We start from the raw sequence: 57,147 nt of genomic DNA, 5'->3' as shown, positions 1-57,147 counted from the left end.
CCAGGCGCAGATCTTGAAGCTTCTGGACCAGATTCAGCGGGAGACCGGCGTATCCATGATCTTCATCACGCACGATCTGCGCGTGGCCAGCCAGATCTGCGATGAAATCGCGGTCATGCATCGAGGGCAGATCGTCGAGCACGGACCGCCATCGCAGATCTTCCTGAATCCGAAATCCGCCTACACGCGAGAACTCGTCGCTGCCATCCCCGGCGAGCAGCAAAGCAGCGCCCGCGCCGTTGGAAGCCAATCGACACTGGCCGGACATAGCCACAAATGAGGAGGGGTCATGACTGAAGCAAAGACTGCATCGATCTATTCGCGGCGTAGCGCACTCCAGCTGATGATCGCCGGCGCGGCCGGCCTTGCCGGATCAAATCTGCTGGACAAACCTACCCACGCGCGCACTTCTCCGACAAAGCCAACCGGCCGCGTGATCGTCGGACTTGGACAAGAGCCGACCGTCTTCAATCCGCTGATGGCCCACATTGAAGTCGATGATGGCGTGCATTTCTCGGTCTTCGACGCGCTCTTCCGTATCGATCCTCAAGGCGTCATCCAGCCCAACCTCGCCGTGGAAGTTCCGAACCAGAAGAACGGCGGTATTTCGGAGGACGGTCTCAAATGGCGCGTTCGTTTGCGTGACGATGTCCGCTGGCACGACGGCAAGCCGTTCAGCGCCGAGGACGTGAAGTTCACTCTCGAACTGATTACGAACCCCAATTTCCGGAGTTGGCGCACGGCCGGCCATGCCCTCGTGCGCGACATCACGGTGATCTCGCCCACGGAGCTCTCGTGGCGAATGGAAGAGGCCTTTGCGCCGTATTTGTCGTTCCTGACCGAAACCTTCATCGTCCCCAAGCACATCCTCGAAAAGGAAGCCAATCCCAACAACGCCGCCTTCAACCAGGCTCCGGTCGGTACCGGCGCCTTCAAGTGGGGCAAGAGGGTTGCTGGTGATCATCTCGAACTCGTTGCGAACACCGAATACTTTGGTGATGGCCCTCACATCGAGAGGCTGGTCTTCAAATACATTCCCGATCTCACGGTCCTCTACACCCAGTTCAAGAGCGGCGACATTGATCTCGTAGGTCAGCCTTACATCACGCCCGATCATTACGGGGAAGCCAAGACGCTGCCGAATCGGGTGGTGACGCTCCTCCCAAGAGCCTCGTTCGAATCCTTCTATCTGAATCTCGAGCGCCCGCAGTTCAAGGAGCTTGCCGTTCGCGAGGCGCTCTACGCGGCGATCGACAAGGACGCGATCATTCAGGGGCTCTATTACGGCGTGCCGACCCCGACGGAGACGTTCATGCCGAGGCAGTCCTTCTTCTTCAACGCCAATCTGCCCTTGCACCAATTCGACGTGAATCGTGCGGGCAAGATCCTCGATCAAGCCGGCTGGGCAAAGGGCGCGGACGGCATTCGTGCCAAGAACGGCGTTCGCCTGTCCTTTTCCAATTCGACCACGTCGGGCGATCCGCTTCGCGAGCAGCTGCAGCAGTTCCTGCAACAGACCTTTGCGCAGCTCGGCGTCGAGATGAAGATATCGAACCTGCCGGCCGCCGTGATGTGGGGCGAGTTCTGGATGCAATCGCAGTTCGATTCCGTGATCGTCGGCAGCTCGTATCTGATTGGCGCCGATCCGGATGTCACCAATCGCTTGCACTCGCGCTCGATCGGAGCGAAGGGCGGCCGCGGCTCGAACAATGCGCAGTATGCAAATCCGGAGGTCGATGCCCTCCTTGACAAAGGCGCACGCACCTTCGATCCCGAAGCGCGTCGTGCGATCTACTCTCGTGTACAGGAACTCGTGCGCCGCGACCTGCCGTTCCTGCCGCTGTATCAGAGCAACTCGGTCGAAGGTCTCAAGAAGGGGATCAACGGATTCGTGCCGAATGGCAATACTCGCACGGAGTCCTGGAACGCGCTTGCCTGGTATTGGGCGAGCTGATGTCTTGCTGGACGGACCGCGGCGGACGGCATTGTCACGCTAATGGAGGACTCGAATGTCCGCCTTCCTGCTGAATCGTCTCTTCCAGAGCATCGTGCTGCTGGTGATCGTCTCGATCATCGGTTTCACGGTTCTCAACCTCATGCCGGGCGGACCCCTCGCGCAATTCGGGCTCGATCCCGGCATGACCCAGAAGGACGTCGAGCGGCTCGCTTCACAGCTGGGCCTCAATCGCCCACTGTGGATCCAGTATCTCGATTGGGCCTGGCGACTGATGCAGGGCGACTGGGGACACTCTTTCCGGGACGGCTCTTCCGTGCTTGCGGTGATCGGTCGCCATCTGCTGGCGACGCTGCTGCTGATGGGCACATCCACCGCATTGGCGATCGCAGCCGGCACGTGGATCGGAATCCGCGGTGCCACCCACCGCTATTCCCTCTTCGACTACTGCGCGACTGTCGGCGCCATGGTGGCGCTGTCCGTTCCGACGTTCTGGTTCGGCCTGATCGGCATCTACATCTTTACCCTGAAGCTGGGTTGGGTGCCCGCAGGCAACATGTACACGATCGGCGACGGCTCGGTACTGGACTATCTGCATCACCTGATCTTGCCGAGCCTGGTGCTGTCGCTCGTTCATGTCGCTATCTGGAGCCGTTACATGCGGACGGCAACGCTCGATGCGTTGAGTCAGGATTTCGTCAAGACGGCCCGGGCCAAGGGCGTGAGCGAACGCCGCATCTTGCTGAAACATGTCATCGGCAATGCGCTGTTGCCGATGATCACGCTGGCAGGAATGCAATTGCCGAGCATTCTCACCGGCGCGCTGGTCACGGAGACCGTGTTCACCTGGCCGGGCATGGGGCGGCTGTTTCTCGACAGTCTTGGCTACAGCGACTATCCGGTCGTGATGGGGCTGTTGATCTTCTCGGCCATCTTGGTCGTGTTGGGCAATCTGATCGCAGACATCGTGATCGCAACCGTCGATCCGCGCATTCGCCTGGCCTGAGCCTGCGGACCCACGCCAGATAAGAGGAGCCAGTAGATATGACCGCCATTGTCGCGCACGCAGCTCCGACCCGCTGGTGGAACAGCCGCGCTGTTAACCGCTTCATGCGTCACCATCTGGCACTCCTGGGAATCGCGATGATCACCCTGCTCGTGCTGGCGTGCGCGGTCGGTCCCTATGCCTTACCCTACGACTCGCTCCACATCGATCTGCGCGCCCGCTTTGCTCCGCCCCTGACAGGCCACCATTACTTCGGCACGGATCCCTTGGGGCGCGACCTCGCCGTGCGGCTGTTGATGGCCGGGCGCGTCTCGCTGGCGGTGGGATTCTCCGCGATGTTGCTTTCGACGTTGATCGGTACGCTCGTCGGCGTGATGGCCGGCTACCGCGGCGGCTGGGTCGGGGCGGCGCTGATGCGCACGGTGGATGGCTTCCTGTCCTATCCCTCGATCTTTCTCGTGCTGGCGCTGGCCGCAACGCTGCGGCCCAGCCCGGTGATGATCACCGTGATCATTGCCGTCACGAGCTGGATGGAGACTGCGCGTATCGTCGAGGCCGAGGTCCGTTCGCTGCGCGAGCGCGAGTTCGTCCAGGCTGCGCGCATGGTCGGGCTTAGCAGGGCGCACATCATGTTCCGCGAGATCCTGCCCAATGCCATGGGGCCAATCATCGTCGCCGCAAGTCTGGCCGTCGCGCGCGCGATCCTTCTGGAGGCCTATATCAGCTTTCTCGGCTACGGCATCCAGCCGCCTCTGCCCAGCTGGGGCAACATGCTCAATGGCGCCCAGCAATATCTGGCGAGCGCTCCCTGGCTGGCCATCATTCCCGGTGCCGCCATTACGATGGCAGTGACGAGCTTCAACTTCATCGGCGATGGCTTGCGGGATGCCCTCGACGTTCGAAACGACCACATCTGAACGATTTCAACCGAGTCGCGGCTGAACCTATCAACCATACGAGAAGAAAAGCCATGCACGCGCCGAGAGTTGCCGAGAAGGCCACGCCCTATTGGTGGGAAGCCGCGCCGCTTAAGCCGCCGCCTCAGCAGCCAATAGCCAAGAAGCTCGACGTGTTGATCGTGGGCGCGGGCTATGCAGGGCTCTCGGCCGGTCTGGTGCTGGCGCGCGAGGGCCGCTCGGTTGCGGCCTATGATGCCATGGACCCTGGCGAAGGAGCCTCGACGCGCAACGGCGGTATCACCAGCGGATCCATTCGGCCCGATTACGCGACGCTCACGCGCCGGTTCGGAGACGAGAAGGCGCTGGCGATCGAGGCGGAAGGCAAGGCCGCGCGCGAGTTCCTGTACGATTTCATCAGGACGGAAGGCCTCGCCTGCGACTTCCAGCCGGTGGGGCAGTTCAAGGGGGCCTTCGGCTATGAGCAATACGAGGCCATGGCGCGCACCGCGGAGAGGCTCGCAAAGAAACTTGGGATCGAAGCTTACGCAGTTCCCTATGCCGAGCAGCGCAAGTACATCGGCACCGATGTCTATCGCGGCGGTACGGTTCGGATGGACATCGGTGGACTGCACCCGGCGAAATTCCACGCCGAACTGCTGCGCGTCGCGCTCGCTTCCGGATTGACAGTCCACGCCCGGACGCCCGTGATCTCGATCGACAGAGATGGCTCCGGTTTCCGCGTGGTCACCGCGGCCGGTCCGGTGCAGGCGCGTCAGGTGCTGGTGTGTACCAACGGTTACACCGATGGTGCCGTGCCCTTCCTGCGCCGTCGGCTGGTCCCGGTTCGCAGCCGGATCATTGCGACCGAGGAGCTCGCTCCCGAAGTCATGGCGCGGCTGATGCCGAAACGCATGATGATCACCGAGAACCGGGAAGTCGGCTTCTATTATCGGCCTTCGCCCGATGGCAAACGCATCTTGCTCGGCGGCCGCGACAGCTCCCGCGTCGGCGATCCCGTGGCTCCGAAGCTGTTTCTCCGCAAAGGCCTGACAAATCTGTTTCCGGAGCTGGAGGCCGTTCGCCTCTCGCACAGCTGGTTCGGCAATGTGGCCATGAACCGCGACATGATTCCCCGCATCTTCGAGAAGGACGGTGTCGTCTACGCCAGTGGCTTCTGCGGTTCGGGTGTGGTCTGGGCGCCGTGGGTCGGTATGCGTGCGGCTCACAAGCTTATGGGCCATGAGGAGCGGGCACGCACGGCCTTTGACTTTCGGCCGCCGGCCTTCATCCCGTTCTATCGAGGCAATCCGTGGTTCATGCCCGCCCTCATTCAGGGATATCGCATGCGTGATCGTATCGCGCTGTGGCGTGCCAGCCGCTGACAGCAGATTGGCCGTTCTATCGCATCATCAATGAAATACTGTGCCGAACTTTGCTCAAGGCTGATTGCGTAATGCTGTCGTGCCAAAGGTACGCTGCAGATTATGCGATCATCAGATGGCCCTCGCCCTACCATCCGGCACCCCGAGCATGAGACGCCGATCAACATGACAACCGCAGCTTACGAGGCCCGAGATCGCGACAATGAGGATGTCGCTCTGCTTCCCTTTGCCAAAGCACATGTGGAAGGCGCCCTGAAGCTCTCGCAAGAGATGTCTTGGCCCTATCGGTTCGAGGATTGGGATTTCGCGCTGCAGTTGGGGCGTGGCTTTGTTTTGCAGCGCGCTGGCGTGGTTATCGGGACCGCGGCCTGGTGGCCGTATGGGGAGACTCATGCATCCGCCGGGATGATCATCATCGCGAAGGCCGCTCAGGGCCGCGGCTATGGCGCCCGGCTCATGGATGCGTTGCTTGCGTCGGCGCATCCACGGACCGTCGCGCTGAATTCGACGCCTGAAGGCATCATGCTCTACCGGCGCCGCGGTTTCATCCCGATTGGGATCATCCACCAGCATCAGGGAATTCCCAAGGAGCACTACGAGGCGCCGCAGTGGGGCCTCGTCAGGGCAATGGCTATGTCGGATTTCGAGGCGATCACACGGCTCGATCGTGAGGCGACGGGCTTGGAGAGGCAACGGCTGCTGGATCGGCTCGTCCAGAGTGGTGAAGGCTATGTTCTGCAGCGTGACGGCACGCCTCGCGGCTACGCCATCTCCCGCCTTTTCGGCCGCGGGCATGTCATCGGCCCTGTCGTGGCCGAAAGCCCGGCTGATGCCCGCGCGCTGATCGAGGCTGCTCTCGCGCACGTCGGGCGTGTCTTCGTCCGGATCGACACCTCTGCCTCATCTCAACTCGGGGAGTGGCTCGACGGCATCGGCCTGCAGCAGGTCGGCGATGCCACCACCATGATCTTGGGGGCGCAGCCGCGGTCGACTGGACCGGCGCGCGCCTTCGCGATCCCCAACCAGTCGTTCGGCTAGGAGAGATCGAAGTGCTACGGCAGGAGACGCGCGGAACGGATATCCAGAACGGCGAGACGGCCACAACGGTCAGTGCGTTGGCAACGCCGGCGCTCCTGCTCGATAGGGACCGGCTCGATCGCAATCTCGCCCGTCTGTCCTCTCGCATGGCCGCACGGGGCATCGTGCTGCGTCCCCATATGAAAACTGCGAAATCCATTGAGGTCGCCCGACACGCCCACCGGTCCGGGCAGGGGCCAATCACCGTCTCCACTTTGGCGGAGGCGGAGTACTTTGCGCGGCACGGTTTTCGGGACATGACCTATGCCGTGGGTCTGGCACCGCATACCGCCGCGAGGGCAATGCGTCTGCGGAAAGCAGGCATCGACCTCAAGGTGCTGCTCGATTCGCCTGAACAGGCGGCGATGCTCGGCGCGGCCGGTCGCGCGGCCGGTGTGACACCGTCCGCCTTCATCGAAATCGACTGCGACGGTCACCGCGGCGGGCTGACCACGATCGATCCCAAGCTCATCGCCGTTGCGGCGGCGCTGGCCGAGGCCGGTGTCAAGCTTGCCGGCATTCTCACCCATGCGGGCGAATCCTACGGACTCTGTACGCCCGAGGCCCTCATCGCGGCTGCGGAGACCGAACGCGCGGTGGCCGTCGCTGCGGCGAATGAGTTGCGGGCGGCGGGGCATGAATGTCCTGTCGTGAGCGTCGGCTCGACGCCAACAGCCCATTTCGCCGAAGACCTGACCGGCGTTACGGAGGTTCGGGCTGGCGTCTACATGTTTTTCGATCTGGTGATGCACGGTGTCGGTGTCTGCGCGACCGACGACATTGCGATCTCGGTACTCGCCACCGTGATCGGCACGAAGCCGGAAAAGGGCTGGATTCTGGTCGATGCGGGCTGGATGGCCCTGTCGCGGGATCGCGGCACTGCGGCGCAGCTGGTCGACCAGGGTTACGGTCTCGTCTGCGATCTGTCCGGCAAGGTCTATCCCGACCTGATCGTCACACAGGCGAGCCAAGAGCACGGCATCCTCGCCATCAGACCCGGATCGGCACGGGCTTTGCCGGATCTTTCGATCGGCGCGAAGGTCAGAATTCTGCCCAACCACGCCTGCGCGACGGCCTCGCAACATGAGCTGTACAATGTTGTCTCCGCCGGGAGCGAGGCAATCGAAACGCAATGGCCGCGGGTGCGCGGCTGGTAGATATTCGAACAGCCGTGTGTTGCCCGCTCAGTCAGCGAGATTTCGGAGCCGAGGTATGAAGCTTACGTCCTATTGGCTGGACACATCCGAGCCATTCACAAGTGCTGCTACGGGACCGGTGCAGGGCACCTGCGATGTCGCGGTGATCGGCGGCGGCCTGACCGGCTCTTCCGCCGCTCTGGCGCTCGCCAAGAAGGGCGCGCGCGTCGTGCTGCTCGAAGCCGAGGCGATCGGGCACGCGGCATCTGGCCGGAACGGCGGGATGTGCAACAACGGCTTCGCTCAGGACTACGGCACGCTATCGGCCAAGCTCGGCAAGGACGTCGCCGACCGGCTGTACCGGGCCTTCGACGCCGGAGTCGATACGGTCGAGCGGCTGGTGCTGGAAGAGAAGATCGACTGCAGCTTCGCGCGCACTGGCAAGATCAAGCTTGCGGCGAGGCCCGAGCACTACGATAAACTCGCGCGCAGCCAAGAACTGCTTGCCGCCAATATCGATCCCGACACGACGATGCTGAGCCGTGCCGATCTCGCCTGCGAGGTGGGATCGCAGCGCTACTACGGCGGGCTGATATATCGGAAGAGCGCCGGCATGCATGTCGGACGCTTCGTTCGCGGCCTTGCGGAAGCGGCGGCGCGGCGCGGCGTCGCGATCCACGAGCATACGCCGATGACCGGCCTACGGCCGGCCGCCGGCGGTGGCCATGAAATCGAGACATCCAAAGGCCGGCTTCGCGCGACGCAGGTCCTGTTGGCGAGCGGCATCTCGCATGCGGGACCGCTGGGGTGGATTCGACGTCGGATCGTGCCCGTCGGCGCCTTCCTGATCGTCACCGAGCCCTTACCGATCGCCACCCTCGATCGACTTCTGCCACGTCGCAGAATGGCGGTGGATACGAAGAACCTGGTCAACTACTTCCGAACAACGCCCGACAACCGGCTGCTGTTCGGCGGACGCGCGCGCTTCGCCATCTCCAACCCGACGTCAGACGAAAAAAGCGGCGCGATCCTGCAGGCTGCATTGCACGACGTCTTTCCCGAGCTTCGCAGCGTGCGCATCGATTACTGCTGGGGCGGAATGGTCGACATGACGCGCGACCGGCTGCCACGCGCCGGCGAACGCAACGGTATCTACTATTCCATGGGCTACAGCGGCCACGGCACCCAGATGTCGACTCTGATGGGAACGATCATGGCTGATGTCATGGACGGGCGCGCCGAGCTCAATCCCTGGAAGGACTTCGCCTGGCCGGCCATTCCGGGCCATCTCGGTCCGCCCTGGTTCCTGCCGCTGGTCGGCGCCTATTACCGGATCAAGGACCGCTTCCAATGACCTCGCCCGTTCGACACCTGACGGAAACAGGCTTCCTCGGCAAATTTTACATCGACGGAGAATGGCGGAAGGCGGCCGGATCGGCCACGGCGCCCGTTGTCAACCCGGCGACCGAGCAGCCGATCGCCGAATTCGCGCTCGGCAATGACGAGGATGTGGACTGCGCTGTCGCCGCCGCTAGACAAGCCTTCGCCGGCTGGTCCATTACGCCACCAGCTGAGAGGGCGGCGCTGCTCGATCGAGTCCATGATTTGCTGCTCGAGCGACTGGAGCTGTTCGCACAGGCCCTCACCTGTGAAATGGGAGCCGCCATCACTTACGCGCGCCGCGCCCAGGTGCCGCTGGCCGCCGAACATATCCGTGTCGCACGCGACAATCTCGCGACCTATCCGTTCATCACTCCGCGCGGCAGCACTGCGATCATGCGCGAGGCGATCGGCACCTGCGGCCTCATCACCCCCTGGAACTGGCCTCTCTATCAGATTACAGCCAAGGTCGGTCCGGCGCTCGCAGCGGGCTGCACGGTGATGTTGAAGCCGAGCGAGTTGTCGCCGCTGAGTGCCTTGCTGTTCGCTGAGGTAATGCACGACGCCGGCTGCCCGCCCGGCGTATTCAATCTCGTCAATGGTACAGGTCCGATCGTAGGCGCTCGTCTGGCGTCGCATCCGCAGGTGGACATGATCTCGATCACCGGCTCGACTCGGGCAGGGGTACTCGTCGCGCAGGCAGCGGCGCCCACGGTGAAGCGCGTCGCCCAGGAGCTCGGCGGCAAGTCGCCGAACATCATTTTGCCGGATGCCGATCTGAGCCGGGCCGTTCCACTCGGCGTCGGCGCCGCCTTTCGCAATCTCGGCCAATCCTGCAGCGCACCGACGCGCATGCTTGTGTCCCGCTCGCAGATGGAGGAGGTCGAGACCCTGGCGGCAGCGGCCGCTTCTGAACTGCTGGTCGGCGATCCGCTGTCGGAAAGCACGACGCATGGTCCGATCGCCAACCGGCCGCAGTTCGAGCGCGTGCAGACCATTATCGGTGTCGGCCTGGAGGAAGGCGCCAAGCTCGTCATCGGCGGGCCCGGGCGGCCCGACAATCTTCCAATCGGCCTCTATGCGCGGCCGACGATTTTCTCCAATGTCCGTGGCGACATGAGGATTGCGCAGGAGGAAATCTTCGGCCCGGTACTGTCGATCATTCCCTACGACAGCGTGGAGGAGGCGATCGAGATCGCCAACGACACCGTCTACGGCCTAGGTGCCCATGTGCAAGGCACCGATATGGAGGCGGTGCGCGCGATCGCACGCCAGATCCAGTCGGGTCAAGTCCATCTCAATTATCCCGACTGGGACCCCAACGCACCTTTTGGCGGATACAAGCGTTCCGGCAACGGCCGGGAATACGGCCTCGAGGGCATGGAGGAGTATCTCGAGACCAAGGCTGTTCTCGGATTCTACCGATAAAATGTCGCGCGGGCGGCCCCAATGAAGCAAATTGCACAGAGCTATCGGCGCCGTGTCCATCAGTCGAAACAGGTGGCCGCCGATCCGATTTCAGCAGTCGCCACACTTCCTCCCCAACTTGAGCCACTCCTTTGGAGTGGCTCTTTTTTCACCGGCAAGTCGATGAGTTATCGAGGTGCCTCAGCCGGAGAGGTATCCGGTGGGCCTGGAGAAAAGTATCCTCAACCTGGCCGCCGGTTCAGGTAGTAAACTCCTTCCCCAACGGGCGAACAATCGCGCCGGCGTTCATGATATCCGCCGGATCAAAAGCGGCCTTGATACGACGCATCGCAGCGATGCGGCCGACATCGCCGTACCGCTCCAGAAGGTGCTTCTTGAAACGACCGACGCCGTGCTCCGCGCTGAACGTGCCGCCGAGCACCGCGGCCGTGTCGTAGAGTTGCAGCGAAAGGCTGCCTTCGATCCGCGTGGTGAACTCCATCCGGTCGACGTCGGGAGGAACGAGTACGTTGTAGTGCAGATTGCCGTCGCCGACATGGCCATAGACGGACAGCTCAAGGTTGGCGTCATACGACCGCACCTGCGAGCCGGCTAAGTCCAGAAAGCGCTGAATGGAGGAAAGCGGTACGGAAACGTCGTGTTTGACCGATCCGTTCTGGCGCTTCTCGCCCTCGGGGATCGCCTCGCGGACCTGCCACATCGCAGTCCGCTGTGATCTGCTCTGCGCCAGGAATGCGTCCTCGATCCATCCGTACTCGATCGCCTCGGACAGAACGGCTTCCATTAATTCGTCGAGATCGAGATGGCTGAGGAAGAGGCGAACTCGACGAGGACGGCGCCTGCTGGGCCCGCTCGGAGGGAGGGCGGGTCGGTCATTGCTTCGGTCGCGAGCGCGATGGATCGGGCCGCCATGAACTCAAACGTGGTCAGCAGGTCCGCGGATTCGCGACGGACCAGGGCTAGAAGCTCGGCGAGCGGCGCGCCCCTCGCGAGCTTCAGCCAGGCAGTTGCGCGGCGGGTCGGCAAAGGCGCGAGACGCAACACTGCGCCCGTGACGATGCCGAGAGTGCCCTCGCTTCCGACGAAGCACTGCTTGACGTCGTAGCCGGTATTGTTCTTCCGCAGCTTGCACATGTCGGAGACCACCGTGCCGTCAGCCAGCACCGCCTCGATCCCGAGCAGCAGATCGCGAGTCATCCCGTACCTGACGACCGACAGTCCGCCGGCGTTCGTGCCGATGTTGCCGCCGATCCTGCAACTGCCTTCCGCGCCGAGGCTGAGCGGCAACAGAAGTCCAGCGGCCGCTAGTTGGTTCACCGTGAATTGGTCACGGCACACTTTTGGCACACCGACACTAGGCGGGCCTTGAATCAATCCTCTCGCGCCACGACAACCATGTCCTGCCCATCGCGTTGTCACGCGCGTCCTGCCGTCGCGGGATCGGTAGCGAATGGGGTTGGTCTACGATAATCTCTCCGCATGGGAACGCTGACACTCCAAGATCGTACCGTGGAATATCAATGGGCAACGGATGTTGCCTTCGATGGCATTCGCATGGAGGTGCTTTCCGACGAAGGGGATTTGCTCTTTGACGTCAGTGTACCGGATGAAGGTCCGATCGCTATCAACACCTTTGGCAAAGAAGTCGCCGCAAACTTGGTCGAAGCAGCAATCGAGATTGCTCGCCGTCCGCGATAGTGTCCGCCGCCAATTTGTCCACGCCGCCTAGCGTTGAACAAAACCTGCTGCGCCGCGCGATGTCGCAAGCTCGCAACAGGTTATCGCGGCCACATTTTTTCGCCTACAATTCAATTGATGCCTTTTGCATCAAGGCGGTCGCGTAGATCTCGCAATCACATCTGACAAATGATGAAGCGAGAAGAACTGTTTGCCCTGGCGGAATGGGTTGGATTCACCTGCATAGAATCGTGCTGCCGCGTACCAAACAAGACGTGCCGTAATGACAAGTGGCAAGGTGATCTGGCTGCATTCGCATCTGCTGTTGAGCGAGACATTTCGAATGAGCGAGGAGGTGTAGTGAAAATTATTGACCTGCACGAAAGGTTTTCGGTCCGCTTGGTCTGTGCACGACAAGGGAGATCGAACAAAACTTGACCCTGATTGATGTCGTAACGAGTCTATCTGGCGGTGCGATCAACACTCTGCGCGCGGCGTTTAAGGCTGGCCCGCTCGATGATGGTGACGTGCCATCTAAGGCTGGGCGCGACGAACTTGTCTCGCTTGGGCTGATGGTGAAAGTTATCATCAAAGGTGATTGGGGATACAATGCCTGCACGTACAAGGGTGCATATGGAGTCAGGGGTCTCGACGAAAAGGTCGCCGGTGAATCCGTTGCGCGGCACCATCAACCATTGGATAAAGCGCTGCCTGGATGATGGCGCCAAGATTACGCAGTCATGAAACCACGGTCACTCGACCGTGGTTTTTTTCGTCTGACACTCGTGGCACACCAAATGGAGCGGATCGATTGGAAGTGGTAAGACCCGTGGCACACTTTTGGCACACCGAGACGGTCCGGAAATCAAACCAGTAGAATATGGCTTTGAATTTGCTCAGGAAAAATTCAATCGGGTTTCGTTGCAATGAACCGACAAGACAGCTAAGTCTCTGATATGAAATACAAATTTTCCGTGGCCCCCATGATGGATTGGAGCGAGACTTCAAGTTTTTCAATGAGTTAAGAGGCGGCGTGTGCACGACGCGTGCACCGGGCGATCAAGGAAAAAGCTCATGACAGCCAACGTGAGCAGGCCTTCGGGAGAGACATCCAACGGCAGGATTTACGTTCGCAACACGGCCTCGATCTCTTGCGCTGCTTCAAGCAGCGTGCGGTCTTGTCCGCGCGCGGCGATGATCTGAAGGCCGAATGGAAGCCCGCACCGATCCGTCCCGCACGGAATCGAAATCGCCGGCAATCTGACCAACCTTATCGTCACCCGTTCAGACGTGATCGCGAGCCAGCGCGCCGGCGTCCAGGGCGTCGTCAGCGCCGTGGTCGAGCTCGACAACAAGCTGATCGCCGACAAGGCGCCGTGGATCGATGTCATCAATAAGCTGACCGGCCTCGACAAGAATGTGGCGACCGAGGCGCTGAAGAATGCCTCGCCAGATCCCGCCATCCATCGCCCGCAGACGCTGGCGATCGCCGCGATGATGCGCGACCTCAAATACATCTCCAAGGACGTCTCCGCGGAGGCGGAGAAGAACATGGACTATTCGTTCCTGGAGCAGGCCACGGGAAAGGCCAAGAATGACCTCGGTTACTGACGTCTCGCCTGCAAGGCCGGCGTTTCGGCTGACGCGGTCGTTCCACGGGCTCGAACGCCTCGCCGTGCCTGCGCTGCTGATCGCGGGGTGGGAGGCTTTTGCCCGCAGCGGCATGCTTCCGCCCGCGCTGCTGCCGGCGCCGAGCGCGGTGCTGCATGCGCTCGGCGACTGGGTGTTCGGCTTCGACGAGACCACGCAGACCTATTCCGGGCACTGGCTGCGCGATGCGCTCGCCAGTGCGCTTCGCGTGTTCGGCGGCTTCGCGCTGGCCAGTCTCCTCGGCATCCTCGCGGGGGTCGCAATCGGCTGGTCGCGCCTGTTCGAGAAGACGCTGGAGCCCACGCTGCAGATGCTGCGTCCGATCCCGCCGGTGTCCTGGATTCCGCTCGCGATCATCTGGTTCGGCATCGCCGACAAACCGGCGATCTTCCTCGTTTTCCTCGGCGCCTTCTTTCCGGTGCTGATGAACAGCATCCACGGCGTCAAGACCGTGGACCACAATCTGGTGCGCGCCGGCGCTATGATGGGCGCGAACGGCCGGCAGATGCTGACCGACATCGTGCTGCCGGCGGCGCTGCCGTCGATCTTTGCGGGCTTGCGCATCGCGGTCGGAGGTCATGGCCGACGACTTTGCCTCGGCGACGCGCGCGGCGGCGGCCGGCGGCAACACCATGGTGCTGCCTTTCGCGCTTCAGGAGAAGGGCACGTCGCTGCGCACCTGCGTCGAGAACTACCGCAAGCTCGCCGAGGGCGAGTGCTATATCGACGCCGCCTTTCACCTGATCATTTCCGATCCGACCGCCGTCGTGCTCGGGCAGGAACTGCCGGCGCTGGTCAAGGACGGCTACACCTCGTTCAAGGTGTTCATGACCTATGACGACCTCGTGCTCAGCGACAAGCAACTGCTCGAAGTGTTCGAGGTCGCGCGGCGCGAGGACGCGCTGGTCATGGTCCATTGCGAGGGCTACGACGCCATCCGCTTCCTCACCAGCAAGCTCGAGCGCGAGGGCCACATCGCGCCTTACTATCACGGCACCTCGCGGCCCCAGGCCGTCGAGCGCGAGGCGACGCATCGTGCCATCAGCCATGCCGAGGTGATCGGCGTTCCCATCATGATCGTGCATGTCTCCGGACGCGAGGCGATGGAGCAGGTGCGCTGGGCCCAGCAGCGCGGCTTGCCGGTGCATGCGGAGACCTGTCCGCAATACATCACGCTGACGGCCGACGACATGAAGGGCCTCAACATGGACATCACGGGTGCGAAATACGTCTGCTCGCCGCCGCCGCGCGACGTCGAGAGCCAGCAGGCGATCTGGGAGGGCATCACCACCAACCTTCTCGTCCGACCACTGCCCGTTCCGCTACGACGATCCCAGGGGCAAGCTGACGCCGAACGCCCGCACCTCGTTCCGCTGGGTGCCGAACGGCATCCCCGGCGTCGAGACGCGGCTGCCGATACTGTTCTCCGAGGGCGTCTCGAAGGGACGCATCACGCTGCAGAAGTTCGTCGAACTGACCGCGACCAACCACGCAAGGATCTATGGTCTTTATCCGCGCAAGGGCTCGATCGGTGTTGGCTTTGATGCCGACATCGCTCTCTGGGATCCCAAATTGAAGAAGCCCATCCGGCAGGCCGATCTGCATCACGGCTCAGACTACACGCCATGGGAAGGGTTCGACGTCACGGGATGGCCGGTGACCACAATCGCCCGCGGCCGGGTGGTCTGTGACCAGGGACGGATCGTCGGAGCCAAGGGCGCAGGCGAAGTGCTGAGCCGGGGCAGATCGAGCCTGATCTGATTCGACACGCCGCCAAGTGGCGTGTCGTAACGGCGCCTGCCGTCAATTTGTCGGACCATCGCCGCGGATCGCGAACGTGCTGGTCTTCAGCTTGGTCATGCCGAACTTGTCGAACAGCTTGTCATAGGTGCCATCAGCGCGGATTGCCGTTAGGGCATCGGCGGCCGCCTGGGCAAGCAGCTTGTCGCGGAAGGCGAAGGTGATGTCGGTGCCAGCAATGTCGCGGACCCAGATCTTGGCGATGCCCTTCTGCTCGAGCGAGTTGGCGGTCTCGTTGATGTTGAGCGCCGCCTCGAGCTGGCCGGCGCGCAGCGCCGCCGACGTCGCGGTGACGGTCGCAAATGTGCGCAGCTCGACTGGCTTGAGGCCCTTGGCGACCATCTCAGTGCTGAATTCACGCGCTTTGCGCTCGGTGTAGGTCGCCGATTCCACGCCCACCACGCGGCCGGCGAGATCCTCAAACCTCTCCAGCTTCAGGCTGGAGGAGGGATCGGTGTAGATGCTGATCGCCTGCTGCGCATAAGGCACGAGGTAGAGCATCTTGGAGCGCTCCTCGGTCCAGAACAGGCCGGTGTTGATGGCATCGAAACGCCCCGAGCGCAGCGCCGGGATCATCGGCGGGAAATCCATGCGCAGGAACACTGCCTCGACGCAGATGCGTTTCGCGATCTCGCGGGCGAGCTCGACATTGAGGCCCTGCAACTCGCCCTTATCGTCGACGAATTGCTGCGGCGGCAGCGTCGGGTTGATCGACATCTGCCATTTCGGCGCCTCGATCAGGCTCGACGCCGGTACTTTCGGCGTGCAGGTCTGGGCACCGGCGGCCTGCGTCAGGCCGACCAGAAGGACGAGGGCGGAGAAGGTCTTGGGAAATCGCATCTGAATACTCCGATCAAATCGTGGGTGGCAGAGGAGCCGTTCTCCGGTCCGACGTCTTCTTCATTGTCTCGTCACATGGCCGCCGATCCATCGGCTTGCCGGGTCAGGATCAGCGAGATGTGGCGGGCAGCGGTCACCACCTCGTCGCGCTGGTTGATGAGGTCGAGCGTCTCGATGACGATGCCGCGCTCGGGATTTTTGGTCGGGCGCTTCTCGACGAAGCGGAAGCGCACACGCAAGGTATCGCCGGCGACGATGGGAGCCTTGAACTTCACCTCGTCCCAGCCGAGCGAGGCGACAGAGGTCTCCTCGTATAGCTTCAGCTCAGACTTCAGCCCTTCCATCAGCGACAGGCCGTACAGGCCGTGGCCGATCACCGCGGGAAAACCGCGGGAGCGCGCATAGGCGCCATCGACATGAAGCGGATGGTGGTCGCGCGTGACGTCGGCGAAGGCCGCGATATCGGACTCCGTCACGCTGTGCACGGCGGTCTCGAACTCCGTACCGAGCGCGATGTCCTCGTAACGGAGATTGATCGGGCCGTTGGCGTTCATGCTGATCCCTCAGGCAACCTTCCGTGGCCGCGCCGGCAGCGCCTTGAAGCTCTGCGCAATCCCCATCGGCCCGGACCGGAAGATGCGCGGATCCATGTCTTTCAGTTGCGGGCTGATACGCGGCTTGAAGCCCATATGGGCGAGGATGTCCTCCTCAAGGCGAACGCCGGGCGCGATCTCGGTCAACGTCACGTGTCCGTTCTCCAGCTCGAACACGGCGCGCTCGGTGATATAGCTGACGTGCTGGCCGCGTTGCGCCGCGAGCGACGCGCTGAAGCTGATCTGGCCTACTTGCGGCACGAATTTGCGGAAGGCACCGTCGCGCCGGATCGCGAGGCGGCCGTTCTCGACGCCGATGTCGAACTTGCCGCCGGTCATGGTGCCGCTGAAGATCAGCCTCTTGGCGTTCTGGGTGATGTCGATGAAGCCGCCGGAGCCGTCGCGGCGCTCGCCGAAGCGGGTGACGTTGACGTTGCCTGTTTCATCGACCTCCGCGAAGGACAGGAAAGCGCAGGACAGGCCACCGCCGTCGTAGAAGTCGAATTGATAGGCCTGGTCGAGAATGACGCGCGGATTGATGGCGGTGCCGAATTCGCGCGCATGACCCGGCACGCCGCCGACGACGCCGGATTCCACCGTCAGCGTGATCAGATCGGAGATGCCTTCCTCGGCCGCGACATTGGGGATCATCGCGGAGATGCCGACGCCGAGATTGACGACGTCGCGCGGGCGCAATTCGAAGGCGGCGCGGCGAGCGATCACGCGACGCTCGGTCAGTGGATCGGGCGTGATCATCGCCACCGGCACGCGCGTCTCGCCGCAGCGCGCCGGATCGTAGACGGTGCCGTAGGTTTGCATCTGCTCGGGCTCGAGCACGACGTGGTCGATCAGGAAGCCGGGGATCTTCACCATCTGCGGATGGATCGAGCCGCGCTTCACGATGCGCTTGACCTGGCAGATCACGGTGCCGCCCGCATTGTGCACGGCCTGCGCGATCGAGAGATCCTCGCGCGTCGTGCCCTCGTGCTCCATGCTGATATAGCCGTCCTCATCAGTCGACGTGCCGCGAATGATGGCGACATCGGGCGGGGCGGGGACACGGTAGAGCAGCCAGGACTGGCCGTGCAGCTCGAGCAAATCGACCAGCGGCGCGGTGGTGCGCTTGTTCATGCGCCCCCCGTCCTGGCGCGGGTCCATGTAGGTGTTGAGGCCGACATGGGTGAGCACGCCCGGATGCTTTGCCGCCATGGCGCGGCAGAGCTGGCTCATCACGCCTTGCGGGAAATTGTAGGCGTCGATCAACTCGTCGCGGACGAGGCGCATGAACGGCACCTGCAGGCCGAAATTGCCGCCGATCACGCGCGCGATCAGGCCTTCATGGGCGAGATGGCAGAGGCCCTTCTCGGAGACGGCGCCGACGCCGGTGATGTTGATCAGCGTCAGATCGTGTGGGCCCTGGCCGCCGAGAAAGCGCTGCTCCAGCGCGTCGAGAATAGCTTCGGCCGCGCCCGTGCCGCCATTGCCGCCGACGATCAGCGTGTCGGCGTCGCGGATCAGGCCGGCGGCCTCGTTCGCCGTGATGATGCTCAGCATGCCCTCACGCGGCCTCCTTCTCGACCTGGCGGGCGATGATCAGCCGCTGGATCTGGTTGGTGCCCTCGTAGATCTGGGCGAGGCGCACGTCGCGGAAGATCCGCTCGATGCGGTATTCGCGCGAATAACCGTTGCCGCCGTGGATCTGCAGCGCGTTGGAGACATGCTTCATCGCCATGTCGGTGGTGAACAGCTTTGCCTGCGCCGCCTCCTTGGCGATCGGCTCGCCGGCATCGTGCAGGCGCGCGGCGTGGTGGATCAGGAGGCGCGCAGCGGCGATGTCGGTCGACATATCCGCGAGCATGAACTGCACCGCCTGGAAGCCGATGATGGACTGGCCGAACTGCTTGCGGTCGCGGGCGTACTTGGTGGCATCCTCGAACGCCGCCTGCGCCATGCCGAGTGCCATCGAGGCCATCATCAGCCGGCTGAAGTTGAAATTGCTCATGGCCATCTTGAAGGCCTGGTTCTCCGGCCCCATCACGCTGTCCGAGGGCAGGCGCACGTCGGAGAAGGTGATCTGGCAGTCGCCGAGGCCGTGCATACCGAGCAACTCCTCGTTCTTGCCGCGCGCGATGCCGGGCAGGTCACCGTCGACCAGCAGGCAGGAGATGGAACGATGGCCCGCCTCGATGCCGGTGCGCGCGAACACCATGATGCGGTCGGCGACGCCGCCGAGCGTCACCCATGCCTTGGTGCCGTTGAGCCGCCAGCCATCGCCTTCGCGCACCGCATTGGTGCGGATACCCGCGACGTCGGAGCCGTGATCGGGTTCGGAGACGGCGGTGGCGGGAATGATGTCGCCGCTCAGGATCTGCGGGATCAGCGCCTTGTGCGCGTCGGTGCCGTGATGGTCGAAGAACAGTACGGCCTCGACCGGAATGGCGAAGGCGTTGGCGACCGCGCCGGAGCAGCGCGCCAGTTCCTCCATCGCAATGCAGGCTGCCACGGCATCAAGCCCAGCACCGCCAGCGCCTTCGCGCAGGCAAATGCCGAACAGGCCGAGGTCGGCCATGCCCTTGTAGAGGGTGCGGTCGAAGCGGTCCTCGCGGTCGATCGCGGCCGCGCGGGGAAGGATCTCCGCTTCGGCGAAGCGGCGGGCGGTCTCGCGCAGTGCTTTCTGGTCTTGGGAGTAGAAGCGATCCATGGCGTGTGGCTCCCGTCAGTCGCTGGCGAGCTTGGAATCGTGGGCGACCTCGCTGCGGTCGCGATCGAGGAAATAGACGGCGACGTCGTCGCCAGGCACGCTATAGGCGCTGCACACTCCGCGAGTCAGCGCGATGGCGGCAGCCCGGCGCTCGGCCTCGGTTCGCCGGAAGGCGTGCACCTTGAGCAGGATGCGCTGGCCGGCGCCCTGCGGTTCGAATTCGCCCGCATGGGCGTAGTCGTCGGGTGAGATCGGGAGAAAATAGAGAGTGACCGTATCTGCGGTCACGCCGAATGCCGTCATCAGGCCGTCGGTCACGGACTTCGCCAGCGCGGCCTTGCGCTGGTTTGGGACTTGCGGGGCGAGCACTTCGACATAGGGCATCGATCAGACCTTCGCGGGCTTGGTCGCAGACGATTTGGATTTGGAAGCCGACGGCCTGGACTTGCCGGTGCCCGTGGATTCGATCCGGCGGCAGGAGTCGCGCTGCACCAGTCGCGCGCCGACGCGATATTCGCGCACGCCGTCATTGCCGTTGCCTTTGGCATCCATGCGCTGCAGCAGCCGGTCAACAGCGAGATTGGCAAGATCGCGCGCGCCGTTGTCGACGATGCTGATGGCCGGGCGATGCCATTCGAACCAGGGCATGTCCTCGTAGCAGAGCAGCGAGAGGTCGTCGGGGATCGCGATGTTCCGCTCCGCCGTCACGCGAAGCACGCCGAGCGTGGCCTCATGGTTGGCGACGAAGATCGCGCTGGGCGGCCGGGGGAGGTCGAGCAGCTTGCGGGCGCAGGTCGCGCCGGTCTCGGGCACGAAATGGCCGGCATGAATCAATGTGTCGTCCCTGGCGATTCCGGCCTCGCGCAGGGCGCGGACATAGCCGGACAACCGTTCGCGGCCCGACGTCGTGTCCTGGCGGCCGACGATCAGCCCGATGCGTTTGTGCCCGAGCTCGATCAGATGGCGTGTGCCCAGATAAGCGCCTTGCGGATCGTCGGCGAGCACGGTCTCGAGATCGGTCGCGTCATCGCGCCGCACCAGGCAGACGATGGGGACGTCCTTGGAGAGTGCCTTGAGCTGCGCGCCGTTCTTGCCTGTCGGCACCACGATCAGTCCGTCGATGCGGTGGTCGACCAGCGTGGTGAGGGTGTCGCTCTCCTGCTGCGGATCATCGCCCCCGATGCACAGAAGCATCTGATAACCCAGCGCCTTCAGGCGCGCCTGCACCACTTCGGCCATCACCTGGAACGAGGCGTTGGTGAGATTGTGGACGAGGAGTGCCACGAGCCGCGACTGCCCGGTCTTGAGGCCGCGCGCGATCGGGTTCGGCCGATAGCCGAGCTCGCGCGCGATGCGCACCAGGCGCTGCTGCGTGCGCTCGCTGGTCAGGCCGGTTCCCGTCAGCGCTCGGGAAGCAGTGCTGACTGAAACCCGGGCCGCCTGTGCCACATCTTTGAGCGTGACGCTCATCCAACCTGCCGATAGACTGCAAACGATTGCAGAAACGCTATGAGCTTACTCTACGCAGATCAAGCTCAAAAAATGGATGGTGTTGCCCAATGCAGAGCCATTTATGCAAACGATTGCATAAAGCGTGCGGATATTCCGCAGGCAGCACTTATCGCTTGAATCCACCCGAGCACCCGGCAGTTTCCCGATGAAGACGTTCCGCGGCACCTACACCGTCATGATCACCCCGTTCACGGCAGCGGGGGCGGTCGATGTCGCGGCCTTGCGCGCCTTCGTCGACTGGCAGATCGCGCAGGGTATTCATGGATTGATCCCGCTTGGCTCGACCGGTGAGTTCCTGTCCATGGACGATGACGAGAAGGCGCTGGTTGCGGAGGTCGTCATTCGCCAGGCCGCGGGCCGCGTGCCGGTGCTGATCGGCACCGGCGCAGAGGATACGCGTGAGGTGGTGCGCCTCAGCCGCCGTGCCGAAAAACTGGGCGCCGACGGCGTGATGATCATCCCGCCGTTCTATTCGACGCCGACCGAGGACGAACTCGTCCATCATTACAAGACGGTTGCCGACGCGATCGCGCTGCCGATCATGGTCTACAACAATCCGGCAACCGCCAACGTCGACCTCAAGCCGCAGCTCGTGGAGCGCATCGCCGAGATCGACAACTGTCTCTATATCAAGGAGTCGACGTTGGAGGTGACGCGGGTGCGCGATATCATCCGCCTCTGCGGCGACAGGATGACGGTGTTCGGCGGCATCCTCGGCTTCGAATCCTTCGTCGAAGGAGCGCAGGGCTGGGTGGCCGTGGCCTCCAACGTGGTCCCGGCGGAAATGGCCCGCATCTTCAGCCTCGTCGCCGACCACGGCGCGATCAAGGAAGCGCGCGAGCTCTATCTCAAATACCTGCCGGTGATCGAATTCGTCGGCGGCCAGGCCTATGTCGCCGGCAGCAAGGCGCTGCTCGGTCATATGGGCTTTGCAGCCGGCCATCCGCGCCCGCCGCGCCTACCGCTGCCGGCTGCACAGGATGCGGCCGCACGTGCCCTGGTCAAGACGTTCGATCTCGTGTGGCGCAGCGCGCCAATTGCAGTTGCTTGAATTGAGGTGTGAACGGATGAACCTGCTCGACGGCGTCAAGATCCTCAGCTTCAATCACTATCTCGCTGGTCCCCTGGCCGCGCAGACGCTCGCCGATCTCGGCGCGGACGTCATCGCGGTCGAGCCGATTGAGGGAGCGTTTCAGCGCAACTGGGCGGTCGCCAATCATTTCGTCGCAGGCGACAGCGTCAATCATCTGGCCACCGGACGTAACAAGCGCAGTCTCGCCGTCGATCTCAAGCATCCCGACGGCATCGCCGCGGTGAAGAAGCTGGTCGCGGCCGCCGACGTCGTGATGGAGAATTTCCGCCCCGGCACCATGGCCAAGCTCGGTCTTGGTTACGACACGCTCAAGGCAATCAATCCCGGCCTGATCTATGCGGTAGCGAGCGGATTCGGGTCGGAAGGGCCCTACAAGGATCGCCCCGGCCAGGACCTTCTGCTCCAGGCGATGTCGGGCCTCGCGATGCGGACCGGGCGGGCGGACGGCGAACCGACGGCGATCGGCGCTGTCATCGTCGATCAGCATGCCGCCTCGCTCTATGCCATGAGCATCCTCGCGGCGCTGTTTGCCCGAACGAAAACCGGCAAGGGGCAGCTCGTCGAGGTCAACCTTTATCAGGCCGCGCTCGATCTCCAGGTCGAGCCGCTGACCGCCTGGCTCAACGGTGCGCCGTCGCCGACGTCGCGCGGTCCGGCGGGCATCGCGGCGTGGTTCAGCCCCGGTCCCTACGGCATTCACGCCACGGCGGACGGCCATCTCGCGATTTCCATGGCGTCGCCCAAGGCGCTCGCGGTCGCGCTCGATAACGAGAAGCTGAAGCAGTTCGGTGACACCGACAGTTTTTCGAAGCGCGAGGAGATCACGCGTATCGTTGCAGCCAGGCTGAAACAGAAGTCGACGACCGATTGGCTGCCCGCGCTGGAAGCCGCGCGGGTCTGGCACGCGCCGGTGCAGGATTATCGCGACCTCGAGACCGATCCCCAGCTCGAACACCTCGGCGTGTTCAAGAGCGCCGAGAGCGCAGGCGGTGCGCCGATCCGGATGGTCGCGCATCCCGCGCGCTATGATGGCCGGACGCCGGAGGTGCGGCTGGTGCCGCAGCGGCTGGGTGCACAGACGCGGGAGGTGCTCGGCGAGATCGGCTACGGCGCCGCGGAGATTGACGCGATGGTCGCCGACAAGGCCGTCGGGGTGGCGCGATGATCGATTTTTCAATCCCCGAGGAAACGCGCCTGCTCGTTGATACCATCCGCCGCTTCGTCGAGACGGAGGTGCAGCCGCTCGAAAACGTCGTCGAGCAGACGGCAAAGGTGCCGGCCGACGTGCTTGCGGTCACCAAGGCCAAGGCACAGAAGCTCGGCCTTTACGCCATGAACATGCCGGCGGATGTCGGCGGCGGCGGGTTGTCTTGCGTCGAGCATTGTCTGGTCGAGGAAGAGTTCGGCAAGACTTCCGACGCGCTGATCCGCCGCGTGTTCGGCCAGGTCTATCCGATGCTGATGGCCTGCAAGGGCGATCAGGTCGAGCGCTATCTGCTGCCCACGGTCAAGGGCGACAAGATCTGCGCCATGGCGATCACTGAGCCGGGCGCCGGGTCCGATGCGGCGTCGATCAGCACCACGGCGCATCTCGACGGCGACGAATGGGTCCTCAACGGCACCAAGCATTTCATCAGCGACGGCGACATTGCCGACTACGTGATCCTTATGGCGCTGACCGACAAGGAGAAGCGGGCCCGCGGGGGCATCACCCTGTTCCTGGTCGACCGCGGCACGCCCGGCTTCAAGGTCGCGCGCACGCAGCCGATGATGGGCCATCGCGGCTACGGCCATGCCGAGCTGAGCTTTGAGGACTGCCGCATTCCGAAAGCGGCCGTGCTCGGCGAGGTTGGCGGCGGCTTCAAGCTGATCATGCAGAGCGTGCTGCAGATCCGGCTCGCCCATATCGGCGCGCGCGCCGTCGGCATGGCGCAGCGCGCGCTCGAGATGATGCGCAGACATGCCGGCGAGCGGCGCCAGTTCGGCCAGCTGATCGGTGACTTCCAGATGGTGCAGAAGCTGATCGCCGATTCCGCCACCGAGATTTTTGGCGTGAAGATGATGGTGATGAACGCTGCCTGGGACATCGATCAGGGCAAGGATGCGCGCGACAAGGTCTCGATGATCAAGGTCGCGGCCTCCGAGATGCAGGGCCGCGTGGTCGACCGCGCCATCCAGGTGTTCGGCGGCATGGGTTTCAGCAAGGACCTGCCGCTGGAGCGCATGTATCGCGACGCCCGCGTCACCCGCATCTATGACGGCACCTCCGAAATCCACCGCATGCTGGTTGCGCGCAGCACCATCAAGAACGGCCTGCAGCTCTAGGGAAGCGATCGATGTCTCACGCACCTCTCAAGCCCGGCACAGCCTTCGCCTTCCGCAAGACCATGACGGTCGCCGAGCAGGCGATGTTCACCGGCATCAGCGGCAATCTCGGCGGCCTCTATGTCGATGCCGTCCGCGCCAAGAAGGCGGGCGCCTCCAACATGGTGGCCTTTGAGCTCGCCGTCGGCGGTCTTGCCACCACCTGCCTCAGCCAGCTCGGTGGACCGACGCGGCGGATCGGCAGCATCGCGCTCAACTTTGCTGCGCCCGTGATCGTCGGCGAGTCCGTCGAAGCGAGGGCCGAGATCGTTTCGGTCGCCGGTGACGAGGCAACCTGCCGCGTGACTTGCACCCTGTCGCCATCCGGCACGACCGTTGTCGACGGCACCGCGACGCTGGTTCCCTTCGCGAAGGGCTGAACCATGTACGAGCCGAAATCCTTCGACGATCTCAAGGTGAATGACAGGGTCAGCCTGAGCAAGACCATCACCGAGGCGGATGGCGCGCTCTATATCGCCGCGACCGGCGATTTCGGCCCCGTTCATGTCGACGAGGTCTATGCCGGCGCGACGCGATTCGGCCGCCGGCTGGCGCCGGGGATCATGGTTGCTGGCCTCTGCACCAGCATCCTCACCAGCGAGCTGGTCGGCACCATCGGCGTGTCGGTGGAGGATCGCTTCTGGTTCACCGGGCCCGTCTTCTACGGCGACACGCTCACCTTCGACGTCTGGATCGCCGAGCAGCACGACGAGACCCGCACCATCATCTGGGAAGCGAGCGCGCGCAACGAGGGCGGCCTCGAAGTGCTGAAGGCACGCGCGAGCCTGAAATTTCCACGGCGCAAACCGTCATGAGCAAGGCGATGAAGAAACCAGACTTGCGCGGCGTCACGGTCGCGACCGTGCTGCCCTTTAAGGATGACAGCTCGATCGATTGGGACGGCTACGCCCGCGTGCTGGACTATTGCGCCTGCCCGGACGGCATCGCGGCGGTGTTCGTGAACGGGCATGCCGGCGAGGGCGGATCGCTCTCGGACGACGAGCGCCAGGCGGTGATCGAGCGGACGCGCCGGCAGATCGGCGGCAAGCCGCTACTGGCCGGCATCATCGCGCATTCCACCGCGGAAGCGATCCATCAGGCCCAGCTCGCGGAAGCGGCCGGCGCCGATTGCGCCGTGTTGTTCCCGCCCGCACCGCTCGGCGGCGGAGCCTCGGTGACCTCGCGCGCGCCGGTGGCTTTTGTGCAGGCGGTCAACTCCGCGATCGAGATCCCGGTATCGATCTTCCAGTATCCGCTGGCATCTGGCTTTGGCTACTCGCCGGAGACGCTGGCGAAGATCGCGGCGATCGATAGCGTTATCGCCATCAAGGAAGGCAGCGACACCATCTTCGCCTATGACGAGAACCGGCGGGCGGTGAAGCAGGCCGATCCTTCCGTCGCGATCCTGCCGTCGAACTTCAACTGGTTCCTGCCGCAGCTCGCCGTCGGAGGCGACGGCATTCTCTCCGGCCTCGTCAGCCTCGCGCCGCATCTGCTCGTCGCGCTGTGGCAGGCCTCGCTCGCCGACGACCTCAAGGCCATGCGCGCCGTCAACGAGCGGCTCTATCCGATCGTCCGCGCAATCTACGGACCTGCGCCGATCATGGACATGCACACGCGCATGAAAGTCGGGCTGAAGGCACTCGGCCTGATCGGCAACGCCGAGCCGCGGCCACCGCTGCTGCCGGTTCTGCCTGCGCTGTACGATGCCATTGCGACGACGGTCGGCGCGGCGCGCGCGGCCGGCGACATCCGCCTGGCATGAGGGTCGCGCCGATGCCGGACGAAGCCTTCATCCACATCGTGCGGGTCGACATCGATCCCGAGCACGAGGATGCGTTCCACACCTGGTACGAGCAGAGGCATTTTCCTGATCTGCTCGCCTGTCCCGGCTGGCTCTCGGCTAAGCGCTTCGTCTCGATCGGCGACGGTCCCAAATACGCCGCCATGTACGAAGTCGCGGGGCGATGGGCGTTCGAGACGCCGGAGTTCCTTAAGGTGAAGGGTTTTGGTCCGTTCGAATCCCTGGTGAAGAATTTCATGCGCATCCAGCTGAGGCCGATGTCGGAACCGGCCTGAGCAGATCGAAGATGATGCTGCCTGCCGTGTCGCGAGATCCGGCAGGCCGCATCCAAGAAACGGCGAGGGGGAATCCCGGGCGAGGAACTGCATCGGTCATTGGCGTCTTGCTGGAGGAATTCATGGTCTCGACACTGCTTCGCTTGAGTGCGGCCGCCGCGCTCGTTCTCGCATCCACGGCAGTGCATGCCGCCTGTACGCCCGCAATCACCGACGACAATCTGATTGCGCCCGGCAAATTGCAGCTCTCCATCAACCCGACCAATCCGCCGCAGCAATTCGTCGACAAGGACGGCCAGCTGCAGGGCCTCAACGTCGAGCTCGCCGCCGAACTCGGCAAGCGGTTGTGTCTTCCGGTCGAACTCGTCCGGATGGATTTTCCGGCGATGATCCCTGCGCTCAACGCGGCCCGCATCGACGGCATCGACACCGGCATGTTCTGGACCGAGGAACGTTCCAAGCTGATGTACATGGTGCCTTACGCGATTCAGGCCATTTCGGTCGTGGTTGCTCCCGACAGCGGCACAAAAATTGCTACCGAAAACGATCTGATCGGAAAATCATCCGCCGTTGAGGTCAGCAGTTACCAGATGAACTGGCTCAAGAAGCTCAGCGATGCCAGCGCCGCGAAAGGCGGAGCCGCCGTCGAGATGCGGACGTTCCCCACTGCCACCAACGTCGTCAGCGCGCTGCTGGCGGGACAGGTCGACAACGCCTTGCTCGTCGATAGCGTGGCGCGCGACCTCACCAGCCGCGGCCGCGTCAAGGAAGTGCTGAGCGGCCTCGGCACCGCGCGCACGACGCTGGGCTTCCGCAACAAGGCGGTGGTCGATGCCGTCGTCAAGGCGCTGAACGCGATGCGCGCCGACGGCAGCTACCAGGCGCTGTTCGACAAGTTCGGCCTGACCAGCATGCCGGCCGACCAGCCGCTTGCGATCGCCGGCCCCGGTCCGGCCTGATTCTTACGGAGACGAGCCGATGAGCCATTTCAGTCCGACGGCCGCCGTCAGCTATTTCTTCAATTACTTCCTGATGAAAGGAGTGCTCGTCACCATCGGCTTGACGGTGGCGGCGGTCGTCGGCGGATTGATCCTCGGCATGGGCATCGCGTTGCTGCGCATGTCGTCCAATCCGGTGCTCGCGGGTGCAGCGCGCTTCTACATCTGGTTCTTCCGCGGGACGCCGCTCCTGATCCAGCTGGTGGTGATCTACAGCGGCTTGCCGCAGCTGGGCATCAAGTTCAGCGTGATCACCTGCGCGCTCGTCGGCCTGATCCTCAATGAGGCGGCCTATCTCGCCGAGATCGTGCGCAGCGGCTTCATGGCGGTGTCGGCGGGACAGCGCGAGGCCGCCTGGGCGCTCAGCCTGTCGCCCTGGGTCACGTTCCGTCGCGTGACCTTGCCGCAGGCGTTCCGGTTGATGATCCCGCCGCTAGGCAACTCCATCAACTCGCTACTGAAGGCGACCTCGCTCGCCTCCGTGATCTCGGTCGAGGAGCTCATGCGCCGCAGCGACATGCTGATGCAGGAGCATTTCCAGATCTTGGAAGTCTATGCGGCGGCAACGGCGTATTACCTGATCCTCACATCGGTCTGGGACGCGGTTCAACGCCGGCTTGAGAAGCATTTCAGTCGCTCGAGCGCGGCGAAAACCAGGCGCGTCGCAGCGAGCGCGCCGGTCGCACAGGCGAGTGTGGAGGCCCGCGCATGAGCGAGATATCGATGACCTCGGCCGAAGGTGCAACAGTGCAGACGCAACTCGGTGAGGTTCCCGCGGTCCGTATGGAGGCAGTCTACAAGCACTATGGCGATTTCACCGCGCTCGACCAGATCGATCTCAAGGTCGCCAAGGGCGAGAAGATCGTGATCTGCGGTCCCTCCGGCTCGGGCAAGTCAACGCTCATCCGCTGCATCAATCACATCGAGAAGCACGACGACGGGCTGATCTACGTCAATGGCACCGAACTCGATCGCCAGCGCAAGAACATCGACACGGTCAGGCGCGACACCGGCATGGTGTTCCAGAGCTTCAATCTGTTTCCGCACAGTGCTGGAAAATTGCATCCTGGCGCCGATGACCGTGAACGGTATGTCGGAGGCCGAGGCCAGGGACCTCGCCATGCATTTCCTGACCAAGGTCCGGATTCCCGATCAGGCCGAAAAATTCCCCGGGCAGCTCTCCGGCGGCCAGCAGCAGCGCGTCGCGATCGCACGCGCGCTGTGCATGCGGCCGAAGATCATGCTGTTCGACGAGCCGACTTCCGCGCTCGACCCGGAAATGGTCAAGGAGGTGTTGGAGACCATGAAGAAGCTGGCGGAAGAGGGCATGACCATGCTGTGTGTGACCCACGAAATGGGCTTTGCCCGCGAGGTCGCCGACCGTATCGTGTTCATGAACGAGGGCAAGGTGGTCGAGCAGGCCGCGCCCGAGGAATTCTTCAAGCATCCGAAGTCCGAACGGGCGCGGACGTTCCTCGACCAGATCATTCACTAGGTGGCGATGTCGGCCGGGATGCGGAGATTCAGCGATCGCCTGCGCGGCATTCACGCCGCCACCATCGTGCCGATGACTCCCGATTTCGAGGTCGACGAGGCGCAGCTCGCAGCCCATCTCGCATCGGTTGCGTCCACGCCTGGCATCAACGGGCTCCTGGTCAACGGCCACGCCGGTGAGAACTTCGTGCTGTCGCTGGCCGAGAAGCGGCGCGTGGTGGAGCTGGCGCGCCGGCACGCGCCGAAGGACTGCCTGATCGTCTCCGGGGTCAATCATGAATCGAGCCTGGAGGCCGTGCGCGAGGCGACTGCGCTGGAACAGGCCGGCGCCGACGGGCTGCTGGTGTTACCACCCAACAGCTGGGCGCTCGGCCACGCCGACGATTGCGTGATCGAGCATCACCGCCGCATCCGCGATGCGACGACAGTGCCGCTGATGCTCTACGCTGCGCCGGTCGGCGCGGGCGCAATGGCCTACGCGCCGCCGCTGCTTACGCGGCTTGTCGCCGATCCCCGTTTCGTTGCGGTGAAGGAAGGCAGCTGGGAGGTTGCGGCCTACGAACAGAATCTGCGGCTGATTGGGAAGCTGCGACCGGACTTCGTCGTGCTCGGCTCGGGCGACGAACATCTGCTGACGAGCTATCTCATCGGCTCGGCCGGCAGCCAGGTCAGCCTCGCCTGTGTGGTACCGGAGCTTGTGGTCGACCTCTGGGTTGCGGCCGAAGCCGGCGATTGGGAGCGTTCACGCGCCGCGCATGAGAAGCTGTATCCACTGGCGGTCGCGATCTACCGCGACCCTCCGGGAGGACGCGCGACCGTGCGGCTCAAGGCCTGCCTGAAGCTGCTCGGGCGTCTGCCATGCGACTCGGCGCGGCCGCCGCAACCGGCGGCGACACGGGGTGAGTTGCAGGCGCTAGAGCAGGCACTGCGCGTCGCCGGCGTGCTTTAGGCAACGAAGAACCATGCCGGCACGCTGCCGCCGGCGGAGAACAGCGCTCCCGGCACGACGACGGGAAAATAGAGCGTGCTGCCAGTACCGAGCTCCTCGTGTCCATGTTGCCGCCGAACGCTCGCGGCTCCTTCGAGGACAGCCGGCCCATGACGGCGGCGGTGCGACCCGGCCCGCGGAAGGCACTTGACCTCCGCATGTCCGGGAACGATGTCGTAGCCGAGCGACGGATCGGGCAGATCGTCGGGCTCGCCCGAGAGCGTCTCGATGGTCACCCGGTCTCCGGATGCGATCAGGAGCACTGGTTTCAGTCGTCCATCCCACAGTCCCCACCGCACGTTGCCGGGCGTAGATCGCAGAACGTGGTCCATCGATTTGCTCGCCGCTAGCTGCCTGCGCTGCTCGCGACGATCGAGGAGGGCGACGTCACGAAACTTGCCGAGCGCAAGATAGACGAGGCCCGCAACCCCGATGCCAAACAGCCAACTCAGATCGGCGCCGCCGAGCAGATTGATCGAAATCGGGCCCTGAAGCGCGCCGACCAGGCCGTCCTCCACCAGCCATCCGGCGACCAAGCCCGCGCAGAACGCGACCATGCCGGCCCAGTTGATGTCGCCATAGGCGCTGGTCTCCGGCGAGCGATAGAGCTCGGCGATGTCGATCTTGCCCTTTCGCTTGATGAAGAAGTCGGAGAGCACCACGCCGGCCCATGGGCTCATCCACAGCAGCAGACTGATCATCCAGTTGTCGAACGCTTTCGCAAAGGACGGCGCGAAGATGAAATACAGCGTGACCAGATAGCCCGCGACGCCCACGATGACGGTGAGCCAGAAGCGCGAGAACTTCAGCCCCGCGCTCAGCGCGGCCAGCGTCGCCGAGTAGACGTTGAGGATGTTGGTCGCGATCGGACCGTGCAGCACCATCAAGAGCACGAGGATGCTGACCGGTCCGCCGAACACCGCGCTGACCATTTTCGCAGGATCGGTGTCCAGCGTCGTCGAGGCGATGGTCGCACCTAAGATGCCGAGCCAGACCGTCGGCACGAACATGCCGACATAGCTGTACCAGAACACTGATTTCGACGGCACGCTTTTCGGCACGAAGCGCGAATAGTCGGAGGCCCAGGTCACCCAGGAGATGCCCCAGCCGACGCCGATCGCGGTCATCAGCAACGTCAGCATCGCCAGATGCGCGCCCGGCGGCAGCGAGGTCGTCAGGCTCCAGTTTACGACGCCGGGTCGCGTCCACGCGAGCACGCTCATCAGCACCATGATGGCGATGGTCGGCGGCACCGTGTATTTCTCGAAGGTGCGGATCGCGTAGAAGCCGTAGATGCCGATCAGCACCTGCACGGCCATCACCAGCGTGATGACGACGATCTCGACGAACCAGGTATCGGGCACGCCGAACTGGCCGAGGATGCCCATCGACACCTTCACCGGGAAGTAGGTGTTCACGCCGATCCAGCCCAGCGTCATCAGGAACATCAGAATGCTGGGCAGGTAGGCGCCGCGGACGCCGAAGGCGGAGCGGCTCAGCACCATCTGGTTGACGCCGGTCTTGTGTCCCATCACCGTGAAGGTCGCGAAGATCGCGCATCCCACGATGTTGCCGAGCACGATGACCGAGATCGTCTCCATCAGGCCGAGTTTCAAGATGATGCCGAGCGCACCGAGCGCCCAGTTCACCGGCGCGATATTGGCGCCGGCCCAGATCCACATCTGCTGCGGCCCGGTCGAGTCCCGGTCCGCATCGGGAATTGGCTCGATGCTGTGAATATCAGCGCGAAGTTCGGAATCCGTCATGACATCCCCCAATACGAAGCACGCTTCGCATCGTCGCAGCATAAATCGTGCCATTGGTTGCAGAGCGCTTGGGGCCGGGTGCGCGCCGATGCCGACCGCGGCGTGCGGATCACGGGCGGGCAAATCTGGATCGGGGTGCAGGAGCGGCAGCCGGGGCGATGATGGCATCATGCCCCTGTTTTGCCCGACGAGTCAAAGCCGTCGACGACGTCGATTAGCCGTCAAGATTCGTCTTTGAAAACAACGGCGTTCTACTGTGCATGGGGTTGTTTTCGCAGTTTTTTAATCCAGCAGTCGCCGGGCGGCGTCCACCACAACGCCGTCCGGCCGCCGCAGCGCCTCGAGGATGGTGAAATGGTCGGCGCCGTCGACCGCAATGAGCTTGCCCGGCGCCTTCGCCGCCGCGCGCTTCTCGTGGAAGTCGATTGAATCGCACACGAGCGCCGGCAGCTCGCCGCTGCCATAGGCGATGTCGAGACGCTTCGGTGTGACGGGCAGGCGCAGCGGCGAAAGCGCGGCGATCTCCTCGTCCGTCAGCTTCAGCGCATTGTTGAGGCCGGTATCGCGGATCGGCGCCAGATCGTAGACGCCTGAGATCGCCAGTCCCGCATGGACACTCGGATGGTCCAGCGCCATCGCGACGAGATGGGCGCCGGCGGACCAGCCCGACAAGACGACCGGCCCGGCAACGCCATAGGACGCGCCATTTGCGGCGAGTCGGTCGAGCGCGCGCGGGACCTCGGCGACGATGTCGGTGAGGGACACCTCCGGCGCCAGCGAATAGCCGGGAATGGCAACCGACCAGCCATGGGCGGCGATACCTTCGGCGAGCGGACCTCCGAGCTCCCCGTGCGGACCGGATTTTCTTGGTTTGGTTTGCAGGTGACGGAAAGCGCGGCCCGCGCGGGCTTGTCAGCGCTCCTCGTCCGCGAGACACTCTGTCGCAGAACCATTTGTTTTGCCGGAGGACTAACCTCTAGGCGGAAATCTACCGTTCGCAATGTCGAACGGCGTGCAGCAGGGTGATTCTGCGCCGCGTCGGTTGCAAGAGCCGTGGGCGTGGCCGCCCCTTCTGCTGATCCGTCCAAGAGCATAAGAGCTGACTGCCGAAATTCTGACCGCTAGTCACGGAGGAGATGCCATGGCAGAGATCCGGCTGGCCTCGCTGCAGGGCGGGGCGATTACGCTTGAAAGCGATGCAATTGCTGCCTTTCGCCAAACCTTGCGAGGCAACGTCTGTCTGGCCGAAGAGCCGGGCTACGATGAAGCACGCACGATCTGGAATGCGATGATCGATCGCCGCCCAAGCGCGGTCGTGCGCTGCAGAGGGGCCGCAGACATCATTCGTGCCGTGCGGCTTGCGCGTGAGCACGGCCTCTTGGTCGCCGTGCGCGGCGGCGGCCATAACATCGCGGGCAATGCTGTTTGTGACGGGGGGCTCCTGATCGATCTTTCGCTGATGCGCTCCGTCCGGGTTGATCCATTTCACCGCACCGCGCGCGTGGACCCGGGGGCAACGCTTGGCGACTTCGACAAGGAGGCGCAAGCTTTTGGCCTTGCGACCCCGCTCGGGATCAACTCGACGACTGGCGTTGCGGGATTGACGCTGGGCGGCGGCTTCGGATGGCTTAGCCGCAAGTACGGGCTTGCCGCCGACAACCTGATCTCGGCCGACGTGGTGACGGCCGAAGGCGAGCTCGTCCGGGCAAACATCGCCGAGAAGACCGACCTGTTCTGGGCGCTGCGCGGAGGCGGAGCCAATTTCGGGGTGGTGAGTTCGTTCGAGTTCCGCCTGCATCCTGTTGGTCCGATGGTTCTGGCCGGACTCATCGTCCATCCCTTTTCGCGGGCGAAGGAGCTGCTGACGGGCTATCGCGACGTCGCCGCCAAGGCGCCCGACGAACTGACGGTGTGGGTGGTGCTCAGGCAGGCACCGCCGCTGCCGTTCTTGCCAGCTGAGGTTCACGGCAAGGAGATTGTCGCGTTCGCCGTCTGCTACACGGGAGATGAGAACGAGGGCAAGCGTGCACTGGAGCCGTTGCGCGCGCTCGGAGAGCCGATCGCCGACGTGATCGGCATGCAGCCGTTCGCGGCTTGGCAGACCGCATTTGACCCACTGCTCACGCCCGGCGCCCATAATTACTGGAAGTCGCACAATTTTGTTGAGCTGAACGATGGCCTCCTCGACACGCTGGCAAGCCATACGACAAACCTGCCGACCGCGGAATGCGAGATTTTCATTGGTCAGCTTGGTGGCGCCACCAGTCGCATGGCCGTCGACGCCACGGCGTTCCCCCACCGCGATGCGAAGTATGTCATGAACGTTCACACACGATGGCGCGATCCGGCGGATGAGCAACGTTCGATCGCCTGGGCGCGCAGGCTCTTCACTGAGACCGCGCCTCACGCAACCGGCGGCGTCTACGTCAACTTCATGCCGGGGGACGAGATCGATCGCGTAGCCGGCGCCTACGGCCCGAACTACGATCGTCTTGCCTCGCTGAAGGCCAAGTACGATCCCGGCAACCTGTTCCGGCTCAACCAGAACGTCAGGCCGGCCGCTGCACAGCGACCGGCCGCCTGATAAGAGGAGGAGGGGATCCGTAACCGAGGGGGCTACGGAGACGAAGTTGGATATCGGAGAATGGCTGCGCAGGCTGGGCCTGCAATCCTATGAGCAGACGTTTCGCGACAACGGAGTTGACCTTGAGATCCTGCCCCACCTGACGGTTGAAGATCTCAAGGAGATTGGAGTCCAGGCTGTCGGCCACCGGCGGAAGCTTCTCGATGCAATCGGCCTGTTACCAGCGGAGCTGGCGGCGGCGCGGCCCTCCGCGTCGGTGGAGCGCCGTCAGCTCACGCTCATGTTCGTCGACCTCGTCGGCTCGACCGACCTCAGCCGCCGTCTCGATCCCGAGGAGCTGCGCGAGGTCATGCGGGCCTACTCGAACACGGTGGCGGGAGAGATTGCGCGACTGGAGGGCCACGTCGCGAAGTTTCTGGGAGACGGCGTGCAGGCCTATTTCGGCTGGCCGCGCGCAAGCGAAGATGCGGCAGAACAAGCTGTCCGGGCGGGACTTGCGGTCGCAACAGCGGTCAGCGGCATGTCGTCAGGCGCAGGAGGCCTGCTGGCAGCACGCGTCGGCATCGCCACCGGGCTTGTCGTGGTGGGTGATCTGCTCGGGGAAGGTGCTGCGAAGGAGGAAGCAATCACTGGGGAAACGCCTAATCTCGCGGCCCGTCTGCAACAGGTTGCGGAGCCCGGTACGGTCGTTATCGCCGACAGCACGCGCCGCCTGGTCGGCGATCTCTTCGACCTTATTGAGCTCGGTTCCCTTCGGCTCAAGGGCTTTCCCGATCCGGTGCAAGCTTGGCGGGTCATCGGCGAAGGCCGGGCAGAGAGTAGGTTCGAGGCTTTGCATGGAGCCCACGTCACGCCACTCGTCGGGCGCAGCGAGGAGCTCGATTTGACGCTGTCACGGTGGCAGCTTGCCAAAGGAGGGGCTGGACAGGTCGTCTTGATTTTTGGCGAGCCAGGAATCGGAAAATCACGATTGGTGCTCGCGCTGCGAGAACGGCTACAGGCCGAACAAATCACGCTCGTTAGCTACGCCTGTTCGCCGCATCACCTAAACAGCCCGCTCTTTCCCTTCATCTCGCAGCTTGAGCGGGAGGCGCGGTTCGCACCTGAGGACGCCGCGGAAACACGGCTCAAGCGGCTCGAATTACTTCTTGGCGAAAATGGTGAAGGGCTGTCTAGCGATGCAATCCAGCTTCTTGCCGATCTGCTCGGTATTCCAACTGAGAGGCCGAGTACCCAGCCAGAGATGTCGCCACAGCAAAGGAAGGCGCTCCTGTTCCGCACCTTTCTGGCCCGACTCGATCGACTTGCCGCTCGCGGCCCGGTGCTGATGGCGCTTGAAGATGCGCACTGGCTCGATCCCACTTCGCGCGAGCTGTTCGACCAGATCGTGGATCGTCTTCAGGACCTGCAAGTGCTGGTCGTGGCCACGTTCCGCCCGGAACTCCCGCCACCATGGATCGGGTTTCCGCACGTCACGTTGCTCATGCTAAACCGCCTGCCACAGGCGCAGGTGGTTGTACTCGTTGACCGGATCACCGAAGGCAAAGCGCTTCCCGCCGAGGTCCTCGACCAGATTCTGGCGCGGACCGAGGGTGTGCCGCTCTTTACCGAGGAGCTCACGAAGGCCGTTCTTGAAGCCGGGATCCTCCGCTACACCGGCGCTCGCTACGTGCTCGCTGGAGCATTCCCGTCCTTGGCGATCCCGGCGACGCTGCACGATTCGTTGATGGCGCGGCTTGACCGTCTTGCTCCGGTCAAGGAGGTCGCCCAGATCGGAGCCTGTATCGGCCGTGAGTTCGATCACGAATTGCTTGCTGCGATCGTGTCGATGCCAGGTGGGGAGCTTGCCGCGGCGCTTGACCGCCTGGTAGCGGCAGAGCTCGTTTTCCGGCGCGGCCTCGCGCCTGCCGCGACCTATGTCTTCAAGCACGCCCTGGTGCGCGATGCCGCCTACGAAAGCCTGCTCAAGCGGCGCCGCCAGGAGCTGCACGCGCGGATTGCCACATCGATCGAAGCGCTCTTTCCGCAACTTGTCGAAGCACAGCCGGAGCTGGTCGCTCGTCACTTTGGCGAGGCGGGATTGGCCGAGAAGGCCATTCCATACTGGCTGAGGGCCGGCCGCCTCGCAGCCGCCCGATCGGCGAATATGGAGGCAATTGCCCATCTGAGATCGGGGCTCGAGTGCGCCCAAGCACTTCCTGCTGGAGCATCACGCTCGCGCTTCGAGATGCCCTGCAGCTTGGGCTTGGCGGCCCGCTGATTGCAACAAAAGGATCTGCTTCGCGCGAGGCAGAAGCGGCGTTCCAGCGCGCACACGAGCTCAGCCGCGAGCTGCAGAGCGAGGCTGATCTCTCCGCCGCGTTGAAGGGGCTTGGCCACGTCTACCACGTGCGCGCCAACCTGCGCGAGGTCACAAGCCTCGTCGAGGAGACGGAGGCGCTAGCGAAACGAAGCGGTGATCCCGTGCGTCAAGCCGAAGCCGATCATCTTGCGGGAGTGCTCTCATTCCACCTCGGCCAGTTTCAATTCTCGCGCGACCGGTTCGAGAGAAGCGCACAAGCCGGCGAATACCGCGGTCGCTATTATTCCGAGGTCTACGGAATTGATATGAGCGTATTCTGCCGCGCCTACATGAGCCATTGCGATTGGCATCTCGGCTATCCCGTTCGTAGCCTTGGGATTGCTGAGAAAGGGCTCGCCGTCGCGCGTGAGATTTCACATCCATTCAGCATCGCGCTCGCGCTCAACTATCTGGCGATGCTATATCAATTCCGGCAAGAGCCCGATGCCGCACTGAAAGCAGCTGCAGTGTCACGCGACATCTGCACCGAGTACCGCTTCGACTACTATGGCGCATGGGCCAGCCTCGTTCGCGCCTGGGCGATCGCTGAATCCGGCAGGCTTGAGGAAGGTCTTGCCGACTTTGATGCTGGGCTTGAGGATTTCCGACGTACAAGTGCGGGGCTACGTATTCCGCACCATCTTGGCTTGCTCGCGGCGCTTCATCGCAAGGCTGGAAACGCCATGGCCGGGCTTCGGGTCATCGACGAAGCGGTAGCAATTGCGGACGCCAGTCTCGAGAGCTGGTGCGCCGTCGAACTTCACCGGGAGCGCGGTGAACTGCTGTTGCTGGCAGCCGGGGAGGAGGCCGAAAATCAAGCGGACGCGGAGTTCGAGGCCGCGAGTGAAATTGCCGCTGCCCAGGGTGCAAGGCTGCCCGAGCTTCGCGCAAGCGTTGCGCGCGCCAGACTCCAGGCGGCACGCGGCATGCGGCGAGAGGCGCGCGACGCTCTTGTGCCGATCTACAGCTGGTTCAGCGAGGGCTTGGAAACACGCGATCTCGTGGAAGCTCGCAAGTTGCTGGCAGACCTGTGACGAAGTTGCCGCAATAACGCCCCATCTCCCGTCCGCTAGCGCGCCGCGCCATCGTTCTGCGATGCGGTGATCAGTTCGGTAAGGGTTGTGCGCTGACCTGGGTTGAGCAGCAATCGGAGAAGATTTCATCCCCGGCTGTCGCTCGGCGAGATGACAAAACGGGCTTTCCGCACGGCCTGGAGCCGGACCGGCCCGCCCCGGCAGTGCCGGGCAACCTTCCGCGCTTAATGAACGCTTAACGCTTTTGCGCAACAGATAGATCACCAGCGCGGAATTAGTCCTAGTTACGATTGCGAGCCGAGTTCCCGAGGAGGGGAATCGGATGGGACTGCTTTTTGTTGGAGTGCTGGCAGGAATTCTGGTCGGCTTTGGCTGGTTCGCGCCGTCCCGAGGATATTTCCTTGGGTGTGCGGCGCGACCCTGTTTCGACAGGGTTGCAGTCGCCCGACCCGCAGAGCCAACGCCGGCGGCGTTGGCGCCAACTCCTGCGATTGTCAAATCGAATTCTGCAACCTCGGCAAAGTCCGGCAAGAGGCCATCCCCGAAGAGACGCGGATCGGCCGATCTCGCCAAGGCGGCCGCCCCGCGCACGAGGATCAGCGACCCGGCGCCCGAACGCCCGGCGGCAAGGTCAGATACTGTCCTGGACAGGGCAAAGGTCACGATCGCATCGAAGATGGACGATCCAGGATCGGCCGAGTTCAGCGATATGAAGCGCGCAATGCGATTGAACATGTTTGGGCGCGCTGTGGATACGATTTGCGGTCGTGTGAAAGGAAGAAACGCGTCAGGCGGCGAGACTGGAGAGAAACCGTTTCTTTATCTCGTGAAGGAGGACGAAGCATACGTCGTCGACGGCAAGTCGGGGTCGGCGGCGTCAACCGCGTATCGAAATATCTGCAATTGAGGGGATGCGTCGACCGCGCCACGGTGCGGCACGCGTCCATGTGATTTGAGCGGAAAGAACTTCCACCCGGGCGTCAGACTATTCCGCAGTGGATACGATCCTAATGTTGGCACTGCGCGTGACGATGCATTCAGGATGAATGCCGCAACGGGAATACACAGCACGGATCGTGGGACTGTGGCAGAGATTCTTTTCATTCCGAGGAAATCATGGATGACCTAACCAACTTCTCAAAACGGCTCAATGGATCGCTTCACTTGCCGGTTCTGGTGATCATCGAGCCCCTTCTATTGCCTCGCACATGCATTCTGAACGTCTTCAGGCGGGAATTGGCCGAATTCGAGATCCTTGACATGGCAACGGTCCAAAGCCTGGACAGCGCGTCAGCTCGCGATGTTCGTCTGGTGTTGCTGAGTATCGCGGACAAGCCTATCGGCGATCCCTCGGTTGAGGACGATCTCGCCTTCGTCGCGGAGTGCTGTCCCAACGCGGCCGTTGCAATCCTGTCAAACCATGACGACGAGCCGACCGCGCAGGCCGCGATGCAGCGGGGTGTGCGCGGTTTTCTCCCCACCTCGCTGCCAATAGAGGTCGTCATCGCCGGCCTGCGCCTTGTTCTTGTCGGAGGCTGCTACAGGCCGTTGCCGGTCGCTGGAATAAACAGGATACCGGGTTTCGAGCCACCGGATGCGCGTCGGCTTGCGTCCGCATATCTGACGAACGAAGCAGCCAGGGCGGCTATCGACAGGAGCTTGACCGATTTCACGCCTCGAGAGCAGCAGGTTCTGGCGGAACTGGAGCTCGGCCTGCCCAACAAGCTGATCGCCGCCAAAATGAACCTCTCGGAAAGCACCGTTAAAATGCACATTCAGCATATCATGAGGAAATGTGCCGCTCACAATCGCACGGAAGCGGTCCTCCGCTGGCGTGGCCGGTTGCCCGCGCAGAGTCGTGATCACGATGCGGGCGCAGCCTCAACGCCGGAGACCTAATCAGGCGGAGCTGGATCAATCCTCTCTGAATGCACCGCGGAAGCTGTCGAGCAGGGGGCTCAGCGCGTAAAGGGCAACGGTGCCGCGCCCCGTGGTGATGAACACTTGAACGGGCATGCCGGGAACGATCCGGATGCCGTTTGCAGCCATCTGGGCGTCGTCGATCCGAATCCTGGTCGCGTAGTATGGCTGGTCGGTACGCTTGTCGAGGAGCCGGTCTGCGGATACGTGCACGACGGTTCCCTTTAGGCGCGGCACGCGACGCTGATTGTACGGTACGAGATGCACCTCGGCATTGAGGCCGGGATGAACCACGTCGATGTCCTCCGGCCGCAGGCGGGCGGTCACGATGAGGCGGTCTTGCCGGGGCACCAGGTCCATGAGCGGAGCGCCAGCCCCGATGACGCCGCCGGTCGTATGAATCCGCAGATCAGTTATCACGCCGTCCTCGGGCGCCTTGACCTCCGTTCGGGTTAGTTGGTCCCTGGCCGCAAGCAACCGTTCGCGGAGTTGAAATATCTGGTTCTGTGCTTCGCGAAGCGATTGTGCGATCTCGTTCTGCCTTTCGCTCTCGAGCTTGAACAAATTTGCCCGCGACTCGTTGATGACCTGCCCGGCGCGAGAAATCTGCGCCGCGATCTCACCACGGCGCCCCTCAACGTCGGCCAGTTCACGCTGCAGATTCAGAAGCCGTGGCCGCCGTTCGAGTCCTTTGTTGACGAGGGTCGTGACCATATCGAGTTCTTCCCGGACGATGTCGCTTCGCTGCCCGGTGGCGCTCTCCTGAGCCTTGAGACCTTCGATCTCCTTCTCGACCTGATGCCTCCGCTCGCGAATGACCGCAAGCTGCGACTCGTGAACCTGCCGGCGTGCCTGGAAAATGAACTGCTGCGCCGACAGCGCAGCGGCCGCCGCCCCATTCTGTTGGCTGTCCTGGTCCAGCGTGCTCGGGACTGCGATCCTCTCAAATCTCTCCTGCTCGGCCTGAAGTCGCGCGGCACGAGCAATTGCATCCCACAACTGGCCCTGAAGACTTTGCACCTCCGAATCGGCGCGAGTGTCGTCCAGCGTGATCAGTGTTTGCCCGCTTCGCACGACATCGCCGTCGGAAACCAAGATGCTCCTGACGATACCGCCTTCCAGATGCTGGATCGTCTTGCGGTTCGATTCCGATTCCACGACGCCAGACGCGATTGCGGCGCTCTCAAGTGGCGCGAAGCTCGCCCATGTGCCAAGCCCAAGCATGAAGCCGAGCACCAGCAGATTGCCCGCGAGGGTGATCCCGCGAAGCCTGGCGCGCGGAGAGACCGGTGTGGGGGTCGAGCACCATGGAAATTCGAGAGGCTCGAAATCGTCGATTGCGGTAACAACGCCCCCAAGTCGCCCGGCGAGCGGGGGGCGTACGGGTGTTCGCGTGATCTGGTCCCAGATCATGGGAAGTTGCGAGACCGCGGGAAGCTTCCAGCTTGTGGGAAAATGCCAGATCATGGCGCAACTTGCGACCTAACCTGGGGCCGAGCCAAGTGCCGTTCAAAGATTTCCTCGCTGTCGCCGAACGCGACGACCGCACCGCCTTCCATGATGGCGATCTTGTCCGTGGCTGCGAGGAGACCCATCCGGTGAGTGACGACGACCAGGACGACATTTTCGCGCTTCATGCGCTCGATGGCATCCAGCAGCATTCGCTCGCCCCCGTAGTCGAGGCTGGCGTTCGGCTCGTCTAGAACAACGAGGCGCGGACTGCCGAAAAAGGCTCGGGCCAGACCGAGGCGCTGCCGATATCCGCGCGAGAATGAGTTTTCACTGTGAACCACTGTGTCGTACCCGAGCGGTAGGCGCATGATCGCCTCATGGATTCCGACGAGCTTGGCCGCATCGACGACCTTCCGCCGATCGACGGCATCAAGCCGCGCGATGATGTCGTTTATGGTGTCGCCGAGCAGATTGATGTCCTGGGGCAGATATCCCAGATGTTGGCCGCTTCGTTGCTCGCGAAGCAGCGAGACGTCGGTACTGTCGAGGCGGACACCGCCATGCGTTGGCATCGACAGCCCGGCGATCACTTGGCCAAGCAGGGACTTGCCAGAACCGGACGGACCGATAATGCCAAGGCACTCTCCGGGCGCGAGGCTGAACGAGACATCTTTCAGCAGAAAGTGGTCGGGCCCCGGTAGCTTTACGCCAACATTGTCAACGACGAGACCGTTCCGCGCTTGTCGCGGCGAGATCTCCGTATCCTGCTGCTCGGTGGCGGGGAATGCGGCGAGAAGAGCGCCGAGCCGCTGACAGGCACTCACGGCCGTAACGAGCGATTTCCAGCCTGCGATTGCACTCTCGACTGGCGCGAGCGCCCGGCTGAACATCAGCGTAGAGGCAAAGATGATCGCCGGACTTTTCCCGTGATCAAGGACGAGCCACGCGGCTGCTCCCATGATCAGGACTTGCGACAGCGCGCGGACCGGTTTGGTGGCCAACATCACGATCTCGCCTCGGCGGAGTGCCTCGTCGTGCTCTCTGCGGGCGTCCTCCGCGTCGTGGTAGATCGCTCGCGCTGCACTCTCGAACATTCCCATGGCGCGGATCATGTGGACGTTGCCGGCGGCAGCCTGAAGGCGGCCGTAGCTTCTGGACAGCGCAGCGCTGGATTTGAGCAGAACGTTCTCGGTCACCAGATCTCCGACAACCGTGAGAGCGAATAGGAAGGCCACGCAGCAGGCGCCCACCACGCCAAGCAGGGGATGGATCAGAAAGAGGACCAGGAGGAACAGGGGCGCCCAGAGCGCGTCGAACAGCATCGGACATGCGCCGGATTCCACGGACTGGCGCAGGATCGTGAGATCCCGATATGCGTCCGAGGCCCGCGTCCAATCGCTGCGAAGCGCGGATTCGAGGCTGGCCGAAAGCACGCAAGCACGAAGCCGATCGTCGAGCCAGGAGCCAAGCCGGCCCAGGACAGCACGCCGCAATGCATCGAACACGCCGCCGACCACGACCGTGATCGCGACAATGAGCGTGAGCAGAAGCAGTGTGTCGCCGCTCCGGCTCGACAAAACCCTGTCGTAGATCTGAAGAAGGTAGATGGAGGGCGCAAACAGAAGCAAATTGTAGCTGCAACTATATGCGAATACGAGACCAAGCGGTCCCGCACAGGACCAGAGGGCCGCGTGCAGCGGCGTACGGATTGGCGGCAGGATGGGCAATCGAGTGGGCGGCACCAGCATGATCGTCACCGCCTGAAATCGAGGTCCGGCGCACTTGCCCGACGGCCAATGCAATCTGGCAACGGCATCACGGGGACATTGACGTGAAATCCAGGACCGGCGGCAGTGGCCGCCGGTCCCGCCAGTCGGACGAGCCGCTGGTCAGAGCGTATCGAGATGGAAGGTCACTCCTCCACCCCACGCGAAGTTGCCGTCTCCGCCATCGCCGCCGATGCCAGCCACGACTTCCTGGTGCTGGTCCACAATGAGCTTGTTGATCTGGGTGGCATCCGTATTGGCGTATACCTTGGAGGTATCGTGGCCGCTGTAGGATTTCTGGCTTCCATTCGACTCGGCGTCTCCGCCATGGGCCTTGGAAAACCATGAGGCCTTGGTGTTTGCGCCCCCGGCGTCCCAATCCGCCGTCTGTTTGACGTGATCGCCGGTGTTCACATGCACATCGGCACCGTCGGCTTTGTTGGTTGGATCGAAGTTGAGAGTCGGCTTGCTGATGATGGCTCCCTTGAAATTACCGTCGCCGCCATTTCCGGCACTTTGACCACCGGTGTTGATCGATTTGAAGTCGATCGTATCCGTGATGTTGATTGCCTTTGGCATCATTTGAGGCCTCCGTCATTCTGTTGGCTGTCGTGCAACATCCATCCCGATCAGGCGGACGCGCGCGGCAAGTCTGATCCGCCCGTGCGCGAGTGCGATAGATGTCAAATCGGATACAATCCGGCTTTGTCGGCCTACGTACGAAAGTACGCCATCCGTCAGGCGAGGGTGCCTCTACGCGGGGCTTTGCAGGCGAGGAGTGGCAACTGCACGTGCCGCGATGCGATCGATCATGCAAGCAGTACGAAGCGTCGCGCTATGCCAGCAGGTGAAGATCTGACAAGAGATGCGCGGCATCGTCAGCAAGCGCAAGATTGCCGTAGCCGCCGTCCCCGCCAACTCCGGCGATCTGAACCGCACTCTGGTCGATGTGCACGTTGTTGACCTGATCGGCCACGGCCGTCGAATGTGGACCTGCGATGGCTATGTTAATGGGCGCATAGATCGCGACGCTGACATCGATCAGACTGCCGGCAAAATAGCCGTTGCCGCCATTGCCTGCGCTGTTCGAGCCGGTCGCGATCGTGTCGGAGCCGCCCCACAGATTATGGGAGAGAAGGTTTGCGTGGCCGCCCGCTGCGGCGTTGTCGTTGCCGCCGTGTCCGCCAACGCCGGCGATCTGAACCGCGGATTGATCCACGGAAACATCATTTGTCTGGACCGCGTAAGCGCTGGAGCCATAGCCAGCGATCGCGATGTTGATCGGATTGTACAGCACGAACGAGGTATGGACGAGCTCCCCGTAAAACGCGCCGTCCCCGCCATTGCCGGCCTGGCTCCCGCCGGCTTGAACGTCCCAGGCGCTCACTTCGTTGCTTGATCCCCAGCTAGGGTCGAGCGTGAGGATGCTACCGCCGGCGGCCACATTGCCATTTCCGCCATTTCCGCCGACGCCCGCGATCTGCGTGACCGATTGATCGATGTCGACCGTGTTCGATTGACTTGCATGAGCAGAGCCGCCCGAGCTCGCCAACGCAATGTTTATCGGATGATAGATCACCACAGGAGCGTCCACCAACGCACCGGAGAAATAGCCGCTGCCGCCGTTACCGGCACTGTTGTCGCCGCTGGCGATCACATTCGTCCAAGAGGAAGTACTGACGCTCCCCCCCGATGCAATATTTTCACTGCCGCCATGTCCGCCGACGCCGGCGATCTGAAAGGCGGATTGATCGACGTTCAAATTGTTGGACTGGTTGGCCAGAGCGACCGAGCCGTATCCTGAACTCACCGAGATGTTGATCGGCTCATAGATCAGCAAAGACGCGTGAACGATGCCGCCGTAGAAGTAGCCGTGTCCGCTGTTCCCAGCCGTGTTCGTTCCACTCTCGACTGTGGCGGCGCCCATCCCGAAATGGTATGCGCCGGAAGCCGACTCGGTGGCCCAAGGATTCTGGCCCGCCGCAGTGTGGTGGCCGAACTGACCCACCGATGTGGTGAGATGCTCGAATTGAATTGGGCCAGAGTCATGGGGCAGGGCATGAGCGCTCGCGGGATGCGCTCCATGGCCCGCAAACGGGTTTGGACCATGGACTTTGACGCCACTGTCAATCAGGTGCGGGGCACGCGGTGCCGGACCGGAGTCGTCGTCACCATCGTAGCCATGGTGGCGATGGGAGGCGTGATGCAGCCGGATTCCGTCCGACACTCGTGAAAAATCCATTGTAGCCTCCCTCATCACGATCGCTCCGCGCAATCGGAGGGGTTCTGCACTCGGGACAGAATGTCATCCTGGGAAGATCGAAAGCCCAGTCGTCAGTTCGGATATAGCGCTTCGGCTGGTAGCCGTAACATCGGCTACATCCGTTCGAACGAGGCTACAGCCTTTGTAACTTTTGGGGCGGCCGATGCTAAAAGTGCGACCTGGGGGAGGGCCGCTCTTGGCGCCAAAGCGGACGTCCGGTCAGACCCGCGCGCCGGAGTGTCGACGTGCAAGTAGAATTGCGTAGGCGGCGGTCCAGGCGCTGATGCTGGTGGTTGAGCGCGGCGGCTTGAGAGCGCATTGCGGCGCGGTTGGCGCAAAAGCTCTGCTTCGATCGGTTTGCCTATCTGCACTTGACCGGAGACACTCCCGTGCTGATCTCGTCCCACCTGAAATCCTGGGCCAGCCAGCAGAAGAAGAAAGGGCGAGCGAGGAGTTCACTTATACTCAGTTGGCGAGATGAGTATAAGCGGGCTGGGGATGTCGCCCTATCGCCGCCATTGTGTGGAGCTTTCGAGCCCGCAGATTTTGTCGAGCAGCCCATTTTGAAGTTTCGTCCAATGTGAGCTGGCTGCTCACCTTCTGTTGATGTGTTGGACCATTGCTGCTGAAGCTGGCCCAAGCTTGTTCCCGTTGCTGCAATCGTGACCGATATTTCTCTCTTTCGCCGACTGCCGTGTACAAATCGATTGCGCGGAAATGCGTCTTGAGAATGATGCCGTGAACCGTTAGGAGGTGCGACTAGCACGCTCAAGCTTCAGGTCATCTCGCTATCTCTTTTCCGTGGCTCCCATGATGGATCGGAGCGTGAGTTCAAGTCCTTCAATAGCTTAGAGGCCGCGTGTGCACGACGTGTGCACCGGGAGATCAAGAAAAATCGCAAGAGAGGCAACGCCAACGGCACTTGGGCGTGGTCTCCGCCTTCATTGCCACCGCCTTTGCTCAGGACGACGCCGAAGCGGCACGCGCAATGGCGGCGCATTGCCGACCAACTGCGTCCCAAACTGCCGAAGCTCGCGGCCTTCCTTGACGAGGCCGAGACCGACGTGCTGGCCTACATGAGCTTCCCCGCCGCGCACCGCGCCAAGCTGCACTCGACCAATCCACTCGAACGGGTCAATGGTGAGATCAAACGGCGGACCGAAGTGGTCGGCATCTTCCCAAATGAGGACGCCATCACCCGCCTGATCGGCGCCATCCTGCTCGAACAGAACGACGAGTGGGCGGTTCAACGGGGTCGCTACACGACACTGGAAACGATCGCCCTGTTGGGCGAGATCCCGCCGTCAGCTTTCCGGCAATTGCCAGCTGACCGATCCGGCCATGCCGGCGAGCGCGGTCACCCGCACTCAGCTACACCACGCCGCGGGGCACGATCTGCCGGGTGTGAACCAATCATCGATCAGCCGGTTATCCCGGCATGTATCGCCTTTGGTATTTGGTCGCCTTCCTTGCCGTCACCGCGACCGTTTTTGGTGCCTTGGTAGGGTTCGATAAGTTTCTCGGCAGCTAGAAGGCCGCCCGTTCTTCAGCCTGATAATTCAGCTTCTGGCCGATTCCGTTGAAAAAGGCCGGTAGTATTTCGTTGTAATAGCTCCGTCGCGACGTGGCCGGAACTGCTCTTGCTGACCCTATGCGAGCGTCGGGGTGGGCATCGGGATCAGCTTGGCCATCTTTCGAAGGTTTTGGGCGGTGGCTGCGAGGATGAACTCGTCGCGCGCGCCGTTTGGACCTCGTAAACGCAAACGGTCGAGCTTGAGAATGCGCTTGAGGTGCGCGAACAACATCTCGATTTTCTTGCGAAACCGGCGCGAGGTGCCTCCCTCCCACGATCTCGCGATCTGGCGCGCCATGTCGCGAGCGCCCTCGTAGATCGAGCGGGGCACTCTCCGTGAAGCCTGCTTGGGGCAGCATCGGGGCTTCAATGCGCATCGATCACAATCGCGCTTGCTGGCGAGGTAAAGCATGGTGGCACCATCATTCACCAACGTTCCGGTCGTGGTAAGAATTTTGCCACCAGGGCAACGATAGATGTCCCCAGCATGGTCATAGGTGAAGTCGTCGCGCGAGAAGATCCCGTCTGTGCGGGCCGACTTGTCGAAGACTGTAACGTGCGGTTCGATCCCGTGCTCATAGACCAGCCAGGCGAGCATCTCGGCCGAGCCATAGCCGCTGTCACCGAGCAGCCGGCTCGGATAGAGATCAAACCGCTCCAGCGAGCGCTCAATCATGCGCTTGGCGGCCAATACCTCCGCCTGCCGGATTGCCGTCGTTGCCTCAACATCGATGATGATCGCGTTCTCGATGTCGACCAGATAGTTCGTCGAATAGGCAAAAAACGCTTGGCCGCCGTGCGCCCCCGTCCAGCGCGCCGCCGGATCGGAAGGCGATACGAACTTCGGGGTAACCTCGGTCGCGGCTCCGAAAGCGGCATCATCAAGGACAGCCAGATATTCATCGATTGCTCGGCTGGCAGCCTCCGGCGGAAGTCCCTTATCGCCTTCGATCCCCTTCTGCCGATTGGCATCGGCCTTGATTAGGCTCGCATCGACTGCAAATCCCTCACCGCCGACCAGTCGTTCCTCGATGCAGCGACGCAAGACGCTCTCGAACACGCGACGGAAGAGGTCGCTCTGCCGGAAGCGGCCGTGCCTGTTCTTGGAGAATGTCGAGTGATCCGGCACCGCCCCGTCTAGACCGAGCCGGCAGAACCACCTGTAGGCCAAATTGAGGTGGACCTCATCGCACAGGCGCCGCTCCGATCGGATGCCGAAGCAGTAACCGATCAGGAGCATCCGGATCGTCAGCTCGGGATCGATCGAAGGCCGACCGATGCTGCTGTAGAAAGGCGCCAGGTCCCGCCGGACCTGTTCAAGATCGACAAACCTGTCGATCGACCGCAGCAAGTGATCAGTCGGGATATGTCTTTCCAGCGAGAACTCATAGAACAACGCGGTCTGTTCGACTTGCCGATGCCCCATCATGATCTTCAGTCCTGCCAATTAGACAGACTGAATCACTGATATCTCTGCGTCGCAACAGCCGCCTTTTTCAACAGAATCGGCCCAAAGCAGGCTGCAATGGAGGGGTAGAGCATGTCTGCTCTGCCCAATCAGTTCAGACGCTGCTCTGCTATTGCGAGCGCGTTGTCAAATTCAATTCCGAGGTACCGGACGGTGCTCTCGATTGTACGGTGCTCTCGATTGTGGTGTGCCCCCCGAAGCCGCTGCATGGCTCGCAAAGGTCATTCTCTCGCCCCATCGGCCGCACTTAGGCCCAATTCGATCCGCGGAAAAGGCAATTGACCGAAGCGGACCTTCAGAACCGAGCTGCTATTGTCAACCGCACGGCGCGCGGCTCGGCGGGGTGAATATGGCGATCGGCGAACCCCCCGATCGGTTCGCTCGGTAGGCGCGACAGGTAATAGTATTCGATTTGATTGGTCTGCGTGTTGAAGAGATTGAGCACGTCGAGCTGCAGCTTCACGCCGTTTTCAAATCGATACCCCGCGCGGGCATTGAAAATCAGCGACGACAGCGATCGCACGCTGTCATCTTCGATCAGCGGACGCGGGCCGAAATAGCGCGCTTTGAGTGCCCCGAACCAACCGGTCTCGCTGCCAAAAGTAACTGCGCCACTCGCCACCCAAGCCGGTGCACCGGGAATGCGATCGCCTGCGGGATCGAAATCGGTGAAACGCGCGCGGGTATAGGCAACGTCGAGATCGAACGCCAGCCACGGCACCGGCTTGTATTTGTTCGTCCATTCCACGCCGACGCGACGGCTCGGCCGGCTCGGCTCGGTCGTACCGGCATCGCCGACGAACAGCAGTTCCGAATCGAAATCGAGCGCGAAGACCGCAACCGAGCTGGTGAGGCCTTCGATCGCCCTGGTGCGGATGCCGAGTTCGGCGCCGCGCGAGCGCACCAGGAGCGGCACGCGCTCGAGCGGCGTCACCCTGTCGTTTGGATCGACTGTGATGGTCGCGCCTCTGATATCATTGCTGTGCAGGCCATAGCCGGCATTGCCAAAGAATTCGGTCTTGAACCAGGGCCCGAGCACGATGCCGGCCTTCGGGCTTGCCATCGTCGCCTGTGCATTTCCGGAATTTTGTGACGTGTCGCTCAGCACGTGTCCGGCAAAGATGTCCTCGCGGAGGCCGATGGTCGTGTGCAGCCAGTCGTTCCAGTGCGTGGTGCTGTCCGTCCAGATGCCGACGTTGCCTTCCTGCACGCGATCGTCGCGAACGGTCGAGAGCAAATTGCGCTGTTCGGTCTTGAATAGGCCGACATGGATGTCGTCGTAGCGGCTCTGCACGCCAACACGGGTTTGCGTCACCAAGCCGCCAAACCGCCAGTCGAAGGCGTGCCGCGCATCGAAGCCGCCGAAGGTACGGCGATCGAGCTGGTTGAACTGGTCGCCATTGACGGGATTGTCGAGGAAGTAAGTGAAATTGTTGAAGAGCTGCAGATCCGAGCGCACGACATAGGCGCTTATCCTGCTCTGCCCATACGCGCTCGACTGCGCCCAATTGCCGGATAGGCTGAAGCGGCTGGAGCTGCCGCCGTCGGTCGGATCGAGTGTGCCGAAACGGCTGATGATGCCCTGGTCGACGGCGCGCTGCGCGACCTGGTCAGTCGAATTCCAGCCGTTGGAATAGGCCATTCCCGTGAACGTGAATCCGTCGGTGGCGGTGCCCTGGCTATAGCGCAGCACGCCGTTGATCTTGCGTACGTCGTCCGGCAACTCCCAAGGGCCATCGTATTTGGTGGCCTCGATCGCCGTGAGTAGCGTGCCCTCGCCGACGACGATCGAGCCTGCCGCCAATCCACGGCGATAGCCAAAACTGCCAAATGTCATCTCCGCGATATTCTTCGGCAGCTTGTTGAGGTAGTCGATTGCCACCGCGCCGGCGGAGCCGAAATCGCCCACATCGGCGAAGTACGGACCCTTGCGGACATTGACCGACTGGATCAGCTCGGGAATGAGGAAGTTGATGTCGGCATAGCCCTGCCCATGGCCGTGCGTCGGCATGTTGACCGGCATACCATCGACGCTGATGGCGAGATCGGTGCCGTGGTCGAGATTGAAGCCGCGCAGGAAATACTGATTGGCTTTGCCCTCGCCGGAATGCTGGGTGACGATCAGGCCGGGCACGACTTCCAAGGCCTCGCCGACCCGCGCGAACGGCACCGCGTTGACTTCCGCGCCGCTGATCTTCATGGCGCTGGCGGCCGTGGGCTGCAGGGCAGCGGTCTTGTCGGATGAATCGCCGGCAGTGACGCCGTTGGCGCCGACTGCAACTGGCAGTTCGGACCGGGCAGTGGTCGCGCGCTGCGCCCCGCGATTTTGGACCCGTTTGGGCCGGACGACCCGATTGGGCTGCACACCGGGTGCAGTGACGGTGATGGGCGGAAGCTGATTGGAATTACCTGTTGTGGCTACTTCGTGCGCCACTGCCGGGAGCGAGCACATGACGGACGAGGTGGTGGCGGCAAATATCCGCAACAACAAGGCCCCACGCACTGACACGTCCCCGCACAATACCTGGTACAGTCGCTGACCACTGCACGCACCCAAGCCGACCCACTCACGTAGCAAGCCGGTATGACGATTCAACAACAATGTCATACAAGAACTTGCCACCACGATCCAGGACGACCCGCTCGCGAGGATCGATGCGCCAGCAAAGGCGGGCGGCTGCGGATGGCTGCGCGTTACCAGTTAGCTCGCTGCCTAACGACGCGGAGCACTCTCTCAGGCTCGCGTGTCCGTACCAACGACCGACTCAGGAAGCGAACGCGAGTCCGGTCATCATTAAACCGATTGCGGCGACCCAGCCGCCGAACGCGCGAACCGCGATCGTGCGCCATGCGATTGGGCCGGCGCTAGCCGGTCGCTGGAAAGCGAGCGTGAGGGCCATTATCAATGTGGTGACCGCGTAACCCGCACTGGCCAATCCTGCCGCGAACAGCAGCCGATTGGTTTCCGGCTCGAGATTGCTTGCATTCGCCGCGCCGCGTGTCGCTGCCAATGCGAAAGCGATGACGCACAAGAGCGTTGCTGGAACCGGCGTCGCCGCCGCCAGCAGCAGTCCCGTGAGCAGAATCATTGCTGCGGGCAGGGCCGACGACTCGGACAACACGAATCCGAGGCCCGCAACAAGGTAAAGTCCGGCGAGCAGCCCCAGAGGAAACACCAGGACAAGCCACCGTCCTTTCGAAGCTCCGAGCGAGCCTCCGAGAACTCCGATCGCCAGCCAAAGGATGATGTCATGGAGATCGGTGAAAGGATGCACGGCACCGACGTAGAAATCGCCAAGTCGCGCGGCAATGACGTGCGCTTCCGATGCGGTTGTGGAGGCAAACAGCGTCGCAGCCGTGATCCCAGCACCGCCGAGCCGAATCTTCATGCAGTGGCTCCCAGAGTATGCACGAGGAAGTAGCATCCGAGCGCTGCAATGACCGCGCCGAGAGCCTGAACAACGCGCGCTCCGGCGGGCCAACGCGTCAGGATTCCAATTACAATTCCACAGAGGTGGAGCATGCCCGTGGCAACGACAAAGCCGATGCCGTAGGCCAGCGGGTTGGCCGAGCCCGGAAGCTCGACCCCGTGCGCGTGCCCGTGAAAGATCGCGAATACGGCAACCACCGCAGCCGCGACGGAAAACGGCAGCTTCAGACGCATCGCGACCACCGCACCCAGCGCGAGCGCAGACAGCGCGATCACGATCTCGGGCACCGGCAGCGGAATTTTCAGCACCCCCACGACGCCGCCCAGCGCCATCACGAGCGGAAAGGTGATGGGAAGTACCCAGATCGCCGGCGCGCCGAGTTGCGCTCCCCAGATTCCGACTGCGACCATCGCAACCAGATGGTCCATCCCCGTCAATGGATGCAGCAGCCCACTGACCAAGCCGCCCTGCACGCCGGTTTGCTCGTGCGCGAGAGCGGGTTCTGCGAGGCAGAGCGCGGCAAGCGCAGCCAGGCACGTTATGATGCGCGGTGACATGAGCTTACTCCTTGCTCTCACATGGCCGCAAGCACGCGCGCAAGACGGCCGAAGAACCAGAACATCGAAACGGTACCGATGGCGTAGGCCGGGAGAGCGTCTCCCCAGCGTGGCAAGACGGCGCCGAGTCGCCGATGCGCCCAGATCAACGCGAGCACAAGCAGCACAAAGGCAAGCTGGCCGATCTCCACGCCGACATTGAAGAAGAGCAGCGCCGCCGGCAGGAGACGGCTTTCGAGCCCAAGTCCTGCCAGAGCGCCAGCGAACCCGATGCCGTGAACCAGCCCGAACGCAAATGCGACGCCCCACGGATGGCGAGCGGTAAGGCCGATCTCTCCACGCTGTTGCTTGACGATTTCGACTGCGAGAAACGCGATGCTTAATGCGATGCAAGCGTTGAGTGAGCGTTCCGGCACGCCGATCAGGCCGAAAGCCGCCGCAGCAAGCGAAGCGCTGTGTCCGATTGTGAAGGCGGTGATCGTTTTCACCAGCCGCCATCCGCCGCCGACGATCCAGATCAGGCCCAACACGAACAACAGATGATCGGCTCCCAAAAGGATGTGATCGATTCCGTAGTTTACATAGCTCCTGGCGAGCTCGATCCAGGTCTGAAGCGTCGGTGCGCCAGTGCCGAGTACGGACACCACTGGATTCGCAGTCGAAATCGTGTAGCTGCGCGGCTCACCTTCGATCGGAATGATCTTGATCAGCACAGCCGACATGTTGGCGCCGAGGTTGGTGATGGTGATCGGGCCGACCAACCCTTTCTGGCCACAGTTCATCTCCGGCAGCTGGAGGAAGCAATGGGGCGGCACCCGCAGATCGACCCGCGCAGCGCCAATCGCCGGCTGCATGGTCCAGCGGCCGACGAACGCCCCCGGACGAACCTCGCGGAATTCGAGTACGCCGAGCGTTGCCTCATGCGCGCGGAGCGCGCAGGGTTGCACGAGCACGGCGAGCACGAGCAGCGCCAGCCGCAAATACCGGATCGCCATCACTGCTCGTACCGCACCTGATAGGAAGCCTTGAGCCGCTTGACAGCTTCCCAGGCGAGCTTGCGCGTTTCTTCCGTCTGCCAAATCCTGGCGGCCTCATCCCGCACCTTCTCGAGACTTGCAAGCGCCCCTTCACGCCGCGAGTCGAGGCGAACAACGTGCCAACCCTCCTTGGACCGCAACACCTTCCACTGCTCGTGCGGCATGCTCAGCAGCGCATCACGGAAATCCTCACCGAAGGATGCGGCCAAGCTGGCGACGGGCCGGGCGAGAATTGCGCGAGTTTGCTGCTGCAACTCCGCTGATTCGTGCTGTTGGACAATGTCGTCGAGCTGACGTTGCGCCGTGGTCTGATCAGTCGGCGGGGTGATGTAGAAGGAAACGCGTTCCGGCTCGTCGAAGCGGGTGTGATTTTCGGCAAACCATGCCTGCAGTTGCTCTTCGGTCGGTTTCGCGATCCGAATCTGATCGAAGATCAGCAACTGCATCTTGAACGCAATTCGGTCGCGGATCATCTCGTCGCCACGGTCCACGGCAAGCGCCTTGCCCTCGCGATAAAGGATTTCGCTCGCGACCCAGGCGTCAATCCGTTTCTGAAGCTGGTCGTCGGAAGGTGTGCGTTCTTTATCCTCGTCGAAGTTCTCGATGAAGGATTGGCGCAACGCCTTGGTAACGGTGATCACCTTTTCGTCCTTGGCGGCCGGATGCAGAGCGGCGTCGGCCGCGAAGATCATCCCTCCAAGCAGAGCGAAATGCAGTAGAGGTTCGCGCGATAGCCGCATGAGCGTTGAGATGATTGAGCGCGAATAACGCGTCACGCCCTGCGCAGCTTCCGCACTCTCGTGGTCTGAGCGTCCGGTCTGCAACATTTGAGAGGACTGCGCTTCAATCTGTGTCGCTGGTATTGACATAAAAGCTTTACATTCTCAGAGGGTGACTGGCGGCCCGCTAACAGTCGACAGAGCTCTCCATCTGTCATCCACAATCGTGTGTCTGGTGCAAGAGAAATTTACGGGCGGGAAGTGCCTGGGCTTCTGTGGGCGCTCTGCGCGCCAACACAAAACCTTCACGCAATTGTCTCTGAAGTCTGCTGTTGTCCGGACCGCAGAGAGTGCAATCAAATGCGGCGCGCTACGGCCGCTTGAGAGTCCTCCCTTCCTGCTGCACCGACGAAATTAAATCCGAAGAGGGGCGATAGATGTTTCCGTCTACCAAAGCGATTCTGTTGACCGCAGCATCGGCGTCATTGGCGCTAACCCAGGGCGCCGAAGCCCAGCAGTGGGGCAGCGATGGGCACAGAGGAAATCCTTATGTTGCCGGCGATATGCACAATCACAACACCTGCACGGACGGCTCGGTGTCCGCGGGCTATGCGATCGACCGCGCAGTCGCAAGAGGCGTTGCGGCCGGCGGTGGCAATAACTTCGATCTCGACTGGTTCACTCTCGGCAATCACGGCGGTTCGGGTAACCGCGACTGCCGCTTCAGCGACACGAGCGCCAATCTTCCGGGCGACACCACGAGGACCTGGAATCAGACGCTCGGCCAAACCATCGATGGCATCACGATTACCAGCTTGAAGGGCACGCCAAACGGCACCGGCAGCGATGCGAAGATGTGGCGCTGGCAGTCGATCCGGGAGGTAGAATATCCGATCATCGTCAATCGTACGCCGATGTACAACAAGGTGCTGATCGAGGGTCTCGAGTGGATCGCGCCTGGCCACGAACACGTCGACGTCGCGGTCATTGCCGGTCAGCACCCGAGGGGCCACGGCAATGCCGACAAAATGGCGGAATTCGAATATCGCTTCGACCGCGCCGATACCGACGCGATCGGTCTCGTGGACGGCGAAAACCAGCTCTGGCCCGGTAAGGACAACGTCAACAATACGGGCACGGCCGGTCACCAAAAGGCGCTGGAAGGCATCAAGTGGCTGCAGGCGAATTATCCGCTGCAATCCTATGTCATTCCCACCCACACCGAGCGTCAGGGACCGTTCAGCCCGACGGGCACCAAAGGCTACAACATCGAGCACTTCCGCAATTTCAACAATGCCGGACCGACCGTCGCGTTCGGCATCGAGTCGCCCGGTCACTTTGCCGAGGGCGGGCTCAACGGCGGATCCGGATCCTACGGGAGCGGTGCGGTCGGCGGCGGCACATACGGCATGGCGGGCATTTACACCGCGAAGGTAGGCGGACTCTGGGACGGCCTGCTGGGTGAAGGTCGCAACTTCTTCGTCTATGTAAGCTCCGACTGGCATAACCGCGGCGCGGGCGGGGCGCGCGACTCGTTCACGACGGCGGATTTTATTCCCGGCGAGTACACCAAGCTGTACGTTCCGAATGCCGGACATTTCTCGGCGCAGTCGGTCATCGACGGAATGCGTTCGGGCAACTCCTACTCGGTTAACGCCGAACTGATCGGCCCCGATCTGGTGTTCCGTGCACGAGCACGCGGCGAGGACTGGAAGGGCATGGGCGAAACGCTGGTCGTGAGGCCGGGCGATCGCGTGACGCTCGAGATGGCGATGACCATCCCCTCCAAGAACAACAGCCCCTACAGCTTTAACAATCCTCTGCTGGTGCCGGTGGGGATCAAGCAGCCACTCGACAAGCCGGCGCTCGATCACGTCGATCTGATCACGGGAGACATCACCGGCGTGATTGCACCGGGTGCTCCGGGGTACGCGGTTCCGAACGCGGCGGGCACGGCTGGTGCGTCGATCGTGTACAATCCGTCGGCGAAGATCGCGCAGCAGATCAATGCGACGCAGATGCATCGCGAACACGGTCGCGATGGTTCTGTCCGGCTGCGGTTCACGACGACGTTCACCGCTGGCCAGACTCCCTTCTATATCCGCGCACGCGGAACCAATATTCCGGTTGGCACCCCCAATGTCACGGACTCGGCAGGCAATCCGCTGCTCGACGCCAACAATGCACAGGTGAGCTGCACCGACCCGGCCTGTCCGGCACATTTGGAAGCGGTGAATGGCGTCAAGAAAGTGACCCACGACGTTCAGGCCTACTCGAACGTGTGGTTCTACGCCAATCCGATCTTCGTCCGTCCGGAGGGCTCGCCGAAGCTGCTGGTCGAGACCAACGCTGATCTGGCGCGCAGGCTGTCGCGTCGGGCCGATAACGGCCATGACGACGGTCACCACGACGGCCATCAGTAAGTGTACAACGAGGTCGTCCGGCGGGAAGCGATAGCTTCCCGTCGGAACCTTTGATTGCGAAATGTGCCACTCTTGCTTACGAATTGGTCTCTGCGCGCTGTGCCTTGTCATTGGCGCCAGTTGCGGCACGGCTGCGGCCGATGTTGCGCCAGGCGCGGACGAACCCACGCTGGAACATTGCAAGGCCGCGGTCGGTGAGGCGCGCACCTTGGCGGCAGGCTTACCCCAGGACAATCTCTCCCGTTACTTTGCCGAGCGTCACTTGCAGCAAGCCCTGGTTGAAGCCGGCAATGGTGAATTCGACGAGTGCCTCGAGATGGCCGCGCGTGCTGTTGAACAGGTCCGCGAACGGCGACACGACGTCCCGCCCGGCGAAAAGCTGAAAGTGCTCAAGCCCGACGAATAGGGAAGGCCTCGCAAATCCTGCTTGCTGTCATCGCGATGTCATCTTTGATCGCGCATTGTCGGCGCCGACCCAAGAATAGGTAGATTTGCGAAATGGATCAGATCGAGCCGCTTTTCCCGATCCCCTTGCTGCGTTCGCCGCGGCTGCTGCCGCAGGCGCTGAACGAAGCTGCAGTCGCGGCAATCCGCAGCGCGCGCATTGAGAACAACCTGCGCTCTGACCAGCTATTCCATACGCAGGTGGCCGATCCACGCGACAACAATCTGTTTCGCGAGATCGCTGAGCTGACCATTCCGAAACTGGCGGAGTTCGGCTACCTGCTGTTCGGCGAGAAGCTGCGCTGGACGGTCAAGGAG

General features: G+C 62.7%; 52 protein-coding genes and 4 pseudogenes (2 of these 56 only partly in view). 34 read left to right on the top strand and 22 right to left on the bottom strand.

Annotated elements, in window-relative coordinates; all coding sequences use genetic code 11:
• The 9 genes from P6U29_RS26045 to P6U29_RS26005 form a co-directional block, all read left to right on the top strand.
• Positions 1-280: the end of an ABC transporter ATP-binding protein gene (locus P6U29_RS26045; protein ID WP_407112944.1), read on the top strand. 1,409 nt of this gene lie to the left of the window's left edge; the window shows 280 of its 1,689 coding nt (coding positions 1,410-1,689); its start codon lies beyond the left edge, outside the window; it ends in the stop codon at positions 278-280.
• 9 nt (positions 281-289) lie between these two features.
• Positions 290-1,954 (top strand): peptide ABC transporter substrate-binding protein, encoded by a 1,665-nt coding sequence (locus P6U29_RS26040; protein ID WP_407112943.1) that lies wholly within the window; start codon positions 290-292, stop codon positions 1,952-1,954.
• A gap of 55 nt (positions 1,955-2,009) precedes the next feature.
• Positions 2,010-2,960, top strand: a complete 951-nt coding sequence (locus P6U29_RS26035; protein WP_407112942.1) for an ABC transporter permease — start codon at positions 2,010-2,012, stop codon at positions 2,958-2,960.
• A 38-nt stretch (positions 2,961-2,998) separates the two neighbouring features.
• Positions 2,999-3,877, top strand: a complete 879-nt coding sequence (locus P6U29_RS26030) for an ABC transporter permease (protein WP_407112941.1) — start codon at positions 2,999-3,001, stop codon at positions 3,875-3,877.
• A gap of 53 nt (positions 3,878-3,930) precedes the next feature.
• Positions 3,931-5,241: an NAD(P)/FAD-dependent oxidoreductase gene (locus tag P6U29_RS26025; protein ID WP_407112940.1), complete on the top strand. Its 1,311-nt coding sequence runs from the start codon at positions 3,931-3,933 to the stop codon at positions 5,239-5,241.
• A gap of 240 nt (positions 5,242-5,481) precedes the next feature.
• Complete coding sequence (locus tag P6U29_RS26020; RefSeq protein ID WP_407112939.1) at positions 5,482-6,279, top strand: GNAT family N-acetyltransferase; 798 nt, start codon at positions 5,482-5,484, stop codon at positions 6,277-6,279.
• Between the two features lie 146 nt (positions 6,280-6,425).
• Positions 6,426-7,475 carry an alanine racemase gene (locus P6U29_RS26015; protein ID WP_407119426.1) on the top strand — a complete coding sequence of 350 codons (1,050 nt, stop codon included), beginning with the start codon at positions 6,426-6,428 and terminating at the stop codon, positions 7,473-7,475.
• Positions 7,476-7,530: 55 nt separating this feature from the next.
• Positions 7,531-8,808 carry an NAD(P)/FAD-dependent oxidoreductase gene (locus P6U29_RS26010; RefSeq protein ID WP_407112938.1) on the top strand — a complete coding sequence of 426 codons (1,278 nt, stop codon included), beginning with the start codon at positions 7,531-7,533 and terminating at the stop codon, positions 8,806-8,808.
• Positions 8,805-10,262: an aldehyde dehydrogenase family protein gene (locus P6U29_RS26005; RefSeq protein ID WP_407112937.1), complete on the top strand. Its 1,458-nt coding sequence runs from the start codon at positions 8,805-8,807 to the stop codon at positions 10,260-10,262. Before P6U29_RS26010 ends, P6U29_RS26005 begins: the two co-directional genes overlap by 4 nt.
• 238 nt (positions 10,263-10,500) lie before the next feature.
• On the opposite strand, the gene P6U29_RS26000 is transcribed toward P6U29_RS26005, so the two are convergent.
• Positions 10,501-11,046, bottom strand: a complete 546-nt coding sequence (locus P6U29_RS26000) for an FAD-binding oxidoreductase (protein WP_407112936.1) — start codon at positions 11,044-11,046, stop codon at positions 10,501-10,503.
• The gene (locus tag P6U29_RS25995) at positions 11,046-11,549 is read right to left on the bottom strand and encodes an FAD-binding oxidoreductase (RefSeq protein ID WP_407112935.1); all 504 of its coding nucleotides are present in this window, start codon (positions 11,547-11,549) and stop codon (positions 11,046-11,048) included. Before P6U29_RS25995 ends, P6U29_RS26000 begins: the two co-directional genes overlap by 1 nt.
• A 192-nt stretch (positions 11,550-11,741) precedes the next feature.
• Between P6U29_RS25995 and P6U29_RS25990 the strand changes: the two genes are divergently transcribed.
• Both P6U29_RS25990 and P6U29_RS25985 read left to right on the top strand, forming a co-directional pair.
• Positions 11,742-11,960: a hypothetical protein gene (locus P6U29_RS25990; RefSeq protein WP_407112934.1), complete on the top strand. Its 219-nt coding sequence runs from the start codon at positions 11,742-11,744 to the stop codon at positions 11,958-11,960.
• A gap of 413 nt (positions 11,961-12,373) precedes the next feature.
• A complete protein-coding gene (locus tag P6U29_RS25985) occupies positions 12,374-12,658 on the top strand; it encodes a hypothetical protein (protein ID WP_407112933.1) in 285 nt (94 codons plus the stop codon).
• A 405-nt stretch (positions 12,659-13,063) separates the two neighbouring features.
• Here the strand turns inward: P6U29_RS25985 and P6U29_RS25980 are convergent, their stop codons facing one another.
• Positions 13,064-13,219 carry an amidase family protein gene (locus tag P6U29_RS25980; protein ID WP_407112932.1) on the bottom strand — a complete coding sequence of 52 codons (156 nt, stop codon included), beginning with the start codon at positions 13,217-13,219 and terminating at the stop codon, positions 13,064-13,066.
• On the opposite strand from P6U29_RS25980, the pseudogene P6U29_RS25975 reads away from it, so the two are divergent.
• Both P6U29_RS25975 and P6U29_RS25970 read left to right on the top strand, forming a co-directional pair.
• Positions 13,185-13,550 (top strand): annotated as a pseudogene (locus P6U29_RS25975) (ABC transporter substrate-binding protein); the annotation flags it as partial. The gene P6U29_RS25980 and the pseudogene P6U29_RS25975 sit on opposite strands and share 35 nt — an antisense overlap.
• The gene (locus tag P6U29_RS25970) at positions 13,534-14,427 is read left to right on the top strand and encodes an ABC transporter permease (RefSeq protein WP_407112931.1); all 894 of its coding nucleotides are present in this window, start codon (positions 13,534-13,536) and stop codon (positions 14,425-14,427) included. The pseudogene P6U29_RS25975 and the gene P6U29_RS25970, both read left to right, overlap by 17 nt.
• Positions 14,428-14,577: 150 nt before the next feature.
• Here the strand turns inward: P6U29_RS25970 and P6U29_RS25965 are convergent, their stop codons facing one another.
• Positions 14,578-14,781, bottom strand: a complete 204-nt coding sequence (locus P6U29_RS25965) for a hypothetical protein (RefSeq protein ID WP_407112930.1) — start codon at positions 14,779-14,781, stop codon at positions 14,578-14,580.
• A 26-nt stretch (positions 14,782-14,807) separates the two neighbouring features.
• Here P6U29_RS25965 and P6U29_RS25960 point away from each other — a divergent pair, with 26 nt between their 5' ends.
• Complete coding sequence (locus P6U29_RS25960; protein ID WP_407112929.1) at positions 14,808-15,350, top strand: amidohydrolase family protein; 543 nt, start codon at positions 14,808-14,810, stop codon at positions 15,348-15,350.
• A 42-nt stretch (positions 15,351-15,392) separates the two neighbouring features.
• Here the strand turns inward: P6U29_RS25960 and P6U29_RS25955 are convergent, their stop codons facing one another.
• From P6U29_RS25955 to P6U29_RS25930, 6 genes are all read right to left on the bottom strand, one after another.
• Complete coding sequence (locus tag P6U29_RS25955) at positions 15,393-16,229, bottom strand: transporter substrate-binding domain-containing protein (RefSeq protein WP_407112928.1); 837 nt, start codon at positions 16,227-16,229, stop codon at positions 15,393-15,395.
• A gap of 71 nt (positions 16,230-16,300) precedes the next feature.
• Positions 16,301-16,783 carry a MaoC family dehydratase gene (locus P6U29_RS25950; protein ID WP_407112927.1) on the bottom strand — a complete coding sequence of 161 codons (483 nt, stop codon included), beginning with the start codon at positions 16,781-16,783 and terminating at the stop codon, positions 16,301-16,303.
• Between the two features lie 9 nt (positions 16,784-16,792).
• Positions 16,793-18,376, bottom strand: coding sequence for an acyl CoA:acetate/3-ketoacid CoA transferase (locus P6U29_RS25945; RefSeq protein WP_407112926.1), 1,584 nt, complete (start codon positions 18,374-18,376; stop codon positions 16,793-16,795).
• A 4-nt stretch (positions 18,377-18,380) separates the two neighbouring features.
• Positions 18,381-19,523 (bottom strand): acyl-CoA dehydrogenase family protein, encoded by a 1,143-nt coding sequence (locus tag P6U29_RS25940; protein WP_407112925.1) that lies wholly within the window; start codon positions 19,521-19,523, stop codon positions 18,381-18,383.
• 15 nt (positions 19,524-19,538) lie between these two features.
• Entirely contained in the window at positions 19,539-19,907 is a 369-nt protein-coding gene (locus P6U29_RS25935; protein ID WP_407112924.1) for a 4-oxalocrotonate tautomerase family protein, read from the bottom strand.
• Positions 19,908-19,910: 3 nt separating this feature from the next.
• Complete coding sequence (locus P6U29_RS25930) at positions 19,911-20,993, bottom strand: LacI family DNA-binding transcriptional regulator (protein ID WP_407112923.1); 1,083 nt, start codon at positions 20,991-20,993, stop codon at positions 19,911-19,913.
• Positions 20,994-21,180: 187 nt separating this feature from the next.
• Between P6U29_RS25930 and dapA the strand changes: the two genes are divergently transcribed.
• From dapA to P6U29_RS25875, 11 genes and pseudogenes are all read left to right on the top strand, one after another.
• The gene (gene dapA / locus P6U29_RS25925) at positions 21,181-22,086 is read left to right on the top strand and encodes a 4-hydroxy-tetrahydrodipicolinate synthase (RefSeq protein ID WP_407112922.1); all 906 of its coding nucleotides are present in this window, start codon (positions 21,181-21,183) and stop codon (positions 22,084-22,086) included.
• A 16-nt stretch (positions 22,087-22,102) separates the two neighbouring features.
• A complete protein-coding gene (locus P6U29_RS25920) occupies positions 22,103-23,293 on the top strand; it encodes a CaiB/BaiF CoA transferase family protein (RefSeq protein ID WP_407112921.1) in 1,191 nt (396 codons plus the stop codon).
• A complete protein-coding gene (locus P6U29_RS25915; protein ID WP_407112920.1) occupies positions 23,290-24,453 on the top strand; it encodes an acyl-CoA dehydrogenase family protein in 1,164 nt (387 codons plus the stop codon). The genes P6U29_RS25920 and P6U29_RS25915 overlap by 4 nt, the downstream gene beginning before the upstream one ends.
• A gap of 11 nt (positions 24,454-24,464) precedes the next feature.
• Positions 24,465-24,872, top strand: a complete 408-nt coding sequence (locus tag P6U29_RS25910; protein WP_407112919.1) for a MaoC/PaaZ C-terminal domain-containing protein — start codon at positions 24,465-24,467, stop codon at positions 24,870-24,872.
• A 3-nt stretch (positions 24,873-24,875) separates the two neighbouring features.
• The gene (locus tag P6U29_RS25905; RefSeq protein ID WP_011086090.1) at positions 24,876-25,307 is read left to right on the top strand and encodes a MaoC/PaaZ C-terminal domain-containing protein; all 432 of its coding nucleotides are present in this window, start codon (positions 24,876-24,878) and stop codon (positions 25,305-25,307) included.
• Between the two features lie 8 nt (positions 25,308-25,315).
• Positions 25,316-26,257: a dihydrodipicolinate synthase family protein gene (locus P6U29_RS25900; protein ID WP_407112918.1), complete on the top strand. Its 942-nt coding sequence runs from the start codon at positions 25,316-25,318 to the stop codon at positions 26,255-26,257.
• An 11-nt stretch (positions 26,258-26,268) separates the two neighbouring features.
• A complete protein-coding gene (locus tag P6U29_RS25895) occupies positions 26,269-26,571 on the top strand; it encodes a hypothetical protein (protein ID WP_407112917.1) in 303 nt (100 codons plus the stop codon).
• 122 nt (positions 26,572-26,693) lie between these two features.
• Positions 26,694-27,530, top strand: coding sequence for an ABC transporter substrate-binding protein (locus P6U29_RS25890; RefSeq protein WP_407112916.1), 837 nt, complete (start codon positions 26,694-26,696; stop codon positions 27,528-27,530).
• Between the two features lie 19 nt (positions 27,531-27,549).
• On the top strand, positions 27,550-28,281 hold the full coding sequence (locus tag P6U29_RS25885; RefSeq protein WP_407112915.1) for an amino acid ABC transporter permease: 732 nt from the start codon (positions 27,550-27,552) through the stop codon (positions 28,279-28,281).
• Positions 28,278-29,064: pseudogene (locus P6U29_RS25880) on the top strand (amino acid ABC transporter ATP-binding protein). The gene P6U29_RS25885 and the pseudogene P6U29_RS25880 overlap by 4 nt, the downstream one beginning before the upstream one ends.
• Before the next feature lie 18 nt (positions 29,065-29,082).
• Positions 29,083-30,012 (top strand): dihydrodipicolinate synthase family protein, encoded by a 930-nt coding sequence (locus P6U29_RS25875; protein WP_407112914.1) that lies wholly within the window; start codon positions 29,083-29,085, stop codon positions 30,010-30,012.
• Here the strand turns inward: P6U29_RS25875 and P6U29_RS25870 are convergent.
• Entirely contained in the window at positions 30,009-31,817 is a 1,809-nt protein-coding gene (locus P6U29_RS25870; protein WP_407112913.1) for a cytosine permease, read from the bottom strand. The two genes, P6U29_RS25875 and P6U29_RS25870, sit on opposite strands and share 4 nt — an antisense overlap.
• 282 nt (positions 31,818-32,099) lie before the next feature.
• Positions 32,100-32,663, bottom strand: a pseudogene (locus P6U29_RS25865) (alpha/beta hydrolase); the annotation flags it as partial.
• A gap of 295 nt (positions 32,664-32,958) precedes the next feature.
• On the opposite strand from P6U29_RS25865, the gene P6U29_RS25860 reads away from it, so the two are divergent.
• The 5 genes from P6U29_RS25860 (at position 32,959) to P6U29_RS25840 (ending at position 39,675) form a co-directional block, all read left to right on the top strand.
• Positions 32,959-34,401 (top strand): FAD-binding oxidoreductase, encoded by a 1,443-nt coding sequence (locus tag P6U29_RS25860; protein ID WP_407112912.1) that lies wholly within the window; start codon positions 32,959-32,961, stop codon positions 34,399-34,401.
• A gap of 46 nt (positions 34,402-34,447) precedes the next feature.
• Positions 34,448-36,661, top strand: a complete 2,214-nt coding sequence (locus tag P6U29_RS25855) for an AAA family ATPase (protein WP_407112911.1) — start codon at positions 34,448-34,450, stop codon at positions 36,659-36,661.
• 101 nt (positions 36,662-36,762) lie between these two features.
• Entirely contained in the window at positions 36,763-37,776 is a 1,014-nt protein-coding gene (locus P6U29_RS25850) for a hypothetical protein (protein WP_407112910.1), read from the top strand.
• A 322-nt stretch (positions 37,777-38,098) separates the two neighbouring features.
• On the top strand, positions 38,099-38,683 hold the full coding sequence (locus tag P6U29_RS25845) for a hypothetical protein (protein ID WP_407112909.1): 585 nt from the start codon (positions 38,099-38,101) through the stop codon (positions 38,681-38,683).
• Between the two features lie 209 nt (positions 38,684-38,892).
• On the top strand, positions 38,893-39,675 hold the full coding sequence (locus P6U29_RS25840; protein WP_407112908.1) for a LuxR C-terminal-related transcriptional regulator: 783 nt from the start codon (positions 38,893-38,895) through the stop codon (positions 39,673-39,675).
• 15 nt (positions 39,676-39,690) lie between these two features.
• Here P6U29_RS25840 and P6U29_RS25835 read toward each other — a convergent pair whose 3' ends face one another.
• The 4 genes from P6U29_RS25835 to P6U29_RS25820 all read right to left on the bottom strand — a co-directional run bounded on the left by P6U29_RS25835 (position 39,691) and on the right by P6U29_RS25820 (position 45,156).
• A complete protein-coding gene (locus P6U29_RS25835; RefSeq protein ID WP_407112907.1) occupies positions 39,691-41,163 on the bottom strand; it encodes an HlyD family type I secretion periplasmic adaptor subunit in 1,473 nt (490 codons plus the stop codon).
• Positions 41,160-42,896 carry a type I secretion system permease/ATPase gene (locus P6U29_RS25830; RefSeq protein ID WP_407119425.1) on the bottom strand — a complete coding sequence of 579 codons (1,737 nt, stop codon included), beginning with the start codon at positions 42,894-42,896 and terminating at the stop codon, positions 41,160-41,162. The genes P6U29_RS25835 and P6U29_RS25830 overlap by 4 nt, the downstream gene beginning before the upstream one ends.
• A 141-nt stretch (positions 42,897-43,037) precedes the next feature.
• Positions 43,038-43,496 carry a hypothetical protein gene (locus P6U29_RS25825; RefSeq protein WP_407112906.1) on the bottom strand — a complete coding sequence of 153 codons (459 nt, stop codon included), beginning with the start codon at positions 43,494-43,496 and terminating at the stop codon, positions 43,038-43,040.
• A gap of 253 nt (positions 43,497-43,749) precedes the next feature.
• A complete protein-coding gene (locus P6U29_RS25820; RefSeq protein ID WP_407112905.1) occupies positions 43,750-45,156 on the bottom strand; it encodes a hypothetical protein in 1,407 nt (468 codons plus the stop codon).
• 949 nt (positions 45,157-46,105) lie between these two features.
• Between P6U29_RS25820 and P6U29_RS25815 the strand changes: the two are divergent.
• Positions 46,106-46,507, top strand: a pseudogene (locus P6U29_RS25815) (transposase); the annotation flags it as partial.
• A gap of 319 nt (positions 46,508-46,826) precedes the next feature.
• Here the strand turns inward: P6U29_RS25815 and P6U29_RS25810 are convergent.
• The 6 genes from P6U29_RS25810 to P6U29_RS25785 form a co-directional block, all read right to left on the bottom strand.
• Positions 46,827-48,179 (bottom strand): transposase, encoded by a 1,353-nt coding sequence (locus P6U29_RS25810; protein WP_407112904.1) that lies wholly within the window; start codon positions 48,177-48,179, stop codon positions 46,827-46,829.
• Between the two features lie 334 nt (positions 48,180-48,513).
• Positions 48,514-50,418: a TonB-dependent receptor domain-containing protein gene (locus P6U29_RS25805; RefSeq protein WP_407112903.1), complete on the bottom strand. Its 1,905-nt coding sequence runs from the start codon at positions 50,416-50,418 to the stop codon at positions 48,514-48,516.
• Positions 50,419-50,983: 565 nt separating this feature from the next.
• Positions 50,984-51,607 (bottom strand): HupE/UreJ family protein, encoded by a 624-nt coding sequence (locus tag P6U29_RS25800; protein ID WP_407112902.1) that lies wholly within the window; start codon positions 51,605-51,607, stop codon positions 50,984-50,986.
• Positions 51,604-52,206, bottom strand: a complete 603-nt coding sequence (locus P6U29_RS25795) for a HupE/UreJ family protein (protein WP_407112901.1) — start codon at positions 52,204-52,206, stop codon at positions 51,604-51,606. Before P6U29_RS25795 ends, P6U29_RS25800 begins: the two co-directional genes overlap by 4 nt.
• Before the next feature lie 17 nt (positions 52,207-52,223).
• Entirely contained in the window at positions 52,224-53,201 is a 978-nt protein-coding gene (locus P6U29_RS25790; RefSeq protein ID WP_407112900.1) for a HupE/UreJ family protein, read from the bottom strand.
• Positions 53,201-54,070, bottom strand: a complete 870-nt coding sequence (locus tag P6U29_RS25785) for a peptidyl-prolyl cis-trans isomerase (protein ID WP_407112899.1) — start codon at positions 54,068-54,070, stop codon at positions 53,201-53,203. Before P6U29_RS25785 ends, P6U29_RS25790 begins: the two co-directional genes overlap by 1 nt.
• A 329-nt stretch (positions 54,071-54,399) precedes the next feature.
• On the opposite strand from P6U29_RS25785, the gene P6U29_RS25780 reads away from it, so the two are divergent.
• From P6U29_RS25780 to P6U29_RS25770, 3 genes are all read left to right on the top strand, one after another.
• Positions 54,400-56,385 carry a hypothetical protein gene (locus P6U29_RS25780; protein WP_407112898.1) on the top strand — a complete coding sequence of 662 codons (1,986 nt, stop codon included), beginning with the start codon at positions 54,400-54,402 and terminating at the stop codon, positions 56,383-56,385.
• Between the two features lie 208 nt (positions 56,386-56,593).
• Positions 56,594-56,791: a hypothetical protein gene (locus tag P6U29_RS25775; protein ID WP_407112897.1), complete on the top strand. Its 198-nt coding sequence runs from the start codon at positions 56,594-56,596 to the stop codon at positions 56,789-56,791.
• 92 nt (positions 56,792-56,883) lie between these two features.
• Positions 56,884-57,147 carry the 5' end (the start) of a putative 2OG-Fe(II) oxygenase gene (locus P6U29_RS25770; protein ID WP_407112896.1) on the top strand. The gene runs 360 nt beyond the window's last position, so the window shows 264 of its 624 coding nt (coding positions 1-264); its start codon is at positions 56,884-56,886; its stop codon lies off the right edge, out of view.

The organism is Bradyrhizobium sp. LMG 9283 (assembly GCF_045571415.1).
Classification (GTDB): Bacteria; Pseudomonadota; Alphaproteobacteria; order Rhizobiales; family Xanthobacteraceae; genus Bradyrhizobium.
This window is presented reverse-complemented; position numbering and strand designations above follow the sequence as displayed.

Coding starts and splice junctions, on each gene's coding strand:
- P6U29_RS25920 (WP_407112921.1), top strand. CDS start 22,103: ATGAACCTGCTCGACGGCGTCAAGATCCTCAGCTTCAATCACTATCTC.
- P6U29_RS25890 (WP_407112916.1), top strand. CDS start 26,694: ATGGTCTCGACACTGCTTCGCTTGAGTGCGGCCGCCGCGCTCGTTCTC.
- P6U29_RS26005 (WP_407112937.1), top strand. CDS start 8,805: ATGACCTCGCCCGTTCGACACCTGACGGAAACAGGCTTCCTCGGCAAA.
- P6U29_RS26035 (WP_407112942.1), top strand. CDS start 2,010: ATGTCCGCCTTCCTGCTGAATCGTCTCTTCCAGAGCATCGTGCTGCTG.
- P6U29_RS25950 (WP_407112927.1), bottom strand. CDS start 16,783: ATGAACGCCAACGGCCCGATCAATCTCCGTTACGAGGACATCGCGCTC.
- P6U29_RS25990 (WP_407112934.1), top strand. CDS start 11,742: ATGGGAACGCTGACACTCCAAGATCGTACCGTGGAATATCAATGGGCA.
- P6U29_RS25930 (WP_407112923.1), bottom strand. CDS start 20,993: ATGAGCGTCACGCTCAAAGATGTGGCACAGGCGGCCCGGGTTTCAGTC.
- P6U29_RS25945 (WP_407112926.1), bottom strand. CDS start 18,376: ATGCTGAGCATCATCACGGCGAACGAGGCCGCCGGCCTGATCCGCGAC.
- P6U29_RS25840 (WP_407112908.1), top strand. CDS start 38,893: ATGGATGACCTAACCAACTTCTCAAAACGGCTCAATGGATCGCTTCAC.
- P6U29_RS25875 (WP_407112914.1), top strand. CDS start 29,083: ATGCGGAGATTCAGCGATCGCCTGCGCGGCATTCACGCCGCCACCATC.
- P6U29_RS25810 (WP_407112904.1), bottom strand. CDS start 48,179: ATGATGGGGCATCGGCAAGTCGAACAGACCGCGTTGTTCTATGAGTTC.
- P6U29_RS25825 (WP_407112906.1), bottom strand. CDS start 43,496: ATGATGCCAAAGGCAATCAACATCACGGATACGATCGACTTCAAATCG.
- P6U29_RS25915 (WP_407112920.1), top strand. CDS start 23,290: ATGATCGATTTTTCAATCCCCGAGGAAACGCGCCTGCTCGTTGATACC.
- P6U29_RS25860 (WP_407112912.1), top strand. CDS start 32,959: ATGGCAGAGATCCGGCTGGCCTCGCTGCAGGGCGGGGCGATTACGCTT.
- P6U29_RS25885 (WP_407112915.1), top strand. CDS start 27,550: ATGAGCCATTTCAGTCCGACGGCCGCCGTCAGCTATTTCTTCAATTAC.
- P6U29_RS25845 (WP_407112909.1), top strand. CDS start 38,099: ATGGGACTGCTTTTTGTTGGAGTGCTGGCAGGAATTCTGGTCGGCTTT.
- P6U29_RS25910 (WP_407112919.1), top strand. CDS start 24,465: ATGTCTCACGCACCTCTCAAGCCCGGCACAGCCTTCGCCTTCCGCAAG.
- P6U29_RS25805 (WP_407112903.1), bottom strand. CDS start 50,418: ATGAAGATCAGCGGCGCGGAAGTCAACGCGGTGCCGTTCGCGCGGGTC.
- P6U29_RS26030 (WP_407112941.1), top strand. CDS start 2,999: ATGACCGCCATTGTCGCGCACGCAGCTCCGACCCGCTGGTGGAACAGC.
- P6U29_RS25835 (WP_407112907.1), bottom strand. CDS start 41,163: ATGATCTGGCATTTTCCCACAAGCTGGAAGCTTCCCGCGGTCTCGCAA.
- P6U29_RS26025 (WP_407112940.1), top strand. CDS start 3,931: ATGCACGCGCCGAGAGTTGCCGAGAAGGCCACGCCCTATTGGTGGGAA.
- P6U29_RS25795 (WP_407112901.1), bottom strand. CDS start 52,206: ATGTCACCGCGCATCATAACGTGCCTGGCTGCGCTTGCCGCGCTCTGC.
- P6U29_RS25905 (WP_011086090.1), top strand. CDS start 24,876: ATGTACGAGCCGAAATCCTTCGACGATCTCAAGGTGAATGACAGGGTC.
- P6U29_RS25790 (WP_407112900.1), bottom strand. CDS start 53,201: ATGGCGATCCGGTATTTGCGGCTGGCGCTGCTCGTGCTCGCCGTGCTC.
- P6U29_RS25870 (WP_407112913.1), bottom strand. CDS start 31,817: ATGACGGATTCCGAACTTCGCGCTGATATTCACAGCATCGAGCCAATT.
- P6U29_RS25940 (WP_407112925.1), bottom strand. CDS start 19,523: ATGGATCGCTTCTACTCCCAAGACCAGAAAGCACTGCGCGAGACCGCC.
- P6U29_RS26010 (WP_407112938.1), top strand. CDS start 7,531: ATGAAGCTTACGTCCTATTGGCTGGACACATCCGAGCCATTCACAAGT.
- P6U29_RS26000 (WP_407112936.1), bottom strand. CDS start 11,046: ATGGAAGCCGTTCTGTCCGAGGCGATCGAGTACGGATGGATCGAGGAC.
- dapA (WP_407112922.1), top strand. CDS start 21,181: ATGAAGACGTTCCGCGGCACCTACACCGTCATGATCACCCCGTTCACG.
- P6U29_RS25965 (WP_407112930.1), bottom strand. CDS start 14,781: ATGTCGTCGGCCGTCAGCGTGATGTATTGCGGACAGGTCTCCGCATGC.
- P6U29_RS25900 (WP_407112918.1), top strand. CDS start 25,316: ATGAAGAAACCAGACTTGCGCGGCGTCACGGTCGCGACCGTGCTGCCC.
- P6U29_RS25830 (WP_407119425.1), bottom strand. CDS start 42,896: ATGCTGGTGCCGCCCACTCGATTGCCCATCCTGCCGCCAATCCGTACG.
- P6U29_RS25785 (WP_407112899.1), bottom strand. CDS start 54,070: ATGTTGCAGACCGGACGCTCAGACCACGAGAGTGCGGAAGCTGCGCAG.
- P6U29_RS25895 (WP_407112917.1), top strand. CDS start 26,269: ATGCCGGACGAAGCCTTCATCCACATCGTGCGGGTCGACATCGATCCC.
- P6U29_RS26015 (WP_407119426.1), top strand. CDS start 6,426: ATGGCCGCACGGGGCATCGTGCTGCGTCCCCATATGAAAACTGCGAAA.
- P6U29_RS25780 (WP_407112898.1), top strand. CDS start 54,400: ATGTTTCCGTCTACCAAAGCGATTCTGTTGACCGCAGCATCGGCGTCA.
- P6U29_RS25955 (WP_407112928.1), bottom strand. CDS start 16,229: ATGCGATTTCCCAAGACCTTCTCCGCCCTCGTCCTTCTGGTCGGCCTG.
- P6U29_RS25935 (WP_407112924.1), bottom strand. CDS start 19,907: ATGCCCTATGTCGAAGTGCTCGCCCCGCAAGTCCCAAACCAGCGCAAG.
- P6U29_RS26040 (WP_407112943.1), top strand. CDS start 290: ATGACTGAAGCAAAGACTGCATCGATCTATTCGCGGCGTAGCGCACTC.
- P6U29_RS25820 (WP_407112905.1), bottom strand. CDS start 45,156: ATGGATTTTTCACGAGTGTCGGACGGAATCCGGCTGCATCACGCCTCC.
- P6U29_RS25800 (WP_407112902.1), bottom strand. CDS start 51,607: ATGAAGATTCGGCTCGGCGGTGCTGGGATCACGGCTGCGACGCTGTTT.
- P6U29_RS25970 (WP_407112931.1), top strand. CDS start 13,534: ATGACCTCGGTTACTGACGTCTCGCCTGCAAGGCCGGCGTTTCGGCTG.